The sequence below is a fragment of the Mangrovactinospora gilvigrisea genome, from assembly GCF_001879105.1.
Classification (GTDB): domain Bacteria; phylum Actinomycetota; class Actinomycetes; order Streptomycetales; family Streptomycetaceae; genus Mangrovactinospora; species Mangrovactinospora gilvigrisea.
Genome location: NZ_MLCF01000021.1, coordinates 1 through 56,668 on the forward strand (window position 1 = coordinate 1; position 56,668 = coordinate 56,668).

The 56,668-nt window shown below is 73.7% G+C and carries 48 protein-coding genes, 1 tRNA gene and 1 pseudogene (1 of these 50 cut by a window edge); 26 read left to right on the forward strand and 24 right to left on the reverse strand.

Annotated features, from left to right (window positions below; all coding sequences use genetic code 11):
* The 4 genes and pseudogenes from BIV57_RS24930 to BIV57_RS05595 form a co-directional block, all read left to right on the forward strand.
* Window positions 1–475: pseudogene (locus BIV57_RS24930) on the forward strand (hypothetical protein); the annotation flags it as partial.
* On the forward strand, window positions 472–1,017 hold the full coding sequence (locus BIV57_RS05585; protein ID WP_071655529.1) for a zinc finger domain-containing protein: 546 nt from the start codon (window positions 472–474) through the stop codon (window positions 1,015–1,017). The pseudogene BIV57_RS24930 and the gene BIV57_RS05585, both read left to right, overlap by 4 nt.
* A gap of 6 nt (window positions 1,018–1,023) precedes the next feature.
* Window positions 1,024–1,221: a helix-turn-helix transcriptional regulator gene (locus BIV57_RS05590; RefSeq protein ID WP_336445432.1), complete on the forward strand. Its 198-nt coding sequence runs from the start codon at window positions 1,024–1,026 to the stop codon at window positions 1,219–1,221.
* The gene (locus BIV57_RS05595) at window positions 1,215–2,636 is read left to right on the forward strand and encodes a tyrosine-type recombinase/integrase (RefSeq protein ID WP_071655530.1); all 1,422 of its coding nucleotides are present in this window, start codon (window positions 1,215–1,217) and stop codon (window positions 2,634–2,636) included. Before BIV57_RS05590 ends, BIV57_RS05595 begins: the two co-directional genes overlap by 7 nt.
* A gap of 68 nt (window positions 2,637–2,704) precedes the next feature.
* Here BIV57_RS05595 and BIV57_RS05600 read toward each other — a convergent pair whose 3' ends face one another.
* From BIV57_RS05600 to BIV57_RS05610, 3 genes are all read right to left on the reverse strand, one after another.
* Window positions 2,705–5,092: a DUF7927 domain-containing protein gene (locus BIV57_RS05600; protein WP_071655531.1), complete on the reverse strand. Its 2,388-nt coding sequence runs from the start codon at window positions 5,090–5,092 to the stop codon at window positions 2,705–2,707.
* Between the two features lie 584 nt (window positions 5,093–5,676).
* Window positions 5,677–5,763 (reverse strand) — tRNA-Ser (locus BIV57_RS05605).
* 63 nt (window positions 5,764–5,826) lie between these two features.
* Entirely contained in the window at window positions 5,827–7,479 is a 1,653-nt protein-coding gene (locus BIV57_RS05610; RefSeq protein ID WP_071655532.1) for a trypsin-like peptidase domain-containing protein, read from the reverse strand.
* Window positions 7,480–7,796: 317 nt separating this feature from the next.
* Between BIV57_RS05610 and BIV57_RS05615 the strand changes: the two genes are divergently transcribed.
* Window positions 7,797–8,294 (forward strand): ATP-binding protein, encoded by a 498-nt coding sequence (locus BIV57_RS05615; RefSeq protein ID WP_071655533.1) that lies wholly within the window; start codon window positions 7,797–7,799, stop codon window positions 8,292–8,294.
* A gap of 4 nt (window positions 8,295–8,298) precedes the next feature.
* On the opposite strand, the gene BIV57_RS05620 is transcribed toward BIV57_RS05615, so the two are convergent.
* Window positions 8,299–9,303 carry a DUF5926 family protein gene (locus BIV57_RS05620; RefSeq protein ID WP_071655534.1) on the reverse strand — a complete coding sequence of 335 codons (1,005 nt, stop codon included), beginning with the start codon at window positions 9,301–9,303 and terminating at the stop codon, window positions 8,299–8,301.
* 477 nt (window positions 9,304–9,780) lie between these two features.
* On the opposite strand from BIV57_RS05620, the gene BIV57_RS05625 reads away from it, so the two are divergent.
* A complete protein-coding gene (locus BIV57_RS05625; protein ID WP_079170042.1) occupies window positions 9,781–11,433 on the forward strand; it encodes an LCP family protein in 1,653 nt (550 codons plus the stop codon).
* 39 nt (window positions 11,434–11,472) lie between these two features.
* Here BIV57_RS05625 and BIV57_RS05630 read toward each other — a convergent pair whose 3' ends face one another.
* Window positions 11,473–12,108: a bifunctional DNA primase/polymerase gene (locus BIV57_RS05630; RefSeq protein WP_071655535.1), complete on the reverse strand. Its 636-nt coding sequence runs from the start codon at window positions 12,106–12,108 to the stop codon at window positions 11,473–11,475.
* 492 nt (window positions 12,109–12,600) lie between these two features.
* On the opposite strand from BIV57_RS05630, the gene BIV57_RS05635 reads away from it, so the two are divergent.
* Window positions 12,601–13,788, forward strand: a complete 1,188-nt coding sequence (locus BIV57_RS05635; protein ID WP_071655536.1) for a DNA polymerase III subunit beta — start codon at window positions 12,601–12,603, stop codon at window positions 13,786–13,788.
* A gap of 70 nt (window positions 13,789–13,858) precedes the next feature.
* A complete protein-coding gene (locus BIV57_RS05640; protein WP_419185687.1) occupies window positions 13,859–15,307 on the forward strand; it encodes an aminopeptidase P family protein in 1,449 nt (482 codons plus the stop codon).
* 3 nt (window positions 15,308–15,310) lie between these two features.
* Here BIV57_RS05640 and BIV57_RS05645 read toward each other — a convergent pair whose 3' ends face one another.
* On the reverse strand, window positions 15,311–15,868 hold the full coding sequence (locus tag BIV57_RS05645; protein WP_419185688.1) for an ATP-binding protein: 558 nt from the start codon (window positions 15,866–15,868) through the stop codon (window positions 15,311–15,313).
* Between the two features lie 230 nt (window positions 15,869–16,098).
* On the opposite strand from BIV57_RS05645, the gene BIV57_RS05650 reads away from it, so the two are divergent.
* The 9 genes from BIV57_RS05650 to BIV57_RS05690 all read left to right on the forward strand — a co-directional run bounded on the left by BIV57_RS05650 (window position 16,099) and on the right by BIV57_RS05690 (window position 25,846).
* Window positions 16,099–16,902, forward strand: coding sequence for a hypothetical protein (locus BIV57_RS05650; protein WP_071655539.1), 804 nt, complete (start codon window positions 16,099–16,101; stop codon window positions 16,900–16,902).
* 134 nt (window positions 16,903–17,036) lie between these two features.
* The gene (locus BIV57_RS05655) at window positions 17,037–17,768 is read left to right on the forward strand and encodes a YcnI family copper-binding membrane protein (protein WP_071655540.1); all 732 of its coding nucleotides are present in this window, start codon (window positions 17,037–17,039) and stop codon (window positions 17,766–17,768) included.
* A gap of 87 nt (window positions 17,769–17,855) precedes the next feature.
* The gene (locus BIV57_RS26605) at window positions 17,856–19,004 is read left to right on the forward strand and encodes a copper chaperone PCu(A)C domain-containing protein (RefSeq protein WP_071655541.1); all 1,149 of its coding nucleotides are present in this window, start codon (window positions 17,856–17,858) and stop codon (window positions 19,002–19,004) included.
* 22 nt (window positions 19,005–19,026) lie between these two features.
* Window positions 19,027–20,922: a copper resistance CopC/CopD family protein gene (locus BIV57_RS25860; protein ID WP_245797443.1), complete on the forward strand. Its 1,896-nt coding sequence runs from the start codon at window positions 19,027–19,029 to the stop codon at window positions 20,920–20,922.
* Window positions 20,919–22,163 (forward strand): iron uptake transporter deferrochelatase/peroxidase subunit, encoded by a 1,245-nt coding sequence (efeB, locus tag BIV57_RS25865; protein WP_071655542.1) that lies wholly within the window; start codon window positions 20,919–20,921, stop codon window positions 22,161–22,163. Before BIV57_RS25860 ends, efeB begins: the two co-directional genes overlap by 4 nt.
* A 33-nt stretch (window positions 22,164–22,196) precedes the next feature.
* Window positions 22,197–23,138 carry a prephenate dehydratase gene (gene pheA, locus BIV57_RS05675; RefSeq protein WP_071655543.1) on the forward strand — a complete coding sequence of 314 codons (942 nt, stop codon included), beginning with the start codon at window positions 22,197–22,199 and terminating at the stop codon, window positions 23,136–23,138.
* Window positions 23,139–23,443: 305 nt separating this feature from the next.
* Window positions 23,444–24,748, forward strand: a complete 1,305-nt coding sequence (gene serS / locus BIV57_RS05680) for a serine--tRNA ligase (RefSeq protein ID WP_071655544.1) — start codon at window positions 23,444–23,446, stop codon at window positions 24,746–24,748.
* 51 nt (window positions 24,749–24,799) lie between these two features.
* On the forward strand, window positions 24,800–25,618 hold the full coding sequence (locus tag BIV57_RS05685) for an HAD family hydrolase (protein ID WP_071655545.1): 819 nt from the start codon (window positions 24,800–24,802) through the stop codon (window positions 25,616–25,618).
* Between the two features lie 48 nt (window positions 25,619–25,666).
* Complete coding sequence (locus BIV57_RS05690; protein WP_071655546.1) at window positions 25,667–25,846, forward strand: hypothetical protein; 180 nt, start codon at window positions 25,667–25,669, stop codon at window positions 25,844–25,846.
* A gap of 33 nt (window positions 25,847–25,879) precedes the next feature.
* Here the strand turns inward: BIV57_RS05690 and BIV57_RS05695 are convergent, their stop codons facing one another.
* Together BIV57_RS05695 and BIV57_RS05700 are read right to left on the reverse strand one after the other, a co-directional pair.
* Window positions 25,880–26,329 (reverse strand): hypothetical protein, encoded by a 450-nt coding sequence (locus BIV57_RS05695; protein ID WP_071655547.1) that lies wholly within the window; start codon window positions 26,327–26,329, stop codon window positions 25,880–25,882.
* Between the two features lie 83 nt (window positions 26,330–26,412).
* Window positions 26,413–26,727, reverse strand: coding sequence for a hypothetical protein (locus tag BIV57_RS05700; RefSeq protein WP_071655548.1), 315 nt, complete (start codon window positions 26,725–26,727; stop codon window positions 26,413–26,415).
* Window positions 26,728–26,858: 131 nt separating this feature from the next.
* On the opposite strand from BIV57_RS05700, the gene BIV57_RS05705 reads away from it, so the two are divergent.
* The 3 genes from BIV57_RS05705 to BIV57_RS05715 all read left to right on the forward strand — a co-directional run bounded on the left by BIV57_RS05705 (window position 26,859) and on the right by BIV57_RS05715 (window position 30,197).
* Window positions 26,859–27,557, forward strand: coding sequence for a FadR/GntR family transcriptional regulator (locus BIV57_RS05705; RefSeq protein ID WP_071655549.1), 699 nt, complete (start codon window positions 26,859–26,861; stop codon window positions 27,555–27,557).
* 75 nt (window positions 27,558–27,632) lie between these two features.
* Window positions 27,633–28,928 carry an MFS transporter gene (locus tag BIV57_RS05710; protein WP_071655550.1) on the forward strand — a complete coding sequence of 432 codons (1,296 nt, stop codon included), beginning with the start codon at window positions 27,633–27,635 and terminating at the stop codon, window positions 28,926–28,928.
* 147 nt (window positions 28,929–29,075) lie between these two features.
* Entirely contained in the window at window positions 29,076–30,197 is a 1,122-nt protein-coding gene (locus BIV57_RS05715; protein ID WP_071655551.1) for an alpha/beta hydrolase, read from the forward strand.
* An 11-nt stretch (window positions 30,198–30,208) separates the two neighbouring features.
* Here the strand turns inward: BIV57_RS05715 and BIV57_RS05720 are convergent, their stop codons facing one another.
* Complete coding sequence (locus tag BIV57_RS05720) at window positions 30,209–31,510, reverse strand: MFS transporter (protein WP_071655552.1); 1,302 nt, start codon at window positions 31,508–31,510, stop codon at window positions 30,209–30,211.
* A 110-nt stretch (window positions 31,511–31,620) separates the two neighbouring features.
* On the opposite strand from BIV57_RS05720, the gene BIV57_RS05725 reads away from it, so the two are divergent.
* Window positions 31,621–32,100 carry an RrF2 family transcriptional regulator gene (locus BIV57_RS05725; protein ID WP_071655553.1) on the forward strand — a complete coding sequence of 160 codons (480 nt, stop codon included), beginning with the start codon at window positions 31,621–31,623 and terminating at the stop codon, window positions 32,098–32,100.
* A 22-nt stretch (window positions 32,101–32,122) separates the two neighbouring features.
* Here the strand turns inward: BIV57_RS05725 and BIV57_RS05730 are convergent, their stop codons facing one another.
* The gene (locus BIV57_RS05730; protein ID WP_071655554.1) at window positions 32,123–33,010 is read right to left on the reverse strand and encodes an LLM class flavin-dependent oxidoreductase; all 888 of its coding nucleotides are present in this window, start codon (window positions 33,008–33,010) and stop codon (window positions 32,123–32,125) included.
* A 54-nt stretch (window positions 33,011–33,064) separates the two neighbouring features.
* Between BIV57_RS05730 and BIV57_RS05735 the strand changes: the two genes are divergently transcribed.
* Complete coding sequence (locus BIV57_RS05735; protein ID WP_071655555.1) at window positions 33,065–33,961, forward strand: HAD-IIB family hydrolase; 897 nt, start codon at window positions 33,065–33,067, stop codon at window positions 33,959–33,961.
* A gap of 74 nt (window positions 33,962–34,035) precedes the next feature.
* Here BIV57_RS05735 and BIV57_RS05740 read toward each other — a convergent pair whose 3' ends face one another.
* From BIV57_RS05740 to hisC, 8 genes are all read right to left on the reverse strand, one after another.
* Window positions 34,036–35,769 (reverse strand): sensor histidine kinase, encoded by a 1,734-nt coding sequence (locus BIV57_RS05740; RefSeq protein WP_071655556.1) that lies wholly within the window; start codon window positions 35,767–35,769, stop codon window positions 34,036–34,038.
* A 9-nt stretch (window positions 35,770–35,778) separates the two neighbouring features.
* Complete coding sequence (gene cydD, locus BIV57_RS05745; protein WP_071655557.1) at window positions 35,779–39,390, reverse strand: thiol reductant ABC exporter subunit CydD; 3,612 nt, start codon at window positions 39,388–39,390, stop codon at window positions 35,779–35,781.
* A gap of 94 nt (window positions 39,391–39,484) precedes the next feature.
* Window positions 39,485–40,486, reverse strand: coding sequence for a cytochrome d ubiquinol oxidase subunit II (gene cydB / locus BIV57_RS05750; protein ID WP_071655558.1), 1,002 nt, complete (start codon window positions 40,484–40,486; stop codon window positions 39,485–39,487).
* A gap of 17 nt (window positions 40,487–40,503) precedes the next feature.
* A complete protein-coding gene (locus BIV57_RS05755) occupies window positions 40,504–42,024 on the reverse strand; it encodes a cytochrome ubiquinol oxidase subunit I (protein ID WP_071655559.1) in 1,521 nt (506 codons plus the stop codon).
* 164 nt (window positions 42,025–42,188) lie between these two features.
* On the reverse strand, window positions 42,189–43,184 hold the full coding sequence (cydB, locus tag BIV57_RS05760; RefSeq protein WP_071655560.1) for a cytochrome d ubiquinol oxidase subunit II: 996 nt from the start codon (window positions 43,182–43,184) through the stop codon (window positions 42,189–42,191).
* A 30-nt stretch (window positions 43,185–43,214) separates the two neighbouring features.
* Entirely contained in the window at window positions 43,215–44,792 is a 1,578-nt protein-coding gene (locus BIV57_RS05765) for a cytochrome ubiquinol oxidase subunit I (protein WP_071655575.1), read from the reverse strand.
* Window positions 44,793–45,030: 238 nt separating this feature from the next.
* The gene (locus tag BIV57_RS05770) at window positions 45,031–46,440 is read right to left on the reverse strand and encodes a MinD/ParA family ATP-binding protein (protein ID WP_071655561.1); all 1,410 of its coding nucleotides are present in this window, start codon (window positions 46,438–46,440) and stop codon (window positions 45,031–45,033) included.
* A gap of 431 nt (window positions 46,441–46,871) precedes the next feature.
* Window positions 46,872–47,987 (reverse strand): histidinol-phosphate transaminase, encoded by a 1,116-nt coding sequence (hisC, locus tag BIV57_RS05775; protein WP_071655562.1) that lies wholly within the window; start codon window positions 47,985–47,987, stop codon window positions 46,872–46,874.
* Window positions 47,988–48,331: 344 nt separating this feature from the next.
* On the opposite strand from hisC, the gene BIV57_RS05780 reads away from it, so the two are divergent.
* The 3 genes from BIV57_RS05780 to BIV57_RS05790 all read left to right on the forward strand — a co-directional run bounded on the left by BIV57_RS05780 (window position 48,332) and on the right by BIV57_RS05790 (window position 52,025).
* Window positions 48,332–49,426, forward strand: a complete 1,095-nt coding sequence (locus BIV57_RS05780; RefSeq protein ID WP_071655563.1) for a LacI family DNA-binding transcriptional regulator — start codon at window positions 48,332–48,334, stop codon at window positions 49,424–49,426.
* 136 nt (window positions 49,427–49,562) lie between these two features.
* Window positions 49,563–50,762 carry a metallophosphoesterase gene (locus tag BIV57_RS05785; protein WP_079170044.1) on the forward strand — a complete coding sequence of 400 codons (1,200 nt, stop codon included), beginning with the start codon at window positions 49,563–49,565 and terminating at the stop codon, window positions 50,760–50,762.
* A gap of 294 nt (window positions 50,763–51,056) precedes the next feature.
* Entirely contained in the window at window positions 51,057–52,025 is a 969-nt protein-coding gene (locus tag BIV57_RS05790; protein WP_071655564.1) for a hypothetical protein, read from the forward strand.
* A gap of 99 nt (window positions 52,026–52,124) precedes the next feature.
* On the opposite strand, the gene BIV57_RS05795 is transcribed toward BIV57_RS05790, so the two are convergent.
* The 5 genes from BIV57_RS05795 to BIV57_RS05815 all read right to left on the reverse strand — a co-directional run bounded on the left by BIV57_RS05795 (window position 52,125) and on the right by BIV57_RS05815 (window position 54,874).
* Complete coding sequence (locus BIV57_RS05795) at window positions 52,125–52,325, reverse strand: DUF5326 family protein (protein WP_139275475.1); 201 nt, start codon at window positions 52,323–52,325, stop codon at window positions 52,125–52,127.
* 141 nt (window positions 52,326–52,466) lie between these two features.
* Complete coding sequence (locus BIV57_RS05800) at window positions 52,467–52,784, reverse strand: cupin domain-containing protein (protein ID WP_071655566.1); 318 nt, start codon at window positions 52,782–52,784, stop codon at window positions 52,467–52,469.
* Window positions 52,785–52,826: 42 nt separating this feature from the next.
* Entirely contained in the window at window positions 52,827–53,729 is a 903-nt protein-coding gene (locus tag BIV57_RS05805; protein WP_071655567.1) for a fructosamine kinase family protein, read from the reverse strand.
* Between the two features lie 2 nt (window positions 53,730–53,731).
* On the reverse strand, window positions 53,732–54,277 hold the full coding sequence (locus BIV57_RS05810; RefSeq protein ID WP_071655568.1) for a low molecular weight protein-tyrosine-phosphatase: 546 nt from the start codon (window positions 54,275–54,277) through the stop codon (window positions 53,732–53,734).
* 72 nt (window positions 54,278–54,349) lie between these two features.
* Window positions 54,350–54,874: an NUDIX domain-containing protein gene (locus BIV57_RS05815; protein WP_071655569.1), complete on the reverse strand. Its 525-nt coding sequence runs from the start codon at window positions 54,872–54,874 to the stop codon at window positions 54,350–54,352.
* A 45-nt stretch (window positions 54,875–54,919) separates the two neighbouring features.
* Between BIV57_RS05815 and BIV57_RS05820 the strand changes: the two genes are divergently transcribed.
* Complete coding sequence (locus BIV57_RS05820; protein WP_245797444.1) at window positions 54,920–55,909, forward strand: aldo/keto reductase; 990 nt, start codon at window positions 54,920–54,922, stop codon at window positions 55,907–55,909.
* Window positions 55,910–56,354: 445 nt separating this feature from the next.
* Here BIV57_RS05820 and BIV57_RS05825 read toward each other — a convergent pair whose 3' ends face one another.
* A protein-coding gene (locus BIV57_RS05825; protein ID WP_079170045.1) for a PadR family transcriptional regulator crosses the window boundary here: on the reverse strand, window positions 56,355–56,668 show its 3' portion. The gene runs 409 nt beyond the window's last position; the window shows 314 of its 723 coding nt (coding positions 410–723); its start codon lies beyond the right edge, outside the window; its stop codon occupies window positions 56,355–56,357.

Consider the following 56,668-nt stretch of genomic DNA (forward strand, 5'->3'; position numbering starts at 1 on the left):
GGAACCCCAACCGAACCCCTCGCGAGGGGTTCCCGATGGGTCCTACGCGCGCGCGTATTCCACTACCACTTCCACATCCACAGTTACCGACTCCGTCGGGGCGGCACAGCCGCCCGCGCCCGCCACGCCCAAGCAGCTGATCGCCGAGTGGATCGACCACTGCAGCCGGCGCCCGCCGGAGGACGTCATCGGAAAGACGGGCCGTCAGCTCCGCAAGCTCGTCGACGAGGGCCACGACCCCGACGACATCCGCAGCGCCCTGGCGGCATGGGCTGCCAAGGGCCTGGATCCCTCGGTGCTGCCATCGGTGCTCAACCAGGTGATGAACGCCGTGCCCGCCACAGGCGCCGCCGTCGTCCCCCTCCGCAGCCGGAACGGACCCGGCTCCGCGGCCGCATCGACCGCCGACCAGCGCGCCGCCGATGCCTTCGACCTCGCTGCCCGCCTCCAACGCCAGGAGAGCAATCCCGCATGACCCCGTCCGAAGCCGCCCGCCTGCTCGCCCACGTCGCCGCCTTCGACCGCCGCACCGTCGGCGAGTCCGACGCCCGCGCCTGGGCCGCCGCCCTCGAAGACCTCCCGCTGGACGACGACACGATGAAGGCCGTCGTCCGCTACTTCGCCGCCGAGAGCCGCTGGTTGATGCCCGCCGACGTCCGCACGGGCGTCAGGAAGATCCGGGAGGACCGCGCCCGCGACATCGTCGGCGCCGGCCAGCCCGCCGAGGTCCCCGACGCCGACCCCGACGACGTCCAGGGCTACCTCGCGGCCCTGCGCGATCAGCGCACCCGTGCCGCCGCCGGAGCGGTACTCCGCCCCCGCCCCGTCGCCGAGCTGATCGCATCCGCCGGCCGGCCAGTCGTCCGGCCGGCGACGGGCCCGCTGGCGGTGGCCTGCCCGCACTGCCACTCCGCGCGCGGCGAGCGCTGCCGCCTGCGCTCCGGTGGCCGCCTGATGTCCGACTACCACCCCAGCCGCTACGACGCCGCCCAAGCCGCTGCCACCGAGGGGAAGTGACCGCTCGTGCCCAGGAAGTTCGAGAAGCTCATGAAGTTGAGCGAGGTCCTGGCGTACCTGGACATCGACCGCGCCACCTTCTACCGGTGGCGTGCGAAGGGGCAGGCCCCGCGCTGCATCCGGCAGCCCAGCGGCCAGCTGCGGTTCCGCCCGGCCGATGTGGAGGCCTGGCTCGCCGCCCGGGGGGAGGAGCCTCTGTGCTGACCTACGACGTCGACGTCTGGGGCATCACCGTGCGCAAGGGCCGCAACAAGCCCTACGTGGTCCGGTGGCGGGTAGGCCGCAGCACGTTCAACAAGGGCTACCGCCTGCGGCCCCAGGCCGACGGCCGCCGCACCGAGCTGCTCCAGGCCCTGCGCAAGCGCGAACGCTTCGACGAGGAGACCGGCCTTCCCGAGTCCGAGGTGCGCGAGTTGAACACGGCGAGTTGGTACGAGCACTCGCTCGCCTACATGGCGATGAAGTGGGCCAGCGTCGGTGCCAAGCACCGCGCCGGCCTCGGCGACATGCTGCTGGCCGTCACGCCGGTGCTCGTGACGGGCCGCAAGGGCGGCCGACCCGAGCGGAAGGAACTGCGTCTGGCGCTGCGTCTGTGGGCCTACCAGCTCGTCCCGGGGCCCGAGGGGCGGCGGGTGCCCAGAATCGCGGTGGAGGAGCCGCCAGAGGCTGTAGGGCGGGTCCTCCAGTGGGTCGCGGCGAACTCGCTGCCGCTGCCTGATGCGGCCAGGTCCGATCCGATGCGGGCCGCTCTGGAGGCGATCACGCTGCGGCTGGACGGCGAACGGGCTGCGGAGAACACCATCCGCCGGCGCTGGAACGCTCTGCACAACGCGCTCAACTACGCCGTGGAGCGCGGGCAGCTGCCGTCCAACCCCCTGGACGCGATCGACTGGACGGTGCCGAAGACGGAGGACGAGGTCGACTTGCGGTACGTCCCCGGCCCGCGCCAGTCCCGCTCGCTCATCGAGGCTGTCCGCGGTCAGGGCGCGCGTGGCGAACACCTGAGGGCGTTCTTCGGCTGCATCTACTTCGCGGCGACCCGCCCCAGCGAGGCCGCGATGCTCAAGAAGGCCGACTGCGTGCTGCCGGGGACCGGGTGGGGCGAGCTGATCCTCGCCTCGACCCGGCCCGAGGTCGGCTCGGGGTGGACCGACGACGGCGGCCCCTACGAGGACCGCGGGCTGAAGCACCGGGCCCGCAAGACCACCCGCTCGATCCCCATCCCGCCGGAGTTCGTCCGGATGCTGCGCGAGCACATCGAGGCCCACGGCACCGCCCCCGACGGCAGGCTCTTCAGCGCGGTCCGCGGTGGACGGGTGTCGTCCAACGAGTACACGGCCGTCTGGAAGAAAGCCCGGCAGGTTGCCCTGACCGCCGCGGAGGCGGACTCGCTGTTCGCGGACGTGCCGTACTCGCTGCGGCACGCGGGCATCTCCCTGTGGATCAAGGCCGGCGTGGACCCGGTCGAGGTCGCCGAGCGCGCCGGCCACAGCCTCGCGGTGCTCTACCGGATCTACGCGAAGCTGCTGAAAGGGAACCGCAAGGCGTCCAACGAGCTGATCGAGAAGGCCCTTGAGGACGAGCCGCAGGAGGATCCGGAGGATCCCCCCAGGCGATAGAGGTTCCGTGGGTCGGAGCTCGCGGGGACGGGCGCCGCGGTCTTGTTGCCGCGGCGCCCGCACGCGGTTCAGCCGCGCGTGCCTCGGCGCCGGAGGGCGGCGGTGAGGAAGAGGCCGCCGAGCAGGGCGCAGCCGGCGGCGATGCCCAGGACGGTCGTCAGGTCCTGGACGCCGGTGCGGGGCAGGGCGGCGCCGGCCGGGCCGGGCTTGCCCGGGTGCACCGTCGGTGTCGGGGTCGGGGTCGGCTTCGGGGTGGGGGGTGTCACCTTCGGGCCGGCGGTGCAAAAGGCGTCGGTGCTGCCCTTGGGGCAGGTGGAGCTGTTCGGGCCGACCACGGTGTTGGCGAGGTTGCCGTCGCCGCGGTCCACCTGGTCGACGGTGACGGAGAAGGTGATGACGGCGGTGGCGTTCGGGGCCAGGTCGCCGGTCCAGGTCAGCGTGGGCCTGCTGTAGGTGACGGTGCCGGTGCTGGCCTTCGCGTCGTTGTTGTAGGCCGCGTCGTCCAGCAGCGGCGTCAGGTCGTCGGTCAGCGTCGCCCCGCGCGCTTGCGCGGCGCCCTTGTTGACGGCGGTCAGGGTGTAGGTGACCTTCTGCCCGGGCTTGACGCTGCTGGCCGGGTCGGCCTTCTTGGTGACGTCGATCCAGGTGATCGGGACGGTGGTGCTGCACGGCGGCGCCGCGGCCGCGGTGCCGGTGCAGTTGGAGTCGCTGGGGCCGGTGACGGTGTTGACCAGTTGGGCGGGCGGGGCGATGCCGGCCTTCTTGACGGTCACGCTGTAGGTGAGGGTGGCCTTCTGGCCGTGCTTCAGGTCCCCGGTCCACGTCAGCTTGGGTTCGGCGTAGGCGGGGGTGCCGGTGGTCGCGCTCGCGTCGTTGTCGTAGTCGGCCTTCTCCAGCACCCCGGTCAGGTCGTCGGTGAAGGTCGCGCCGGTGTAGTCCGCGCCGACGTTCTCGGCGGTGACGGTGTAGGTGACCTTGCCCCCGGGCTCGGCGCTGGCCGGGTCGGCGGTCTTGCTCAGCTTCAGGTAGGTGACCGGGACGGTCACCGAGCTCTCGTTGGATTTGACCTCGGTGCCCGTGGGGTTGGTCCCGGCGGCCTGCGCGGTGTTGGTGAAGTCGCCCTTGGAGTCCACATCGGCGGCGGTCAGCGTGTGGGTGCCGGTGCAGGTCATGGTCGAGCCGGGCTGGCCGGCGGGTGCCAGCGTGGTGCTCGGGCAGGAGATGTCGCTGATGGAGGGGTCGGTGACGGCGACGTCGTCCAGCTGCAGCGCGCCGCCGTTGGTGACCACGAACTGGTACGGCACTGTCGCGCCGACCTGGTAGGTGGCCGGTTGCGGGGTGGTGTGGTCGATCTGCTTGACGAGGTTGAGGTCGCTGAGCGGGTTGATCGTCGAGACTTTGACGCTGCGGATCAGGTGGGTGTCGTTGGCCCCGCCGGTGCTGGCGGAGTACCCGAACTTGTAGGTCGGGGGCACCTTGTCGGTCATCGTGTACTGCAGCACCTGCGTGCCGTCGATCATCACCGTCACGGTGGGGTAGTCGCCGGGGCTGACGGTGATGTCCACCAGCCGCTCCGCGTCGGCCAGGGAGGTGCCGCGCAGGTTGACCGGCAGGGTGCTGGCACCGGAGGCGATGGTGCTGGTCAGGTAGCAGTAGCCGTCCAGGCCCTGGCCGGGGCCGCGCAGGGTGACGGTGTTGGGCACCCGCTTGTCGTTGGGGGCGGGGGTGGGGCAGCCCTGGCCCTGGCCGTTGACGTTGGTGGCGTAGTTGCCCCAGGAGTCCAGGCCCACCCCGAGGTATCCGCCGTTGGCGCCGGGCGCGTTCTGGCCGATGCCCTGGGCGTAGCCCAGCGCGCCGCCGGCGGCGCCGGTCTGGGTCAGGGTCTTGGAGCCGTCGCTGAGGAAGAAGCCGATGCCGTCCGCGGTGGATCCGCCGTACTGGTACTGCTTGAACTGCACGTGCAGTCCGGCGTTGGCGGGGATGGCCTGGTTGTAGACGATCCCGCCGACCTCGTTGCCTTGGGTGTCGGTCAGCTGCAGGTAGCCCGGCGTGGTGCCGGCGGTGGGGGCGTTGACGGTGTGGGTGGTGCAGCCGCCCAGGCCGTTGGAGGCGGTGGCGGTCGAGGCGGCGCCGGTCAGGCAGGCGCTGTTGAGGCCCATGAAGTTCGGGTCGGCCACCGTGGCGCCCTCGAAGGTCTCGTCGACCAGCGTGGTGCCGTCGCCCGCGCGGGCGTGGGCCCCGGAGCGGCCGGCGAGGGAGCGGGCGTGCTCCGCGTGGACTGGAGGTGCGGCCGCGGCCGACGAAGCGCTGGCGAGGGTTGCCGGGCCGTGTGCGGCCGCGGGCGCTGAGCTCAGGCCGCCGGCCGCGGAGCCCAGGAGCAGGACGCCGAGCAGCCCGGCAGCCGGCAGCCGGCCGACCCGACGGCGGTGGTGGTGGGGAAGGACGCGCGGAAGCATCGCGTGCCGTCTCGCTTTCCCGGCCGCCGCGGCAGCAGCCGCCGAGACGCACCGATCATTTCTGCAGGAACATGCCAGATCTTGATCGGAAACTTACGCACCATCACAAGTGCACTACGCACTGCCACGGCGGCCATGCTCGGCATTTCACCCGGCTGCTGGACGAGTACACGGCCGCCTGGAAGGAGGCCCGGCAGGTTGCGACGACTCCCGCGGAGGCGGACTCGCCGTTCGCGGACGTGCCGTACTCGCTGCGGCACGCGGGCATCTCCATGCCGATCAAGGCTGGAGTGAACCCGGTCGAGGTCGCCGAGCGTGCTGGCTGCCGAAGGGGAACCGCAAGGCGTCCAACGAGCTGATCGAGAAGGCCCTTGAGGAGGATCCGGAGGAGCCCCCCGAGGACTCCTGAGCACGTCAGCAGCCGTGCCGGAGACGGCAGGAGCGGCCGAAGTCGGCACACAGATGGCACACTGACGGTGCATCAGCCTGCGACAGATACGCACTCCAGTGCGACAGTAATCGAAAAGAGAGGGGTGCCCGATTGTTCCGGACACCCCTTCTCATCTGCGCTTATCTGCGCTGTGCGGTGAGGGTGGGATTCGAACCCACGGTGGCCGCGAAGCCACGATGGTTTTCAAGACCATTCCCTTAGGCCGCTCGGGCACCTCACCCCGTCGGCCCCCACCCTAACGGGTCGGGGGCCGACGGGGGATCAGGTCGCGGTCGCCGCCCGGTCAGGAGCCGGCGTCGCCGACCCGCTTGCCCAGCGTGATCTGCGTGGTGTGGTTCTGGCCGCCGCGGGTGTACTCCACGCCGACCGTCTCGCCCGGCTTGTGCGACCAGATCTCGCTGACCAGCGTCGGCCCGCTGTCGATCGGCACGCCGTCCAGCTTGGTGATGACGTCGCCCGCCTTCAGACCGGCCTTCGCCGCCGGGCCGTTGGGGGTGACCGCCGGGGTGCCCTGGATGGCGTGGGTGGCGATCTGCGCGCCGTTGCCGCTGTAGTCGTCGTTCCGCAGCACGCCGATGACCGGGTAGACCGGCTTGCCGGTCTGGATCAGGTCCTGGGCGACCCGGCTGGCCTGGTTGATCGGGATGGCGAAGCCGAGGCCGATCGAGCCGGACTGCTGGGTGGAGCCGCCGAACGGCGAGTTGCCGCCGCCGCTGTCCGAGGTGCGGATCGCGGAGTTGATGCCTATCACCGCGCCGTTGGCGTCGAGCAGCGGGCCGCCCGAGTTGCCCGGGTTTATCGGGGCGTCGGTCTGCAGGGCGTTCATGTAGGAGGACTGCCCCGAGGAGGACCCGCCCTCGCTGCTGCTGGAGGCCACCGGGCGGTTCTTCGCCGAGATGATGCCGGTGGTCACCGTGCCGCTGAGGCCGTACGGGGCGCCGATGGCGATGGCGTTGTCGCCGACCGCCACCTTGTCGGAGTTGCCGAGCGCCAGCGGCTTGAGGTTGCGGCTGCCGGCGCCGTCCAGCTTCACGACGGCGACGTCGTAGCCGGAGGCGCGTCCCACCACGCTGGCGTTGTAGCTCCGCCCGTCGGAGAAGGTGACGGTCAGCTTGCCGCCGCCGGCCGCGGGCGCGACCACGTGGTTGTTCGTCAGGATGTGGCCCTGCTTGTCGTAGACGAAGCCGGTGCCGGTGCCGGACTCCTGGGAGCCCTCGGCCTTGATGGTGACCACCGACGGCAGCGCCGCGTTGGCGATCCCGGCGACGCTGTGCGGCGAGCGGTTGAGGTTCGCCTGGTCGGCCTGGGAGGAGACGGTGGTGCTGCCGCTGCTGTCGGAGTGGCTGGTCGCGTAGGAGCCGATGCCGCCGCCGATACCGCCCGCGACCAGCGCCGTCACCAGCAGCGCGGCGGCGATCAGGCCGGCGCGGCGGTTCTTGGGCTTCGCCGGGGCCGCGCCGAACGGGGGCGGCTGGGCGCCCCAGACGGTGCCGCCCGGGTACTGCGGCGGGGGCGGCGTCGCGGCGCCCTCCGCGCCGAAGCCGTAACCGCCGGCGCCGCCGCCCGCGCCGGGCTGGGGCTGCCCGAACGGGTCGTGCGCACCGGGGCCGGGCTGGCCGGGGGCGGTGGGCTGGCCGGCGGTGGGCTGGCCGGGCGTGGTGGGCGGGCCGGCCTGGCCGCCGTACGGGTTCTGCGGGCTGGGCTGCTCCTGGTGGTGCGCGGGGCCGGGCTGCGCCTCCTGCCGCGGGGCCCGGTCCGGCTCACGCTGAGGTTCCGACGTCCGCGCCGCGCCGTCGCCCGCGCCGCGCGGCTCGTCCTGGGGCCGCTCCGCGCCGGGCTGGTAGGCGGGGGGCGGCGGCAGGTCGGGACCACCCGAACCGGCGTTCGGCTGCCCGCCGACCGGTCCGTTGATGTCCTCGCCGCGTTCACTGCTCACAGCTGTGCCTCCCCTGAATACCTGTCACGTCGTTTCTCAGCTTGACCGAGACCCGGTGTGTCCACGGTAAGCGTGTTGCTTCGGGCCTCTCCGGGCCGCTTACCCCGACGATATGTTCGATACCCGTGCCGATTGTCCGCGGGGGCCTTCGGGCCTGTACCTGTGTAACCTCCGGGTCACAAGCCCTCAACACCGTCTTCGGCCCCGTTTCCCCATGACATGGCACGGGCATCCAACTCTCGACGCCGGACGGAGGAGGTACGGGGGTGACGACGGTGACTGCTGACCGCAGAGTTTCGCACAGTGCATCGGCAACGATGCTGCTTCCGCACGGCCCGGCCGGGGTGAGCAGGGCGCGCCGCCGCCTCACGGCGGATCTGACCGCGCTCGGCGTCCCCGAGTCCGCGGTCGACGACGCCGCGCTGGTCCTCTCCGAACTGCTCAGCAACGCGTTCCGGCACGGGCGTCCGCTGGACGGCCGGCCCGACGCGGAGCTGAGCCGCGGCGAGCACGGCGGGATCATAAGGGTGTCCTGGCAGGTGGACGGGCCCGCGCCCGGCGACGTGGTGACGCTGGAGGTCACGGACGGCGGGGGGCCGACCCTCCCGCGGACGCCGCGGCCCTCGCTCACCGCGCACGGCGGCCGGGGCCTGGGCATCGTCGAGGCGCTCTCCCTCGACTGGGGCGTCCGCGACCGCGCCGCGGAGACCACGGTCTGGTCGACCGTCGCGCTCCGGCCCGGAGCGGCGCCGGCCCGCCGCCCGGGCGGCCGCTCCAACGGCAGAACGGCCTCCGGGTGGGGGCGGCGGGCCTGACCGGTCAGGAGAGGGTGATCTGCCGGTTCGTCAGCCCCGAGCGGGCCCGGCGCTCCTCGGCGGTGAGCGGGGCGTCCGCGGCCAGCGCCTTCTCGAAGCGCCCGAGCCACTCCGCCGCCGGCCCCTCGACCGCCTCCGCGGCCATGTCGGTCGGCAGGTCCCACACCGGCACCGCCAGGCCGTGGGCCCGGAAGGAGCCGACGAACCGGGTGCCCTCGCCGAGCCCCGCCTCGCCGGCGGCATACAGCCGGGCGACGGCGTCCAGCAGCCGCTCCTCGTCGTGGGGCAGCACCCACCGCAGGTGGTTCCGCTCGCCGGCCGCGCACCAGTAGGCGGCCTCCAGGCCGCCGCCCAGCCGCACCGTCGGGATCACCGTGGCGTTGGCGCGGTCCAGCGACTCGCGCACCTCGGCGGCCGGCTCCGCGCCGTCCGCGAGCGCCTGGTCGAGCCAGAAGTCGAAGCCCTCGTGGACGGCCGGCTCCAGCACCGCCGACGGGTCGAGGACGTCCTGCAGCCGCGGCGCGCCCGGCTCGGCGCGGCCCGCGGCGACCGGCGAGCCCGGCTCGGTGGCCAGCGCGGCGAGCAGCGCCTGCGCCGCGTCCCGGCTGGCGTCGCCGGTCGCCGCGTTGGTCTGCAGCCCGACCAGCACCGTCCCGTCCGCGCGGCGCAGCGCGGGCCACGCCATCGGCAGCACGGTGGCCAGGACCACTCGAACGGGGCCGTCCCCGACCGCATGTTCGAGATATTCCGGACGAACCGTCAGCTCGGCAGTCGCCGCGGGGACCAGCTCGCGAAGCGCGATCCAGTCGGCCTCGCCGGCGAGGCCCTCGAAGGGGCGCCGCACCAGCTCCTGCGCGGCGTGCGAGGCGGCCCGACCGTGGCAGGCCTTGTAGCGGCGGCCGCTGCCGCAGGGGCAGGGCTCCCGGGCGCCGACGACCGGCACCTCGCCGTTCTCGAGCTGCTCCCGGCCCGCGGAACCCCGCGCGGCCTGCGCCTTCCTCTTGCCCATCTTCGCGGCTCTCCTGCTCTGTCCGGTCCCACTGGCGCGCGGTGGCGCGCAGCACTGACGGCCTGCAGCCTACTGAGCCCGCGGGGCGGTGCGCGGCGCACGCAAAAGGCCCGATCGCTGGCGACGGGGGATGCACCAGCGACCGGGCTGGTTCCCACCGTAACAACCCGCGGCCCGGATGCAAAAACCCCCGAGGCCGCGACACGCCGTCGCCACGCGCCGTGTTGACGTCGTATCGGCCAGCGGAGTTGGACATGCCAGAGCGGAATCGGCGTGAAACCACCCACGCCCGGTTCACCCGATCCCGTGGAGTTTGCTCGGGATTCGGTTGAGCGCAGCGGCACCGGCCGATGACCGACCGTCATCCGGTGCTGTGACTTTCCCAGAAATTACAAATCGAGCACAGGTATCCAACGGATCGGGCCTTAGGCTGCCCCACCTGACGTTTTCTTGTCCCCTGCAGGGAAAGGCCGTTCGATGACGACCGACGTCCGTGCCCGTGCCGATGGCCGGCGGAGCCACGCGTCCCCCGCCGCATCGGGCCGCGGAAGCGGTGGGCGCCGACGCCGCCGGAAGCCCCGCAGCCGCGCCGGCCGGTTCTTCAAGTGGACCGGCGGCATCCTCGCCGTCGTCGTCCTGCTCGGCGCCGGCGGCGCCTACGCCTACTACCGGCACCTCAACGGCAACCTGCAGCACAACGCCGGGGACCTCACCCTCGGCGACACCCCGATGCACAAGTCGAAGGCCAACGCCGCCGGGCAGACGCCGCTGAACATCCTGCTCATCGGCAACGACAGCCGGGCGGGCAAGGAGAACGTCAAGCTCGGCGGCTCCGCCGCGGACGCCGCCCGCAAGCCGCTCGCCGACGTCGAGATGCTGCTGCACGTCTCCGCGGACCGCAGCAACGCCTCGGTGCTGAGCATCCCGCGCGACACCCGCGTCGACATACCGGAGTGCAAGGACGGCAAAACCGGCCAGAAGTACCCGGCCGGCAGCGCCCCGATCAACACCAGCCTCCAGCACGGCGGCCCCGGCTGCACCGTCGCCACCTGGTACAAGCTGACGGGCATACCGATCGACCACTACATGATGGTCGACTTCTCCGGCGTGGTGGACATGGCCGACGCGGTCGGCGGGGTGCCGGTCTGCGTCAAGTCCAACGTCCACGACCCCGACTCGCACCTGAGGCTCACCAAGGGGACGCACACCATCCAGGGCGTCACCGCGCTGGAGTGGCTGCGCACCCGGCACGGGTTCGAGGACGGCAGCGACATCGGCCGCACCCACGCCCAGCACATGTACCTCAACGCGCTGCTCCGCAAGATGAAGTCGGACTCCACGATGGGCAGCCCGAGCAAGCTCACCTCCCTCGCCGAGCAGGCGACCAAGAAGGTCTCGGTCGACAAGGGCATCGACAGCATCGGCAGGCTCTACAGCCTGGGCACCACGCTGAAGAAGGTCGACCTCGACCGGATGACCATGCTGACCATGCCGTGGGCGCCCGACCCGCAGGACCCGCAGGCGCACGTGGTGCCGACCTCGGACGCCAAGCAGCTGTTCGCGATGGTCCGCAACGATGTGCCGCTGGACAAGAACGGCAAGCCCAAGAAGGCGGGTTCGACGTCCTCCTCGGGCGCGTCTCCGGCCGGCTCCGGCTCCGCCGCGGGCGGCGGCGCCACGTCCGGCTCCTCGTCCGGCGCCTCGGCCTCCGCCGCCGACACGTCCTCGATCGCGGTGTCGGTGCAGAACGCCTCCCTGACCCCCGGGCGCGCCAAGTCGCTCACCCAGGGCCTCGTCAAGCAGGGCTTCGGCAAGGCCGTCAACGGCGGCAACGCCCCCACCCAGGGGTCGGACACCAGCACCGAGCTCGTCTACCCCACCGGGAACACGCAGGCCAAGGCGGACGCCACGGCCGTGGCCGGCGCGCTGCGCATCCCGACCAGCGCGGTGAAGGCGGCCTCGGACGTGCGGCAGGTGACGCTGCGGGTGGGCGCCGACTGGCCGAGCGGCGACGACTACAGCTCGGCGCTGCCCAAGGCCGGCTCGGTGCCGAAGAGCGCCAGCGCGCAGAGCGCCGACGACTCCACGGCCTGCATGACCGTCAACACCGCCGGCGGCTACACCTTCTGACCGCCGGCCGGCGCCCCGCGGGGGTGCGCACGCCTCGGCTCACACGAGGCGGCGCGCCCCCGCGACCACGTCGCCCATCAGCTCCACCGCGTCGGGCAGCTCCGGCATCCCCTGCGCGTCCAGCTCGGGCAGACGGCCCCAGCGCACCACCCCCGAGCCCCCGCGGCTCGGCGGCAGCGTCACCCAGCCGCCCTCGCCGTGGAAGCGGACGGTGCCGGGCACCCACTCGAAATCGCTGAGCAACTCGCCCAGCTGCTCGAAGGAGTAGGGGCGCATCAGCCAGACCACCCGGGAGGGCGTCACCACCACCGGGCCGCGGCCGAGGGTCATCATCCCGGCCCGCTGGGCGGCCCGCGGCAGGCTCACCGCGGCGACCCTGGAGCCGGTCGCGACCAGCAGCGGGGCGTCCGGGCGGGCCGTCCACCACCAGCGCACCATCCGGGGGTCTGCGGTCGCCGCGAGCAGCGGGGGGTCCAGCGGGTGCTCGCCGGGGAAGGGGCACTCCTCGCCCCGCCGGCAGACGCAGGCTCCCGACCCCTGCGGATCGAGGCCGGCGCCCGGCAGAACGGGCCAGTTCCATTGCTCGGCACAGCGCAGGGCCGCGGCCGAGACCACGGTGCGGCGCGCCCGACGCCGACGACCCGGGTTGCTCCGATTCCAACGCATGGCGCGCATGGACGCTCGTCCCTTCCGTTACTTCGCGGAGCACAGCAGGTGTTGTTCGTGGCGGAGCATGGTGCAGGGCGTGCGTGTTGGTGCCTGTCGGTACCTGTTGCTGCGTGATTCGCCGTTTCGCTCGATCCCCAGCGCATCACGGGACGCCTGGCGCTGTGAAGTGGCGCCGGCCTGGCGCCGGGTGGCGATTCGTCAATCTAGTCCGTACTCGGGTTTCGCATGGGACGGACGGGGGGAGTGTGTCGGTCTGAGCGTCGTCACACGTCGCCAAACTCTGCCCCACCAGCGAGGACGCCGGTCGCCTTGCCACCGGTTGCGGGCAATCTCACATCACTGCGTACTCCATCGTACGGCCCCGGAGGGGCGGACGGGCCCGCGGCCGGGGGCGCATCGGCGCACGCCGCGGCGAGCCGGGGCGCGGACCGCGGCGCTCCGGTTCGACGTCCCGCAACGCCGCGCCGCACTGTCGGACCCGCGTGCGAATGTCGGGGTATGGAACCCCTCGCGTTCGAGCTCGAGTTGGACGGCGCCGCCTGGGCCGAGGCGCTCGGCTGGGCGGCCCGCGCGCTGCCCCCGCGCCCCGCGCTGCCGGTGCTCGCCGGGCTGCTGGTGGAGGTGCCCGGCGAGCCGGGGGACGGCGAGCCGTCCGGCCCGCCCGCGGTCTCCTGCTTCGACCACGAGGTGGCGGCCCGCGCCCAACTCCCCGCCGAGGCGGTGCTCGCGGCGCGCGGCGCCGGCCGGGTGCTGCTGCCCGGCCGTCCGCTCGCCGAGTTCGCCCGGGCGCTGCGCGGCGGCCCCGTCGTGCTGCGCGTCGGCCATCCGGAGGGCGGCGCGGCGGAGGCCGAACTGGTGGGCGGCGGCGCCCGGTTCGCGCTCGCCGCGCTGCCGCTCGACGAGTACCCGACGGCCCCGCCCGGCCCGCCGCCGGCCGGCACCGTCCCCGGCCCGGAGCTCGCCGAGGCGGTCGCCCAGGTGGCCCGCGCCGCCGGGCGGGACGACACCGTCCCCGCCCTCACCGGCATCCTGCTGGAGGCCGACGGCGCGACGCTGACGCTCTCCGCCACCGACCGCTACCGCTTCGCCCGCCGCACCCTGCCCTGGTCGCCGATCGGGGCGGCCGGCCCGCACACCGCGCTCATCCCGGCCCGGCTGCTGGAGGGCCTGGCCCGCACCTTCGGCGGCACCGAGGTCGAGCTCGCCTTCGGCGCCGAGGACGACGGCGGCGGCGAGGGCCTGCTCTCCCTCGCCTACGGCGCCCGCCGGCTGACGACCCGCCTGCTCACCGGCCGCCTCCCGGGCTTCGCCCGGCTGATGCCCGATCCGGCCGAGGCGGCCACCACCGTCGAGGCGGACGCGGCCGAGCTGGCCGCCGCCGTCCGCCGGGTGATGCTCGCCGCCGACCAGCAGACGCCGCTGCGCGTCCGCTTCCACGAGGACTCCGTCGAGCTCGGCGTCTCCGACGCGGGCTCGGGCGTGCGCGGCCACGAGCGGGTCGCCGCCCGCCGCACCGGCCCCGCGCTGGAGACGGCCTTCACGGGGGAGTGGCTGCGGGACGGCATCGAGGGCGTCGCCGCCGAGCGCGTGCTGCTGCACGCCACCACCCCCACCCGCCCCGTCCTGCTCACCGCCCCCGAACCGGCCGACTACCACTACCTGCTCTCCCCCCGGCGCGTCTCCTAGCTGCCTTGCGGGTGCCGGGGGGACGCGGGACCTGTTCACCGGCCGAAATCCGCGTCCTAGCATGGAACGCGTGACCGACGAAGACCCGAAACCCCGCAAGAACGGCCTCTACCCTGCCGTCTCCGACCCGCTGAAGGACTTCATGCGGTCCGGCTGGTCCGACACCGAGCGGCACGGCCTCGCCCCGGACCCGCAGGCACCGCACGCGGCGCGCCGCCGCGCCGCGCTCTCCGCGGCCTTCGCCGGCGAGCGCCTGGTCGTCCCCGCGGGCCACCTCAAGACGCGCTCCAACGACACGGAGTACCCCTTCCGCGCCGCCTGCGAGTACGTCCACCTCACCGGCGACCAGACCCAGGACGCCGTGCTGGTGCTCGAACCGAACACCTCCGGCGGCCACGACGCCACCGCCTACCTGCTGCCCCGCTCCGACCGCGGGAACGGCGAGTTCTGGCTCGACGGCCAGGGCGAGCTGTGGGTCGGCCGGCGCAACAGCCTCGCCGAGGGCGAGCAGCTGCTCGGCCTCCCCTGCCGCGACGTCCGCAAGGTCGCCGAGGAGCTGAAGGCGGCCGACCCGGCGGTGCCCACCCGCATCGTCCGCGGCCACGACGCCGCCCTGGAGGCCGCGCTCGCCGACCGCCTGGACGCCGCGCGCGACGCCGAACTCGCCGTCTTCCTCCACGAGCTGCGGCTGGTGAAGGACGCCTGGGAGGTCGAGCAGCTGCAGAAGGCCGTCGACTCCACCGTCCGCGGCTTCCACGACGTGGTCGGCGTCCTCGACCGGGCCGCCGCCACCTCCGAGCGGTACATCGAGGGCACCTTCAACCTGCGCGCCCGGGTCGAGGGCAACGACGTCGGCTACGGCACCATCGCCGCCTCCGGCCCGCACGCCTGCACCCTGCACTGGGTGCGCAACGACGGCGCGGTCCGCCCCGGCGACCTGCTGCTGCTCGACGCCGGTGTGGAGACGGACACCCTCTACACCGCCGACGTCACCCGCACCCTGCCGGTCTCCGGCCGCTTCACGGAACTCCAGCGGAAGATCTACGACGCGGTGTACGACGCCCAGGAGGCCGGTATCGCCGCCGTCCGCCCCGGCGCCAAGTACCGCGACTTCCACGACGCCGCCCAGCGGGTGCTCGCCGAGCGCCTGGTCTCCTGGGGCATCCTCGAGGGCCCGGTCGAGCGGGTCCTGGAGATCGGCCTGCAGCGCCGCTACACCCTGCACGGCACCGGCCACATGCTCGGCCTGGACGTGCACGACTGCGCGGCGGCCCGCACCGAGGCGTACGTCGGCGGCACGCTGGAGCCCGGCATGGTGCTCACCGTCGAGCCCGGCCTCTACTTCCAGCCGGACGACACCACCGTCCCCGAGGAGTGGCGCGGCATCGGCGTCCGCATCGAGGACGACGTGCTCGTCACCGAGGACGGCCACCGCAACCTCTCGGCGGGCCTGCCCCGCACCTCCGCGGACGTGGAGGCCTGGCTCGCCGAGCACGCCGGCCTGCCGGCGGCCGAGTGACCCTCAGGACGCCCTGAGCAGCGCGCGGGTGGCGGCGCCGGTACCGGGCCGCCACCGCAACGCCTTGTCGAAGGTCACCACGGCGCCGCGGCACGGGTGGTTGGTGAACCGGACGTGGTCCATCAGCGAGCTGATCAGGAACAGCCCCCGGCCGCACTCCGCGGTCGGGTCGGCCGGCAGCACCGCCAGCGGCTCGCTGTACTGGCCGAACGCCTCGTCGAAGGCGTCGTAGTCGGGATAGTCCGCGTAGTCGGAGCAGAAAAGAGCCGCGGCGTCGGAGAGGAACCATTCCTGGTCCTGCTCCTCGTCCGCGGCGAGGTCCTGGCCGTCGACGGGATGGGGGTCCGGTCCGAAGCCGGGCCCGAAGTCCACCACCTCCACGCCGCAGCGCTCGCCGTCGATGGTCACCGTCACCCGGTACTCGTCGGGAGCGCCGTGGCCGGCGTGCTCCACGGCGTTGGCGCACGCCTCGCTCAGCGCCACGCACAGGTCCTGGGAGACCTGCGCGTCCACGCCGACGGAGTCCATGGTGCCGAGCAGAATCCTGCGTGCCAGCGGCACGCTCGCAGCCTCGCGTCTCAGGTGGATGGTCCACCGGATGTTCATCGCTCCAGCCTCCTGGCTGCGGCTCCACATATGGATACGTATTGCCGCCGCTACGGTGAGCTAAGCGTGTTGTCAGGCCGACGGCACCCGATCGGCCCACGATCGGGCGGGGAGATTGCCCCACTGGGCCCCGTCCCAGGGCCCCCTACAAGGCGGCGACAGCCCCGTGGGACGATGTGACCGCTATGACAGGCCTGCCGGATTCCGCGCGCGGTGCGCGGCGCACCGCGTCCGCGGCGGCGCCGGGCTTCCGGCTGCTCCGCGGTGGCCTGTTCGCGCTGGTCTGCGTGGGCCTCGCGGCCGCCGGCCACTCCCTGTCCGCCCCCGGCGCACCCCCGATACCGGTGGCCGCACTGGCCGCCGCCTTCGCGGCGGTGGCCTGTACGGCGGCCGCGCTCGCCGGGCGGGAGCGCTCCACGGTCTCCATCGCCGCCGGCCTGACTGTGGGCCAACTGGCCCTGCACATGCTCTTCATGGCCGCCCAGTGCGGCACCTCCGGTGCCGCCGCCACCCGCTCCGCGGCCGACCGGATCGCGGCCGGCCTGCTGTGCGGGGGGCATGCGCACGGCGCGGACGCCGTCCGGCTGGTGCGGCAGGCGGGGCTCGACGGGATGCTGCGGCAGCAGGCCGCGGCACACGCCTCGGGCGGCATGGCGGGGATGGCGGGAGCCGGGCACGCCGTCGGCACCGCGGTGCTCGGGCTGACGCCCGCGATGATCGCGGGCCACGCCCTGGCCGCGCTCGCCGCCGGCTGGTGGCTGCGGCGCGGCGAGGCCGCGCTCTGGCTGGTGGTGCGGCTGGCGGCGCGCGCCGCGGGGGGCCTGCGGCTCGCCCTGGCGCTCGCGTCGGCGCTGCTGCTCGGCACGCCGGGCCCGCGCCCGCGCCGCGTCCGCCGCCCCCGCAGGCCCCATCTCCCGGCCACCCTCACCCTGCTCCGCCACACCACCACCCGCCGCGGCCCTCCGGTGGCGTACGCGCCCGCAGTCTGACGACGCGCCCCCAAGGGGGCGCGGGGAACTGCGCGAGTGAGGACCGCGGCCGGACGCCCGGGAACCCACCGCGCGAACTGTGGCGCGCCTCCGCATCCTGCCAAATTCACGCGCGTACACCACCGGAGCACCGCATGAACCGCATCCGCAGGCTCTCCCTGGCCGGCGCCGCCGCCGGCGTCGCCGTCCTCGGCCTGGCCGTCCCGGCCAGCGCGCATGTGACGGTCAATCCGTCCAGCGCCCCGCAGGGCAGCTACAGCACCCTGGCGTTCAAGGTCCCCAACGAGAAGGACAACGCCGACACCGTCAAGGTCGAGGTGTACTTCCCGACCGACCACCCGCTCGCCTCGGTGAGCGTCCAGCCGGTCCCCGGCTGGACCGCCACCGTGCAGAAGACCACGCTCAAGACGCCCATCAAGACGGACGACGGCACGGTCACCCAGGCCGTCTCCAAGGTGACCTGGTCCGGCGGGAAGATCGCCCCCAACCAGTTCCAGCAGTTCACCGTCTCCGCCGGTCCGCTGCCGTCCGACGCCAAGAGCCTGACGTTCAAGGCCCTGCAGACGTACAGCGACCAGGGCGGCAAGGATGTCGTGCGGTGGATCGAGCCGGCGCAGGCCGGCCGGCCCGAGCCGCAGAACCCGGCGCCCGTCCTCACCCTCACCCCGGCGTCCTCGGGCGACGCCGCGACCGGCGCTTCCGGCGCCGCCGCGACCAGGGCCGCCGCCCCGGCGTCCGCCGCGTCCTCGGACAGCGACGGCACCGCCCGCGGCCTGGCCGTCGCGGCGCTGGTGGTCGGCGCGGCCGGAGTCGCCGTGGGCGCCTTCGGGTTCCGCGCCGCCCGCCGCGGCCGCGCCGGCTCCTGACACCGCCCCAGGGGCGGCGGCCCGGCCGCCGCCCCTCCCCCTCGGACCGCCAATCCACCCCTCCCGCACGGAAGTCCTGATCCCGCCATGCTCCCCAGCTCCACCACCCCGGACCGCACCCGGACCCGCCGCCCCAGGGCGCTCGCCGTCGCCGCGGCCGCCGCGGCCGCCGCCGGCGCCCTGGTCCTCGCCGGCTGCTCCAGCTCCGGCTCCGACTCGGCCGCGACCGTCTCCTCGCACCCCTCTCCGAAGTCCGTCTACCGGGCGACGGCGCTCGACACCCCGTGGGCGAAGCCCGACGTGACGCTCACCGACACCTCCGGCAAGCCCTTCAACCTGCGCAAGGACACCGCCGGCAGGACGACGCTGCTCTACTTCGGCTACACGCACTGCCCGGACGAGTGCCCGACGACGATGGCCGACATCGCCGTGGCGCTCCAGCAGCTGCCCAAGGCCGAGCAGCAGAAGGTCGACGTCGTCTTCGTCACCACCGACCCGGCGCACGACTCGAAGAGGACCATCCGCACCTGGCTGGACTCCTTCAGCAGCCATTTCATCGGCCTCACCGGCGACTTCAAGACGATCCAGGGCGCGGCCCGGAAGGTCGGCATCGGGGTCTCCCCGGCCACCGTCGCCAAGGACGGCTCCATCACCGCCGTGCACGGCACCCAGGTGGTGCCGTTCGCGCCGGACGGCAAGGCGCACGTCATCTTCATGAACGACCAGTCCACGCCGCAGACCTTCGCCCACGACCTGCCGCTGCTCATCAACGACGTCCCGCCGGGCGGCGGCTCCGGCAAGGGCTCCGCCGGCGGCGCCGAGAGCCAGGCCTCGGCCGCCGCCAAGGGCGCCACGCACACCCCGCCGAAGCTGACGGTGAAGCAGCAGTACGTGCCGAAGCCGGCGGCCGGCGGCATGGCCGCGGCCTACCTCACCGTCGCCAACTCCGGCGGCACCACGGACCGTCTGACGCGGGTGACCAGCCAGGACGCCACCACGGTCACCATGGACACCACCAGCGGCGGCAGCATGCAGGAGGTCACCGGCTTCAATGTGCCGGCCGGCGGCACCCTCGCGCTCGCCCGCGGCGGCAACCACCTGATGCTCCAGGGGCTGAAGAAGCCGCTCAAGGAGGGCGGTTCGATCACGCTGCGGCTGACGTTCGCGCAGTCCGGGCCGCGCACCGTCACGGTGCCGGTCGAGTCGATGACGTACCGGCCCGGCTCGGCCGGCTGACCGGCACAGGGGGCGAATTCCGGTGACGATACGTCGGGTCTCCCGATGGGCGACGACGCTGCTGGCGGCGGCCGCCGCCGCGCTGGTGCTGCTGCTGGCGGGCGCGGCGCCGGCGTCCGCGCACGCCCAGCTGGAGAGCTCCACGCCCGGGCAGGGGCAGACGCTGGGCGCGTCCGCCGCGCCGGGCCAGGTGGTGCTCACCTTCAGCGAGTCGGTGACGCTGCGCGCGGACGACGTCCGGGTCTTCGCGCCCAACGGCTCGCGGGCCGACACCGGCGGGACGGGCCACGCCGGCGGCCGCACCGACACCGCCCGGGTGGCGCTGCGGTCCGGGCTGGCCCAGGGCACCTACACGGTGGCCTGGCAGGCGATCTCGGCGGACACCCACCCGGTGGGCGGCGCCTTCACCTTCAACATCGGCCACGCCTCGGCGACCACCGCGGCGCCCGGCGAGAAGCCGGCCGTCGGCGGGACGGCGGCGGTGGAGTGGGCGTACCAGATCGCCCGCGGGGTGGCGTACGCGGCGTTCGCGCTGCTCGTCGGCGGCTCGGCGTTCGTGCTGCTGCTGTGGACGCGGGGGGTGCGGCGCCCGGACGTGCAGCGGCTGCTGCAGGGCTCCTGGGCGGCGCTGCTGCTCTCCACGGTGGCCGTGCTGCTCCTCTACGGTCCGCACACCGCGGGCGGCGGGCCGGGGAAGGCGCTCTCCTACTCCCTGATCCGCAGCACGCTGGGGACCCGGCTGGGGACGGCGCTCGGGATGCGGCTGCTGCTGCTCGCGGTCTTCGCCGTCTTCCTGTCGGTGCTGGCGGTGCGGCTGGGCAGGGCGAAGGACGTCACCGCCGGTCCGGGCCGCGACCTGCGCTGGGCGCTGGGCCTGGTGGGGGCGCTGCTGGCGTGGGGGCTGGCGGCGACCTGGTCGGCGGCCGACCACGCCGCGGTGGGCATCCAGCCGGGGCTGGCGCTGCCGCTGGACATGGTGCACCTGATGGCGATGGCGCTGTGGCTGGGCGGGTTGACGACGATCCTGCTGACGCTGCGCGGGACGGACGAGCGGGTGCCGGCGGCGGCCGTCCGGAAGTTCTCCAGGATGGCCCTGTGGTGCGTGGCCGCGCTGGCGGCGACCGGGACGTACCAGTCCTGGCGCCAGGTCGGCACCTGGTCGGCGCTGTACGAGACGGACTACGGACGCACCCTGCTCATCAAGCTCCTCCTCGTCGCCACCATCGTCGGAGCCGCCGCGGCCTCCCGCAGACTCGTCGCCCAACTCACGGACAGCACCCCGGCGGTCGGCGCCCCCGGCGGGGTGGAGTGCCGGGGCGAAGGGGCGGCAACAGCGAGCACCACCAAGCGCAAGGCCGAACTGGAGCGCCAGCAGAACGCCCGAACCGCGGCGGCACGCCGCCGCGCCGAGCGCCTCGACCCGACCCCCGCCCTCCTCCGGCGCTCCGTCCTCACCGAGACCGCCCTCGCGGTCGCCGTCCTCGCCGTCACCACCGTCCTCACCAACAGCAACCCGGCCCGCAACGAGGCCGCCGCCGCCAAGTCCCCGTCCCCGGCGGCCACCCGCCGCGCGGCCCCGCAGAACACCGTCACCATCCCCTTCGACACCGGCGGCGCCAACGGCCGCGGCACGGCCGATGTCACCCTGGATCCCGGACGGACCGGCGGCAACACCCTCCATGTGCTGCTCGCCACCCCGTCGAAGAAGCCCATGGACGTCGCCGAACTGGACGTCGGCCTGACCCTGCCCGCCCGCGACATCGGCCCGATCCCCGTGAAGACGAACCACCTCGACACCGGCCACTACGCCGCGAGCAGCGTCTCCGTCCCCATGCCGGGGCGCTGGCGCGTCGCGATCACCGTCCGCACCTCCGCGATCGACGAGATCACCGTCTACGGCCAGGTGACGGTCCGTTGAGCGAGCCCGAATCCCCCGGCCCCGTCACCCGCCGCAGGCTGCTCGGCACCGCCGCCGCAACCGCCGCCGCCGGCCTCGCCGCCGGCGCCGGGGGTGCCGCCGCCGCCCAGGCGCTGACCGCCGCGCCGGCGCCCACCCCGCTCACCGCGGTGGGCACCGACCGCGTGCCCTTCCACGGCGCCCACCAGGCCGGCATCGCCCAACGCGCCCAGGCGGTCGGCCAGCTGGCCGCCTTCGACCTGCGCCCGGCGGGGCGGTCCCGCCGCGCCCTCGCCGCCCTGCTGCGCCGCTGGACGGCGGCGGCCGCCGCGATGGCCGAGGGCAGGCCGCCGTCCGACGACGACCAGGTGGCGCTGGACGCGGGCCCGTCCCGGCTCACCGTCACCTTCGGGCTGGGCCGCTCGCTCTTCGCCCGGGTCGACGGCCTCGGCGACCGGCTCCCGGCGGCGCTCGCGCCGATCCCGGCCTTCGGCCAGGACCAGCTGGACCCGGCGCGCTCGGACGGCGACCTGTTCGTGCAGATCGGCGCGGACGACCCCAACGTCGCCTGGCACGCGCTGCGCACCGTGCAGCGGCTGGCCCGGGGGACCGCCGCCGTCCGCTGGCAGATGTCCGGCTTCAACCGGGCGCCCGGCGCGGCCACCGTCGACCGCACCCCGCGCAATCTGATGGGCCAGGTCGACGGCACCGGCAACCCGGCCTCGCTCGGCAAGGTCTGGGTGCCGCGGTCGTCCGGGGACCAGGCGTGGATGCGCGGCGGCTCGTACGCGGTGGTGCGCCGCATCCGGATGCTGCTGGACGACTGGGACGAGCTGGACGGGGGCCGCCAGGAGGCGGTGATCGGCCGGCGGCGGTCCACCGGCGCGCCGCTCTCCGCGCCGGCGCACGCGCCCGAGAGGACGCCGATGGACCTCGCGGCGACCGGCTCCGACGGGCTGCCGGCGATCGCCGCCAACGCCCACATCCGGCTGGCGGCGCCGCAGTCCAACGGCGGGGCGACGCTGCTGCGGCGGACGTTCTCCTTCCACGACGGCTACGACCCGGACGGCGCCCCGGACGCGGGGCTGCTCTTCGTCGCCTGGCAGGCGGACCCGCGCACAGGCTTCGTCCCCGTCCAGCGCCGCCTGGACCGCGGCGACGCGCTCTCCGTCTTCGTCCGCCACGTCTCCAGCGCCCTGTTCGCCGTCCCCCCGGGCTGCGCCCCGGGCGAGTACGTGGGCCAACCCCTCCTGGAGGCCTGAATGGGACAGCGAGCCGGCGACTAACCTGACTCCATGGCACCAGCCCCGCACGCCGCGCAGTCCTACGTCTACCTCGGCCCCTCCGGCACCTTCACGGAGGCGGCCCTCCACACCCTCCCCGAGGCCGCCACCCGCGAGCTCCTCCCCCTCACCTCCGTCCCGGCCGCGCTCGACGCGGTCCGCCGCGGCGAGGCCGCCGCCGCGTTCGTCGCGCTGGAGAACTCCGTGGAGGGCCCGGTCCCCGGCACCCTCGACGAGCTGGCCGGCGGCGAGCCGCTGACCATCTTCCGCGAGGTGCTGCTGCCCATCGAGTTCGCCCTGCTGGCCCGTCCGGGCACGGAGTTCGGGGACATCAAGACCGTCACCGGCCACCCCGTCGCGCAGAGCCAGGTGCGCCGCTGGCTGGGCACCGAGCTGCCGGACGCGGAGTGGGAGTCCGCCGCGTCCAACGCGGACGGCGCGCGGATGGTCTCCGAGGGGCGCTACGACGCGGCGTTCGCCGGGGAGTTCGCGGCGGCGCAGTACGGGCTCGTCCCGCTGCGCACCGGGATCAACGACGCGGCGTCCGCCACCACCCGCTTCGTGCTGGTCGGGCGGCCCGGCCGGCCGCCGGCGCGCACCGGCTCGGACCGCTCGACGGTGGCCATGTGGCTGGCGGAGGACCACCCGGGCGCGCTGCTGGAGCTGCTCCAGCAGTTCGCGGTGCGCGGCGTCAACATGTCCCGGATCGAGTCCCGTCCGACGGGTGAGGGGCTGGGCCGCTACTACTTCATCGCGGACTTCGACGGGCACATCGACGACCTGCGGGTGGGCGAGGCCCTGATGGGGCTGCACCGGATCTGCCCCAAGGTGCGCTTCCTGGGCTCGTATCCGCGGGCCGACCGCGCCGAACCCCGGCTGGGGCAGGGGACTTCGGACGCGGAGTTCCGGGCCGCCCACGACTGGCTCGCCAACTGCCGCGACGGACGGGCCTGAACGACCCGCCCCACCAGCTTTTTCCACAGCCCCAGGGGGAGTTGTCCACAGGCTGTCCACAGGGCTTGTCCACAGGATTCGGGAAGTTATCCACAGGGTGTGCGCGGGTCTTCGCGCCCCATGCCAAAGTCGACACATCGCTTAGAAGCCTTTGCTCACGCGGTGTTGACACTCCGGTCACGCACCGCACCGAAGGCCCGTCGCGCTCCGCGGGCGCCGAAAGTTATCCACAGGCCCGACGTGGGACGTCCACCGTCTTCCACACCGTGCACAGTGGGCGCCCCGGTTGCCGATACCCTGGGCTCATGATTGACCTGCGACAGCTCCGTGAGGACCCGGATCGGGTACGCGTCTCCCAGCGTGCCCGCGGCGAGGACGTCGGCCTGGTGGACGCCCTGCTCTCCGCCGACGAGCGGCGCAGGTCCGCCGGCTCCCGCTTCGACGAGCTGCGGAACGAGCAGAAGCAGCTGGGCAAGAGGATCCCCAAGGCCCAGGGCGAGGAGAAGCAGGCGCTGCTGAAGCAGGCCGGGGAGCTCTCCGCGGCGGTCAAGGCGGCCGACGCGGAGCAGCACGAGGCCGCCGAGGAGGCGCAGCGCCTCGCGCTCGCCATCGGCAACATCGTGGAGCCGGACGTCCCGGTCGGCGGCGAGGAGGACTTCGCCGTCCTGGAGACCATCGGCACCCCCCGCGACTTCGCCGCCGAGGGCTTCGAGCCGCGCGACCACCTGGAGCTGGGCCAGCTGCTCGGCGCCATCGACACCGAGCGCGGCGCCAAGGTCTCCGGCGCCCGCTTCGCCTACCTCACCGGCCCCGGCGCGATGCTGGAGTTCGCCCTGGTCCAGGCGGCGATGAACCAGGCGCAGCAGGCCGGCTTCGTCCCGGTGCTGCCGCCCGCGCTGGTGAAGCCGCAGGCGATGGCCGGCACCGGCTTCCTCGGCCAGGCCGCCGACGACGTGTACTACCTGGACAAGGACGAGCTCTACCTGGTCGGCACCTCCGAGGTGCCGCTCGCCGCCTACCACATGGACGAGATCCTGGAGGGCGCCTCGCTGCCGCGGCGCTACGCGGGCTTCTCGCCGTGCTTCCGCCGCGAGGCCGGCTCCTACGGCAAGGACACCCGCGGCATCTTCCGCGTCCACCAGTTCGACAAGGTGGAGATGTTCACCTTCATCGCGCCGGAGCAGGCCCAGGCCGAGCACCGGCGGCTGCTGGAGTGGGAGAAGCAGTGGCTGACGTCGCTGGAGCTGCCGTTCCGCGTCATCGACGTGGCCACCGGCGACCTCGGCTCCTCGGCCGCCCGCAAGTACGACTGCGAGGCGTGGCTGCCCACCCAGGGCAAGTACCGCGAGCTCACCTCCACCTCCAACTGCACCGAGTTCCAGTCGCGGCGGCTGTCGATCCGGATGCGCGAGACCGACGAGCGCACCGGCAAGTCGGCGACGCGCCCGCTGGCCACCCTCAACGGCACGCTGTGCGCGGTCTCCCGCACCATCGTGGCGCTGCTGGAGAACCACCAGCAGGCCGACGGCTCGGTCCGGGTCCCCGATGTGCTGCGCCCGTACCTGGGCGGGCGCGAGGTGCTGGAGCCGACGGCCGCGCCGAAGGGCTGACGCGTCCGTTTGCCGCGATCATGACCATCGCGCGGATGTGACACTGGTCGGGTGACTTCACCCGCATTCCCGTACCAGCTGGTCGCCACAGACCTCGACGGCACGCTCCTGCGCTCGGACAAGACCATCTCCGAGCGCAACCGCGCGGCGCTGGCCTCCGCACAGCGGGCCGGCGCCGCGCACATCGTGGTGACCGGCCGCGCCGTGCCCTGGGCCCGGCACATCCTGGACTCCCTCGACTACACCGGCCTGGCGGTCTGCGGGCAGGGCGCCCAGCTCTACGACGCGGGGGCGCACCGGCTGCTCACCTCGGTGACGATGGACCGCCGCACGGCGCGCGCCGCGATCGAGAAGCTGGAGGGCGAACTCGGCCCGCTGCTGGTCGCGGTGAGCCGCGACGGGCTGGACGGCGAGGTCGTCACCTCGCCCGGCTACCGGCTGGAGTCGCCGCTGCCGATCGACGTCACCGACGACCCGGAGCGGCTCTGGGCCGAGCCGATCACCCGCGCCTACATCCAGCACGACCGCCTCGACGACAGCGAGCTCTACTCGGCTGCGGTGGAGCTGGTGGGCGGCATCGGGGGCACGGTGGACGTCACCCATGCCGGGGACGACACCGTGGAGCTGCTGCCGCCGGGCCTCAGCAAGGCGACCGGCCTGAACCTCGCGGCGCGCCGGCTGAAGGTCACCGCCCCCGGGACCATTGCCTTCGGCGACATGCTCAACGATCTGCCGATGTTCGCCTGGGCGGGCCACAGCGTCGCGATGGGCAATGCGCACCCCGAGGTGAAGGAGGCGGCCGACGAGGTGACGGCCGGCAACGACGAGGACGGCGTGGCCCTCGTGCTGGAGCGGCTCACCGAAAAATAGTCATATAGGTGTCTTGCGCCCGGAGTTGGACGGATCGACCCTGGATCCATGGCCAGACTTCGCCTCCCCCGCAAGCTCAGGTTCGGCGGCGGCCGGTGGTCGCGGCCGCCGTGGCTCCCCGGAGGCGGCTCCGGGCGGGACGACGGCGGCGCGGGCGTCCGCGAACCGCGGCGTCCCAAGGGGACGCCCCCGTCCGACGCGGTCTCGCTCGCCGAGCCGCACCCGTAGCCGTAGCCGCACGGGCGACCCGGCCGGCAGCGGTCAGCGGCGCGGCTGCCGGATCAGCCGGACGGCGAACGCGGCCAGCGCGCCCGCGATCGCCGCGCCGGTGAGCACGAAGAGGCGGTGCGGCTCGGAGCCGTCCCAGCCCAGGTTGCCGTCGCTGTGCAGCAGGAAGCCGTCGAAGAACGCCCAGTAGACGAGGCCGATCGGCAGCGCGCCCGCCGGCCGCCGGGCGAAGAGCCCGGAGACCGCCGCGGCGAGGGTGAGCACCAGCAGGTCGGCGTCGGTGTCGTGGCGCGCGCCCGCCGCCCCGAGGGCGAGCGAGACGGCGACGGCGAGCCCGTAGGCGGCGCAGAAGGCCAGCGGGGCGGGCAGTCCTCCGCTGCCCGGCCGCCGCGGCCGGCGAGGGCGCGCGCCCGTGGTCGAACCGTCCCCCGACAGTCCGACCCGACCGTCCCTCGCGGGTGGTGGAACGCGTTCGCTCGCCATGCGGCGAGTGAAGCCCGCGGACGTCCCGAAGTCACCCGGTCCCGGGGCGTCTTGACACCTTCCTGACGGCGCCGCGGCCCTTCTTAGCGCTGCGCTGACTTGCGGCGGCTGAGCACCCCGCCGCCGTGCGTCCCGAGGTCGAGCAGCAGCCCGATGCCGATCATCACCCACCCCGTTCCGGTGAGCGCCCCGTGGACGCCGGAGCCGGCCCCGGCCGTGAACGCGAACTCGTGGGCGAAGACGTAGGCGACCGCGGTGAACGGCAGGAAGATCAGCCCGAGCAGCGGCCACAGCCAGTTGCTGAAGGCCTTGCTCACCAGGCTGGTGGACAGCCACACGGCGACCAGCACCAGGCGGGGGAAGAAGGCGGCGATCGCTCCGACGAGGCAACATCCCATGACGGGCAAATCTATCTTTCAATCATCATTTACGCTGTTATTGGACAGGTGTGTGATCACCGCGTGTCGGTTGTAGGATGACCGGGCCACCGGACACCGGACCGCGCCGACGCACCCGAGGAGGAGCCGCCATGCCGCTGCACGCCGCCGGCCGCCACTCCCTCGTCGACCACGCCATCGAGCAGCTCCGCGCCGAGCTGGCCGCCGGCACCTGGCCCGTCGGCTCCCGCATCCCCACCGAGCACGAGCTCGCCGAGCACCTCCAGGTGGGCCGGAACACCGTCCGCGAGGCCGTCCGGGTGCTCGCCCACACCGGCCTGCTGCGGTCGCGCCAGGGCGAGGGCACCTTCGTCGTCTCCACCGTCGACCCCGAGTCCGCGCTGGCCGCGATGCGCCGCGCCGGCATCCGGGACGTCCTCGAGGTGCGGGTGGCGCTGGAGACGGACGCCGCCCGGCTGGCCGCCGTCCGCCGCACCCCGGACGACCTCGCCGCGATGCGCGCCGCCCTCGCCGACGAACAGGACGTGCTCGACGAGTTCGGCCCCGGCGGCAGCGGCACCATCGACCCCGATCTGGCCTTCCACACCGCCCTGGTGGACGCCGCCCACAACCCGGCGCTCAGCGGCGTCTACGGCTTCTTCCGCGGCACCGTCCGCGAGGCGATGCTCGCCGCCTTCGGCGACGAGGGGATGCCGACCACCTCGGTCGCCACCCACCTGGCCCTCGTCGAGGCGGTCGCCTCCGGCGATCCGGACGAGGCCGAGGCGGCCTGCCGCCGCCTGCTGGACGAGCCCGTGCAGGCCGTCCACACCCTGCTGGACCAGGAGTAGCTCCCGGGGCACGCGCCCCGAAGCCCCGGTCCTCCTCGCCCCCCGCACCGCGAACCACAGAACCACGGAACAGCCATGTCGCTCACCACCGGCGCGCGCACCGGCGCGCCCCACCGCCCCTTCGCACCCCGCTCGCAGCGGCTCTCCGCCGTGCTCGCGATGCTCGGGTTTGTCCTCGTCGCGGCCAACATGCGGGCCGCGGTCTCCGCGGTCTCGCCGCTCGTCGAGGAGATCGAGCACCGCTACCACCTGGGCTCCGGCGGTGGCGGGCTGCTCACCACGCTTCCGGTGCTGATGATGTCGGTCGGCGCCCCGGTGGCCGCCTGGCTGGCGCGCCGTCAGGGCACCGAGCGGGCCGTGCTGCTGGGCCTGGGCCTGCTGGTGGCGGGCATCCTGCTGCGGGTGCTGCCCTCCCAGGCGGCGCTCTTCGGCGGCTCGGTGCTCACCGGGCTCGCCATCACCGTCCTCAATGTGCTGATGCCGGGCATCGTCAAGCGCGACTTCCCGGAGAAGGCCGCGCTGATGACCGGCGTCTACACCACCGTGATGATCGGCGGGGCGACGGCCGCGGCGGCGCTCTCCGTCCCGCTGGAGCGCAGCCTCGGCGGCTGGGCCGGCTCGCTGGGCGTCTGGGCGCTGCTGGCCGCCGCGGCGTTCGTCGTCTGGCTGCCGCAGCTGGTGCGCAACGAGCGTCCGGCCGCGCGCGCGGCGGCGGCGTCCTCGGGGCAGGAGCCCTCCGGATGGCTCCGGCGCTCGCCGCTGGCCTGGCAGATCGCCGTCTTCATGGGCATCTGCTCGCTGCTCAGCTACACCGCCATCGCCTGGCTGCCGACCATCTTCACCGACCACGGGATGTCGCACGCCGACGCCGGCGCGGTCTTCGCCTTCTCCACCTTCGTGCAGCTCTTCAGCGCCTTCCTGGTGCCGCTCGCCGCGGGACGGGGGATGAGACTTCGAAACAAGGGCGGTGGCGGGCGACAGGGGGGCCAACGGGCTCTGGTGGTGGTCATGGTGGGCTGCAACGCCGCGGGGTTCGCCGGGCTGCTCGCCGCGCCGATCGGCGGCGCCTATCTGTGGGCCGTGCTGCTGGGCCTCGCCCAGGGCGGCTCGTTCGGGCTGGCGCTCACCATCCTGGTGCTGCGCGCCGGGGACGCGGCCGTGGCGGCGCGGCTCTCCGGGATGGCCCAGCTGATCGGCTATCTGATCGCCGCGATCGGCCCGGTGGGCGCCGGGCTGCTGCGCCAGGCCACCGGGAGCTGGACGCTTCCGCTGGTGCTGCTGCTGGTCGCGTGCGGGGTGGGGCTGGCCGCCGGGCTCGGGGCCGGACGCAACGTCAGCCTGCGGATACCCGCCACCCGATCGGGTCGTTGATCGCGCAATCGCGAACCACACGGATTTCAGGCGGTTATGTAACAAACCCAACCCGGCCTGTACGGCGGCAGTCTTCCCCACGGATGAACGCAGGGGGACGTGCCGCCGACGCCGGCGGCCCTCCTCAGTGACCGGAAGGCAACACACGTGGGACTGACCGCGAAGAAGTTCGTGCTGCTGCTGATCCTGATCGCGATCGGGCTGATCGTGCTGACGGTCTGGCTGTGGCCGAGGCTGGCGCGGCGCGGTCCCGCGATGGTCGCGGGCCGGGTCGGGATGCTGGTGGCGTGCCAGCTGGCGATCGTCTCGGCCTTCGCCGCGGCCGTCAACGCCGACTTCATGTTCTACACCAGCTGGTCGGACCTGCTGGGGACGCAGCACGACACGGCGAAGATCAGTCAGGTGACGGCCGGCGCCAAGGCGCGGCATCTGGTGGTGACCGGCCATCAGGCCGTCCGCTACCAGGGCAAGAACGCCCCCGCCCAGACGGGCCGGATCGACAACGTGACGATCCGCGGCGCGGTCAGCGGGCTCTCCGAGACGGGCTATGTCTACCTGCCCCCGCAGTACTTCGCGCACGGCGCCGAGAAGAAACGGTTCCCGGTGGTGGTGCAGCTGACCGGCTACCCGGGCGAGGCGGTCGCGCTCATCAAGAAGATGAAGCTGCCCGAGTACCAGCTGCGGGGGCTCGCGGCGCACACCGCCAAGCCGATGATCTACGTGATGATCCGCTCCGCGACGGACAGCCGGGACACCGAGTGCACCGACGTCCCGGGCGGCCCGCACGCGCTGCAGTTCCTCTCCCAGGACGTGCCGCGCGCGGTGCGCGAGGGCTACCGCACCGCACCGGACGCGGCCGGCTGGGCGATGGCCGGCGACTCCACCGGCGGCTACTGCGCCCTGAAGATCGCCATGACCAGCCCGGACCGCTTCGGCTCGGCGGTGGCGCTCTCCGCGTACTTCCACGCGCTGCAGGACCCGACGACGGGCAGCCTCTACGACGGCAGCAGGAAGTACCGCGCCGAGAACGACCTGGTGTGGCGCCTCAAGCACCTGCCGTCGCCGCCCGTCCAGGCGCTGCTGACGACCAGCCGGACCGAGGCCGACTACAAGCAGACGCTGGCCTTCGCCAGGCTCGCCCGGCAGCCGATGGGCGTCACCACCCTCGTCCGCGACCAGGGCGGCCACAACTTCAACACCTGGACGCAGGAGATCCCGCACACCATGCACTGGCTGGCGGGCCGCCTCAAGGTGACGGCCCAGCCGTAGCCGGGGCGTCGTCACAGCAGCAGGAGCACCACGGCGGCGAGCCCCGCGTGGACCGCCGTCACCACCGCGTGCGCCCCCGCGAAGTACACCGCGCCGAGCGCCGCGACCCCGGCGGCGTTCGCGAACTGCTGGGACGTCGTCATCAGCCCGGACGCCGCCCCCGCCTGCTCCGCCCGCACCTCGCGCAGCGCCGCGCCCATCAGCGGCGGCAGCACCAGCCCGTTGCAGAGGCCGATCAGCGACAGCGGCAGCACCAGCCACAGCGCGCTGTCCACCGCCGACGCCAGCACCCCGAGCACCAGCACCCCGGCGAGCAGCCCGCCGCAGGCGACCCGCGTCACCCCCGGCCCGTACCGCGCCACGATCCGCGAACCGGCAAGGGAGGACGCCGAGAAGAGCACCGCCTGCGGGAGGAAGATCAGCGCCGCCTGGAAGGGGCTCCGCCCGAACCCCTGCTGCAGCAGCAGCGTCAGGGTGAACATGAAGCTGCCGAAGTAGAGCTGGAACGCCACCCCCGCCGCCAGCATCCGCGCATAGCGGCGGTTGCCGAAGAGGGCCAGGTCGAGCAGGGGGCTGCCGCCGCGCGCCCGCAGCCGCCGCTGCCAGGCCAGCGCCGCCGCGCCCAGCGGGACGGCCGCGGCGAGGACGAGCCACGTCCACAGCGGCCACCCCGCGTCCGGCCCCAGCGAGATCGGCGCCAGCACGGCCGCCAGCGCCGCCGTCACCCCCACCGCGCCCACCGGGTCCAGGCGCGCCGCGCGCGGCTCGCCGCGCGGCAGCTCGCGCCGCGCGAAGACGATGACCACCGCCCCGACCGGGACGTTCACCAGGAAGACGGTCCGCCAGCCGAGCCCCAGCACATTCGCCTGGAGCAGCAGCGCGCCGAGGATCTGCCCGGCGAGCGCGCCGACGCCCGAGGAGAAGCCGTACCAGCCGATCGCCCGGCCGCGCTCCTCCGGAGGGAAGCCGACGGTGATCAGCGAGAGCACCTGCGGCACCATCGCCGCCGCGGAGAGGCCCTGCAGCAGCCGGGCGGCGACCAGTTGGGCGGGATCGACGGCGAGCCCGCAGAGCAGCGAGGCCACCGAGAAGGCGGCCATCCCGGCGATGAAGACCCGGCGGTAGCCGAACCGGTCGCCCAGTCGGCCACCGGTGATCAGCCCGGCCGCGAAGGCGAAGGCGTAGCCCCCGACGACCAGTTCCAGCGCGCCCGGGCCGGCGCCGAGGTCGCCGCGGAGCGAGGGCACCGCGATGTTGACGACGAACAGGTCGAACTGGGCCATGAACATGGCCGAGACGGCCACCAGCAGCATCCGCACGCGTCTCCCCCTTCGGAACCACGATCAGGCTCTATCGTGGATACTAGATATCCATCATAGATACGGCAACTCCACGATGTGGTCGAACCGATAGGGTGGACGCCATGAAGCTGTCCCAGGGCGTGGAGTGGTCCGTGCACTGCGCGGTGCTGCTCGCGCAGGGCCCCCCGGGCACGGTCGCCTCGCGCCGCACCCTCGCCGGTTTCTACGGGCTCCCCGAGGCCTACCTCGCCAAGCACCTGAAGTCGCTGGTGCGTTCCGGCGTGCTGCACGCCACCAGCGGTCCGCGCGGCGGCTTCCGGCTGGCCCGGCCCGCCGCCGAGATCACCGTCCTGGACGTGGTGGAGGCCGTGGAGGGCGAGGCCTCCGCCTTCGTCTGCACCGAGATCCGGCAGCGCGGCGTCTGCGCGATACCGGCCGAGCAGTGCGTGCGGCGGTGCACGGTCGACCGCATCATGCAGGACGCGGACGACGCCTGGCGGGAGAGCCTCCGCGGCCGCACCATCGGGGAGATCGCCCGCGGCCTCTCCCCGGAGGTCCGCGAGCGCTCCCGCGGCTATCTGGCCGAGAACCGGCCGGCCTGAGCGGCGGCGCGGCTGCGGGCCGTCAGGCCTGCCGCCCCGACGTCCACTCCGTGACGGCCCGCTCGAAGACCCCCTGGTCGCCGTCGAAGCGGGTGCCGGGCACCGGCCAGTGCAGCACCAGCTCGTCGATGCCGATCTCCCGGTAGGCGGCGGCATGCTCGGCGAAGGCGGCCGGCGACGCCAGGAACGGGTCGTCGGTGAAGCCGGCGAGCAGCACCGTGCGCAGCGTCGCGGGGTCGCGCCCCTCCTTGCCGCACGCCTCGGCGAGCCGCTCCAGCTGCCCGGCCACCGCCTTCGGACCGCGCTCGCCGGTGCGCGGATCGCCGCCGGTGGTCACCCAGCCCTGCCCGAGCCGGGCCGCCACCCGCATGCCGCGCGGGCCGTTGCCGGCCACCGTCAGCGGCAGCCGCGGCCGCTGCACGCAGCCGGGGATCATGCGGGCCTCGTGCGCCGAGTAGTGGGCGCCCCCGTGGGTGGTGGCGGGGTGCGTCAGCAGCTCGTCCAGCAGGGCGGTGAACTCCGCGAAGCGGTCCGCGCGTTCGCGCGGCGACCAGGGCTGCTGCCCCAGCGCGGTGGCGTCCGCCCCGTCCGCGGTGCCCGCGCCGATGCCGATGGTGACGCGGCCCCCGGAGACGTCGTCCAGCGACATCAGCTCCTTGGCGAGCGTCACCGGGTGGCGGAAGTTGGGCGAGGTGACCATGGTGCCCAGCCGCAGCCGGCCGGTCGCCTCGGCGGCGGCCGCCAGCGTCGGCACCGCCCCGAACCACGGGCCCTCCCGGAACTCCCCGCGCCACGAGAGGTGGTCGTAGGTGTAGCCGGCGTGCAGCCCGAGCGCCTCGGCGCGCTGCCACACCGCGCGCCCCTCGGTGCGCCAGCGGTAGATGGGGAGGATCACGGTGCTCAGGTCCATGGCGACCAGGCTACGGGCCGGGCCCAGGGGGCGCGGTTCGGGTGTTTCCGCAGTATGGGCGACCATGGAGCGGTGACTACGCCACCGCTGCCCCCCGTACGGCTGATCGCCACCGACCTCGACGGAACCCTGCTGAACGCGCAGCGGACCGTCTCCCCCCGGTCCCGGGCCGCGCTGGCCGCCGCCGAGCGGGCCGGGCTGCGGGTGGTCTTCGTCACGGGTCGGCCGCCGCGGTTCATGGAGGTGGTCGGGGGCTGCCTGGGCACCCACACAGTGGCGATCTGCTCCAACGGCGCGCTCGTCTTCGACCTGGCGGACGGCAGGGTGCTGAGCGCCACGCCGCTGGAGCAGGAGGCCGCGTCCGAGGTGGTCAAGGCGCTGCGCACGGCGGTCCCCGGGGTGCGCTTCGGCATCGAGTTCACCCACGGCTTCCTGCACGACCCGGAGTACGACCTGTGGGCCGAGGACAACGGCACGGTCCCGGGCGTGCTGGGCGCGGGCCCGGCGGAGGAGCTGGTCCGGGAGACGTCGCCGGGCCGGATCGTGAAGATCGTCGCCCAGCAGCGGCCAATGGACGACGGCAGCGGCCGCGAGCCGATGGAGCCCGACGCGTTCCTGCGGCTGGGCCGCGAGGTGATCGGCGACTGGGCGGACGTCACGCGGTCCAGCCCGCTGCTGGAGATCTCCGCGGTCGGTGTCAGCAAGGCCGCGACGCTGGCCGGGTACGCGGCCGAGGCGGGGATAGCGCCGGAGGAGGTCGCCGCCTTCGGCGACATGCCGAACGACCTGGAGATGCTGGCCTGGGCGGGGCGGTCGTACGCGATGGGCAACGCGCATCCCGCGGTGCTGGCGGCGACGACGCGCCGGTGCCCGCCGAACACCGAGGACGGCGTGGCGCAGGTCGTCGAGGAGCTGCTCGCCTCGCAGGGACGCGAGCGCCGCGGGGCGTAGGGCCGGGTTTCGGCTGCCCGGTCCGCTCGACCCACCCGCGCGGTTCCCCGCGCCCCTGACGGGGCGATGCGCCGTCAGTCCCTCAGCGGCGCCCGCCAGGTCACGCGGGTGCCGCGACCGTCGAGGCCGACGCCCCACTCCGCGCCGCCGCCCAGCGACCCGGCGCGCCTGCGGAGGTTCTCCAGCCCGCTGCGGCGCGTCGCCGCCGCCATGCCGACGCCGTCGTCCGCCACCGAGAGCACCGCCTGCGCGGGGCGGCCGTCCTCGACGGCCACCCGCACCTCCACCCTCGACGCCGCCGCGTGCCGCGACGCGTTGGAGAGCATCTCCCGCAGCGCCGCCAGCAGATTGCGCGCCACCGGGTCGGCGATCCGCGCGTCCACCGGTCCGACGAAGGACACCGACGGCTGGAACCCCAGCCCCTGCGCGATCACCGCCACCTCGCGCAGCACCCGAGCCCGCAGCCCCGCCGGCGCGTTCTCCGGCCCCTGCTGGAGCGCGAAGATCGTGGTGCGCACCTCCTGGATGGTGGCGTCCAGCTCGTCCACCGCCTGGTCGATCTTCTCCCGGACGACGGGCACCTGCACCGACCTCTCCGCGGTCTGCAGCATCATCCCGGTGGCGAAGAGCCGCTGGATGACCAGGTCGTGCAGATCGCGGGCGATCCGGTCGCGGTCCATCAGCACATCCAGCCGGCGCCGGGTGTTCTGCGCCTCGGCGAACACCAGCGCCAGCGCCGCCTGCGAGGCGAAGCTCTCCGCGAGATCGCGCTCGGCGTCGGTGAAGACCGGCCGGCCGGGCAGCCGCACCATGGTCAGCATCCCCAGGACGCGGTCCTCCGCGCTCAGCGGCAGCGCCAGCAGCGGGCCGAAGGCGCGCGCCTCGGGAACCGAGACGTCGGCCGCCGTCATCAGGTCGTCGATGAGGACGCTGTCACCCTGGGCGAGGCGCCGCACCACGGTCCCGTCCGCGGGCAGTTCGAGGCCGAGCAGGTCGCGGGCCTCGCGTCCGGCGCCGGCCTCCACCCCCATGCCGCCGCCCTCCAGCGGCAGCAGCACGAACGCGTCGTCGGAGTCGGCGAGCCGGCGGGCCTGCTCGGCGACGACGTTGAGCGGGTCCTCGCCGACGGCCTCCGGGTCGGCCTCGCCGGAGAGCAGGGCGGTGGTGACGGCGGCGGCGCCGGCGATCCAGCGCTCGCGCTGCCGGCTGGCCTCGTAGAGGCGGGCGTTGTCGATGGCCACCCCGGCGGCCGCGGCGAGGGCCTGGAGGAGCTGCAGGTCCTCGGCGGTGAAGTGGCCGCCGTCCAGCTTCTCCGTCAGATAGAGGTTGCCGAAGACGGTGTCGCGGACCCGGATGGGCAGCCCGATGAAGCTGTGCATCGGGGGGTGGTTGGCCGGGAAGCCGACCGAGCGGGGGTCGGTGGAGAGGTCGTCGAGGATCAGCGGGCGCGGATCGTCGATGAGGGCGCCGAGGATGCCGCGGCCGACCGGCGGGTCGCCGATCTCGGCGCGGGTGCCGTCGTCGATGCCGACGGTGATGAAGTCGCTGACGGTCTTGTCCGGGCCGAGCACGCCGAGCGCGCCGTAGCGGGCGCCGACCAGGTCGATGGCGGTCCGCACGATGCGCAGCAGGGTGGCGTGCTGGTCCAGGCCCGAGCCGACCGCGACGATCGCCTCCAGCAGCTCCCGCATCCGGTCGGCGGTGGCCGCGGCGAGCGAGAGGCGCTCGTTGACCTCGCTGACGAGGTCGTCCAGCCCGAACGTGGAGAGCGTAGGAATTCGGGTGGCTTTCGCCCGGTTCGGTGCCATACAGGCAGATTACGGGGAGTCCGCCAGCAGCGCCGCGCCTGCCAGGCGGTCCGCGTCGGTCTCGCGCTCCCACAGAGAGCGCAGCGGGCCCTCCGCCGCGATCAGCTCCGACCAGGGGCCGCGCTGCACGACCGCGCCGCGGTCCAGCACCAGCACCTCGTCGACGTCCGCGTCGGCGAGCGCCGCGAGCCGATGGGTGATCACCACGGTGGCGCGGCCCGCGCCGCCGGTCGCGGCGAGCAGGTCGCGCATCACCGCGTCGGCGGTGGCCAGGTCGAGGTGCTCGGCGGGCTCGTCCAGCAGCAGCACCGGGAAGTCCGCGAGCAGCGCCCGGGCCAGCGCGATGCGCTGCCGCTGGCCGCCCGAGACCAGCGCGCCGTGCTCGCCGACCAGGGTGTCCAGGCCGTCCGGGAGGCCGTCGACCCACTCCAGCAGCCGGGCCTTCGCGAGCGCCGCGCGCAGCTCGTCGTCGCCGCAGCCGGGGCGGGCGAGCCGCAGGTTCTCGCGGATGGAGCTGGCGAACAGGTGGGCGTCCTGGGCGCAGAGCCCGACCAGGCGGCGCACCTCGTCGGACGGGACGGCGGCGGCGTCGACGCCGGCCAGGGTGATCCGCCCCTCCGCGGGGGCGACGAACCGCAGCAGGGCGTGGGCGAGGGTGGTCTTGCCGGAGCCGGACGGGCCCACCACGGCGATCCGCCGGCCGGGCGTCAGCTCCAGGTCGAGGCCGCGCAGGGCGGTGGCGCCCGCGGCGGCCGAGGCGTAACGCACCGTCAGGCCCTCGGCGCGCAGCGGGAACGGCGAGGCGGGCGCGGGCCGCGCCGCGTCGGCGGCCGGCTCGGCGGGGACGTCCGCGGCGCCGGCGCCGTCCGTGGAGAGCTCCTCGACGCGCTGCGCGGCGCGGCGGCTGCGCTGCCGGTGCTGGGCGGCCAGCGGCAGCCCGGAGACCACCTCGAAGGCGGCGAGCGGGGTGAGCATGACGACGGCGAGCAGCAGGCCGCCCATCGCGCCGGAGTGCACCGCGGCGACGCCGAGCGCACCGGTGGCGGCGCAGGTGAGCACCGTCAGCAGGGTGATCAGCCCGGAGCCGAGGCCGGCCGTGGACGAGGAGGCGGCGGCGAGCCGGGTCAGCTCGGCGTCGGCCTCGTCGGCGCGGGCCAGGCGGCGCGGCAGGGCGCCGCTGACGGTCAGTTCGTCGACGGCCGAGAGCACGTCGACGACCTCGGTGGAGAGCCGCCCCTTGGCCGGGGCGACGCCGCGCTCGGCACGGCCCGCGGCGCGGGCGGCGAGCGCGGGGACGGCGACGCCGGCGAGGGCGAGGCCGAGGAGCAGGACGACGCCGGCGGCGGGCAGCATCACGCCGACGGCGGCGGCGGTGGCGACGGCCACCACGGCGGCGACGGCGGCCGGCAGCAGCCAGCGCAGGAAGTGGTCCTGGAGGGCGTCGACGTCGGCGACGAGGCGGGAGAGCAGGTCGCCGCGGCGGAACGCGGGGAGGCCGGCCGGGGCGAGGCGCTCCAGCCTGCGGTACACCGAGACGCGGAGGTCGGCGAGGATGCGGAAGACGGCGTCGTGGGAGGCGAGGCGTTCCGCGTAGCGGAAGCAGCCGCGGCCGAGGCCGAAGGCGCGGACGGCGGTGACGGCGACCATCAGGTAGAGCACGGGGGGATGCTGGCTGGCGCGGCTGATGAGCCATCCGCTGGTCGCCAGCAGGCCGATGGAGCAGATCGCGGTGAGCGCGCCGAGCACGGCGGCGAGGCTCAAACGTCCCCGTACGGGTCGCGCAGCGTTCTTCAGTAGCGCGCCGTCGTGCTCACCGTCTGCCGGCCCAAGCCCCGGCACCCCGCCCGGGGCGGTCGCGGGGCGAGCGCCGTCGGCAGCCGTCTGCGCTCCGGAGCCGGCGGCTGCCGACTGCACAGGCACCGGGCCCGCCCCGGCCGGGGCGCCGGCGCCCTGGGGGATTGCCCCGCGCGGAGCGCCTGGGGCAATCGGGAGGGGGGGCACCGCGCCGGCCGTGAGCCGCAGCACCCGGTCGGCCACCGCCAGCATCGCGGACCTGTGCACGACAAAGAGAACCGTCCGCCCCGCCGACAACCGCCCCACCGCCGCGACGACCGCCGCCTCGCTCTCCGCGTCCAACCCCGCGGTCGGCTCGTCCAGGAGCACCAGCGGACGGTCCGCCAGGAACGCCCGCGCCAGCGCGACCCGCTGCCGCTGCCCCGCGGAGAGCCCGGCGCCGCCCTCGCCGAGCAGCGCGTCCGCGAACCCGGACGCCTCCGCGTCCGCCAGCGCGGCGGCCACCTCCGCGTCCGTCGCCTCCGGCCGCGCCAGGCGGACGTTCTCCGACACCGTCCCCGCGAAGAGCCGGGCCCGCTGCGGCACCCAGGCGATCCGGGCGTGCCACTGCGCCGGGTCCAGCTCCTCCAGCGGCACCCCGCCGACCGTGATCCGTCCCTCGTCCGGGCGGACGAACCCCAGCAGCGCGTTGAGCAGCGTCGTCTTGCCCGCCCCGCTCGGCCCGACCACGGCCACCCGCTCGCCCGGACGGAGCGTCAGCTCCGCCCCGTCCAGCGCCGGCTCGGCGCGCCCGGCGCGGCGGACGGTGACGCCCTCCACCCGGATCTCCGCCGTCCGCAGGTCCGGCACCGGGCGCCGCCCGCGCGCCGGCGCCTCCGTCTCCAGCACCGCGAAGACCTCGGCGGCCGCCGAGACGCCCTCCGCGCTGGCGTGGAACCGCTCGCCGACCAGCCGCAGCGGCAGATACGCCTCCGGCGCCAGGACCAGCACCAGCAGCCCGGTGTGCAGCGAGAGCCCGCCGTGCACCAGGCGCAGGCCGATGGTGACGGCGACCAGCGCCACCGAGAGCGTGGCGAGCAGCTCCAGCGCGAACGAGGAGAGGAACGCCACCCGCAGCGTCTTCATGGTGGCGCGGCGGTAGTCCCCGGTGATCTTCTTGATCGACTCGGTCTGCGCCTTGGCCCGGCCGAAGACCTTGAGCGTCGGCAGCCCCGCGACGACGTCCAGGAAGTGCCCCGACAGCCGCGCCAGGGTGCGCCACTGGCGGTCCATCCGCTTCTGGGTGGCGAGCCCGATGAGGATCATGAAGATCGGGATCAGCGGGATGGTGCAGACGATGATGACCGCGGAGACCCAGTCGGAGACGACGATCCGCGCCAGCACCGCCACCGGCACCACCACGGCGAGCCCGAGCTGCGGCAGATAGCGGGAGAAGTAGTCGTCCAGCGCGTCGACGCCCCGGGTGGCGAGCGTGGTCAGCTCGCCGCTCCGCCTGCCGTTGAGCCAGGACGGGCCGAGGGCGGTGGCGTGCGCCAGCAGCTTGCGCCGCAGATCGGACTTGACCGCCGCCGAGGTGCGGTGGGCGAGCACCTCGGTGAGCCAGGAGGCGGCGGCGCGCCCCACGGCCACCGCGGCGAGCAGACCCAGCTCGGTGCCGAGGGAGGCCGGGGAGCGGCCCTGCTCGAAGGCGCCCACCACGATGTCGGCGATGAGCACGGCCTGGGCGATGACCAGGCCCGCCCCGCAGAGGCCGAGCAGCACGGACGCGGCGAGGAAGCCGCGGGCCGCGCTGGCGTGGCGGAGCAGTCGGGGGTCTACGGGCTTCACGATCCCTCATTGTCCCCTTTATGTGCTGCTCACCGTGCACCGCCCCTGCCGCTTTGCCCGCCTTTGACGGCCGGGCCGGGGCGGGCGGGCGCCCTCAGGCGGACGCCGGGATGTCCCGGGTGCTGATGCGGCGCCGGAAGACCCAGTACGACCAGGCCTGGTAGGCGAGGACGATCGGCACCATCACGCAGGCCGCCCACGTCATGATCACCAACGTGTAGTGCGTCGACGAGGCGTTCGAGACGGTCAGGCTCCACGCCGGATTGAGCGTGGACGGCATGACGTCCGGGTGCAGCGAGACGAAGAGCATCGCCACCGCCGCCGCGATGGCCGTCCCGGAGAGCGTGAACGCCCAGCCCTCGCGTCCGGCGTGGACGCAGCCGAGCGCCGCGATCAGCGCCAGCGCGGCGACGATCAGCAGCGCGAAGCCGGCCGCCGTCCCGTGGTCGAACTGCGTCCAGATCAGGAACGCCAGCGCGGCCATCGCGCCCAGCGAGCCGGAGATCAGGCTCACCCTGCGGGAGCGCACCCGGATCGCGCCGTCCGTCTTCAGCCCGGCGAAGACCGCGCCGTGCATCGTGAAGAGCAGCAGCGTCACCACCCCGCCGAGGATCGAGTAGATGTTCAGCAGGTCGAGGAAGTTGCCGACGTACTCGTGCTGCCGGTCGAGCTTCACCCCGCGGACGATGTTGCCGAACGCCACTCCCCACAGCACGGCGGGCAGCAGCGAGCACCAGAAGATGGCCTCCTCCCAGCCGCGCTGCCAGGACTCGCCGGACCGCTTCGCCCGGTACTCGAAGGCGACGCCGCGGATGATCAGGCACACCAGGATGATCAGCAGCGGCAGGTAGAAGCCGGAGAAGAGCGTGGCGTACCACTCCGGGAAGGCCGCGAACGTCGCGCCGCCGGCGGTGAGCAGCCACACCTCGTTGCCGTCCCAGACCGGGCCGATCGTGTTGATCAGCACCCGCTTCTCGGCGCGGTCGCGGGCCAGCAGCTTGGTGAGGATGCCGATCCCGAAGTCGAAGCCCTCCAGGAAGAAGTAGCCGACCCACAGGACGGCGATGATGACGAACCACCAGTCGTACAGGTGCATGGCCGTTGACGTCCCTCTCAGTACGCGGTGGCGAGCGGCTTGTCGGCGTCGTCGGGGTCGCCGCCGACCTTGGTGGGCGGGTTGAGGTCCTCGTCCGTCGGCTCGGGCGGCCCGGCCTTGACGTACTTGATCAGCAGCCCGACCTCGACCACCGCCAGCACGGCGTAGAGCACGGTGAAGACCGTCATGGAGGTGAGCACCTCGCCGCCCGAGACGGTGGGGGAGACGGCCGCGGAGGTGCGCATCAGCCCGTAGACCACCCAGGGCTGACGGCCCATCTCGGTGAAGATCCAGCCCCAGGAGTTGGCGATCAGCGGGAAGACCATGACGATCATCGCGATCAGCCAGAACCAGTGGGTGAGCCCGGCGCCCAGCGCACGGCCGCGGGTGACGGCAAGGCGCGGGACGCTGTCCGGATCGCCGCGCTGGGCGCGCAGCCGCTCGCTCAGCCAGAACCGGTTGCGGGTGAGCCAGAGCCCGACGACGCCGACCAGCAGGGCGGCCATCCCGAAACCGATCATCCAGCGGAAGCCCCAGTAGGCGACGGGGATGTTGGGGCGGTAGTCGCCGGGCCCGTAGCGCTGCTGCTCGGCGTGGTTCGTCTGGTTGATGCCGGGGACGCAGGAGCTGAAGTCGCTCTTGGCCAGGAACGACAGCAGCGCGGGGATCTGCAGCTCGACGGTGTTCCGCCCCTCGGCGACATTGCCGTAGGCGAAGATCGAGAAGGGTGCCGGGCACTGGGTGTCCCAGAGCGCCTCGGCGGCCGCCATCTTCATCGGCTGCTGCTCGAACATCACCTTGCCGAGGAAGTCGCCGCTGACCGCGGTGAGCAGCCCGGCGCAGATCCCGACCACCGCGCTGAGGCGCAGGCACTTCCGGGCCACCCGGACCGCCCGTCCGCGGGCCAGCTGGTAGGCCGAGATGCCCATCATGAACGCGGCGCCGGTGAGGTAGGCCGCGGTGAGGGTGTGGAAGACGACGGTGAGGGTGGTGTCCTGGAAGAGCACCCGGGGGTAGTCGGTGAGCTCGGCGCGGCCGGCGGTGCGGTTGATCCGGTAGCCGACGGGGTGCTGCATGAAGGAGTTGGCGGCGAGGATGAAGTACGCCGACAGCATGGTGCCGACGGCGACGATCCAGATGCAGGCGAGGTGGAGCTTCGGGGGCAGCCGGTCCCAGCCGAAGATCCACAGCCCGATGAACGTCGACTCGAAGAAGAAGGCGAGCAGCGCCTCCATGGCCAGCGGGGCGCCGAACACGTCGCCGACGAAGCGGCTGTAGGCGGACCAGTTCATCCCGAACTGGAACTCCTGCACGATGCCGGTGACGACACCCATCGCGAGGTTGATCAGGAAGAGCTTGCCCCAGAACTTGGTGGCCCGGAGATAGGTGACGTCCTTGGTGCGGACCCACGCCGTCTGCAGGCCGGCCACCAGTCCGGAGAGGCCGATCGTCAGGGGGACGAAGAGGAAGTGGTAGACGGTCGTGATGCCGAACTGCCACCGGGCCAGGTCCAGGTTGTTCAGCGCCAGCTGGGTCACTTCGCCCCCTTATGGGTGATTAGGTGACTATTCGTCACCAGACGACCACAAGGAAACGCCCATCCCCGACACCGACACGCCGACGCCCCGGCCCTCGCGCGGTCCGCGCGGGGTGCCGGGGCGGCGGGGCGGGGTGCCGGGGCCGCGGGGCGGCGGCAACACCGCTAAGCCGGGATGTGCCTGACACCGATCCGGCGCCGGAACACCCAGTACGTCCACCCCTGATAGGCCACGACGAGCGGCACCATCACCACCCCCACCCACGTCATCACCTTCAGCGTGTACGCGCTCGACGCCGCGTTCCCCACCGTCAGGCTCCACGACGCGTTCAGCGTCGACGGCATCACGTCCGGGAAGAGGGCCAGGAACAGCGTCGCCACCGACGCCACGATCACCACGCCCGAGAAGACGAACGCCCACCCCTCGCGCCCCGCCCGCACGCAGCCCAGCGCGGCGACCAGCGCGACCGCCGCCACCGCCGCCGTGATCAGCGTCCCGGCGTCCCCGCGCTGCGCCTGCGTCCAACCCAGGAACCCCAGCGCCGCCGGCACCGCCACCACGCCCGCGGCGTACGCCGCCCGCCGGGCCCGCAGCCGCACCTCGCCGACCGTCTTCAGGCCCACGAACACGGCCCCGTGCAGCACAAACAGACTCAGCGTCACCACCCCGCCGAGCAGCGCGTACGGGTTGAGCAGGCCGAGCAGTCCGCCCGCGTACTCCCGGTGGGCGTCGATCGGCACCCCGCGGACGATGTTGGCGAAGGCCACCCCCCACAGGAACGCCGGCAGCAGCGAGCACCAGAAGACGGCGTGCTCCCAGCGCGTCTGCCAGCGGGCGTCGTCCCGCTTGCCGCGGTACTCGAAGGCGACCCCGCGGACGATCAGGCAGACCAGGATGACCAGCAGCGGCAGGTAGAACCCGGAGAAGAGGGTGGCGTACCAGTCGGGGAATGCGGCGAACATGGCGCCGCCCGCGGAGAGCAGCCACACCTCGTTGCCGTCCCAGACCGGGCCGATGGTGTTGATCAGGACCCGGCGCTCGCGGCGGTCGCGGGCCAGGGTCTTGGTGAGGACGCCGACGCCGAAGTCGAAGCCCTCCAGGAAGAAGTAGCCCGTCCACAGCACGGCTATGACGACGAACCACCAGTCGTGGAGCTGCATGGTGTCCGTTCCTCCCCTCAGGTAGGCGATTCAGTAGGCGATGGCCAGCGGCCGGTCGGCGTCCTCGTCGTCCCGGTCCTCGTCCCGGTCGGCGTCCCCGCCGCCCGCGCGGGGCCCGGGCAGCGACGGCGGGCCGCCGATCCGCGTCGGCGGGTGCAGGTCGCGTTCGCTGAGCTCGGGCGGACCGGCCTTGGCGTACTTGATCAGCAGCCGCACCTCGATGACCGCGAGGATCCCGTAGAGGGCGGTGAGGACGACCAGCGAGGTGAGCACCTCGCCGAAGGAGACGCCCGGGGAGACCGCGTCCTCGGTGCGGAAGAGCCCGTAGACCACCCAGGGCTGACGGCCCGTCTCGGTGAAGATCCAGCCGAACGAGTTGGCGAAGAGCGGGAGGAGCATGGTCAGCAGCGAGATCCGCCAGAACCAGGGGCTCAGCCGCTCGCCGAGGGCGCGGTCCTTGGTGAGCGCGAGCAGCGGCACCGCGTCCGGGTCGCCCCGCTGGGCGCGCAGCCGCTCGCTGAGCCAGAACCGCTTGCGGGTGAGCCAGAGCCCGACCGCGCCGATCGCCAGCGAGACCATGCCGAAGCCGATCATCAGCCGGAAGCCCCAGAAGGCGACGGGGATGTTCGGCTTGTAGTCGCCGGGCCCGAACTTCTGCTGCTCGGCGTGGTTGGTCTCGTTGATGCCGGGGACGCAGGAGCTGAAGTCGCTGTCGGAGAGGAAGGAGAGCACCCCGGGCACCGACAGCTCGACGCTGTTGTGGCCCTTGGCGACGTTGCCGTAGGCGAAGACCGAGAAGGGCGCCGGGCACTGGGTCTCCCACAGCGCCTCGGCGGAGGCCATCTTCATCGGCTGCTGGCGGAACATCACCTTGCCGAGCGAGTCGCCGCTCACCGCGGTGCCGATGCCGAAGATCACCGCGACCACCAGGGACAGCCGCAGGCTGGTGCGCATCACCGCGACATGGCGCTTGCGGGCCAGGTGGTAGGCGGAGATGCCCATCATGAAGGCGGCGCCGGTGAGGAAGCAGGCGGTGAGGGTGTGGAAGGCCACCGTCACCGCGGTCTCCTGGAACAGCACCTCGGTGATGGAGGTGAGCCGGGCCCGCCCGGTGGCGTGGTCGATGGCGTAGCCGACCGGGTGCTGCATGAAGGAGTTGGCGGCGAGGATGAAGTACGCCGAGAGCATGGTGCCGATGAACACCAGCCAGATGCAGGCGAGGTGGAGGCGCTTGGGCAGCTTGTCCCAGCCGAAGATCCACAGCCCGACGAAGGTCGACTCGAAGAAGAAGGCGAGCAGCGCCTCCATCGCCAGCGGGGCGCCGAACACATCGCCGACGAAGCGGCTGTAGGCGGACCAGTTCATCCCGAACTGGAACTCCTGCACGATGCCGGTGACCACGCCCATCGCGATGTTGATCAGGAAGAGCTTGCCCCAGAACTTCGTCGCCTTGAGGTAGACCGGCTTGTTCGTCCGCACCCAGGCGGTCTGCAGGACCGCGACGAGGCCGGCGAGGCCGATCGTCAGGGGGACGAAGAAGTAGTGGTAGACGGTGGTGATGCCGAACTGCCAGCGGGCGAGGTCCAGTTGCCCGGACGACGCCGCCAGCCGTATGTGGTCGGCCGCTGCTGCTGCTAGCTGCACGTCATCGACTCCCTTGCACGTCGCCGTCCGGCGCTTGTGAATGCATTCACGTTCACAAGCTCCATTATGGGCCTGCCTCGGCAGCGACGATCACCGCCCCCCGCTTTCGGGCAAAGGGCGGATGAGGGCTAGGGTCGACGGGTGCCCCGTGCGGGGCCGTGCCGGGCCGAACGGGGCACCCGCGACGTGCCGTTGCGGGTGCCTACAGCCCGTCGGCGACCGCCGCCGCGGCGAACATCCACGACTCGCGGGTCTCCGGGGCGAGGTCCGCGTAGCCGGTGCGGCCGCCGGCGACCAGCGCGTCGTCGTAGGGCACCCGCACCACCGAGCGGGTGTGCCGGCGGAAGTGGCCCGTCAGCCGGTCGATGAGGCCGCGGTCCTGGTGCGGGCCGGAGTCGGAGAGCACGGTGACGGCGCGCGCCACCTTGTCGCCCTGGCCGTTGACGCGCAGCGCGTCGATCATCCACGCGGCGGAGGCGGCGGTGTCCTCGCGCAGCGTCGAGACCACCACCAGCGCGTCCGCGGCGTCCACCGCGGCGAGCCAGTTGTCGGCCCGCATGTTGTTGCCGGTGTCGACGACGATCACCCGGTAGAAGCGGCGCAGCAGGGTGTGCAGCTGGTCGAAGGAGCGGCCGTTCATCAGCACCTCGGAGTCGACGGACTCGTCCGAGGCGAGGACGTCGAACTGCGAGGAGCCCTGGCCGCGGACGAAGGCGTCCAGGTCGCCGACGCCGGCCTGCGGGGCCGCGGAGATGCGCTCGGCCTCGCCGAGCAGGTCGACGGCGGTGCGGCCGTGGGTGGCGGGGGCGGCGCGCCAACCCAGCGTGCCGCGCGACTCGTTGTTGTCCCAGGCGAGGGTGTAGCCGCCGCGGCAGGTGCCGAAGGTGGCCGCGAGCAGCAGGGCGGCGGTCGTCTTGTGGGCGCCGCCCTTGGGGTTGACCACCACGACGGTCTTGGGGCCGTCGAAGTCCTTCATCACCGTGCGGCGCGCGGCCCGGGCGGAGCGCTCGGCGCGGCCGGGCTGCAGGGCGATCAGCCCGCCGCTGGCGCTGCTGACGCCGCGCCGCCAGCCGGTCTGGGCGGGGATCCGGCCGGCCGGGTCGGCGGCGCCGCCCAGCAGGTCGTGGACGGTGGGCAGGCCGGCAGCGTCAAGGGCGCTGCTGGGCAGCGGGGAGGCGGTGGGGGCGACGGGCATGTCGAGGGTCTCCATGCGGCTGTGGGTGGGGGCGGTGTCGAGCCCGGGGCTGCGGTCCTCCTCGGGCGCGGCGTGCCGGGGCGACGGGGGGACGGGCGCGCCGGCGCCGGCGGTCGGGGTGTCCATCGGGAGGCGGGGGTCGCCCGGCCAGATGCGCTCGCTGCGGCCGTCGGCGTGGACGCGGAGCCGGAGGGGGTAGTGGCCGGGGCGGAGGTCGCTGACCGCGGCGATCACCGAGTGGCCCAGCTGGGCGGCGAGTTCGGCGGCGGTGGCGACGACCGCGTCGACGGCGGCGGTGGGGGACGAGGGCAGCCCGCCGTCCACCGGCACGGGCAGGTCGTCGACGCTGACCTGGCCGTCGGCGTCGATGTGGGCGTGCAGGTCGACGTGGTCGCTCATGAGACTGCTGTCGCTCATGGGGGGGCGGGCTCCTTGCGTGGTCCTCCGGGGGAAGGCGGGACGCACGGCCCAACGACGCGCCTCCGCCCAAGGGGACGGCGCACCTCCGCGGTTCACCCTTGCGGTAAGCGGCCCCACTCCGCAGTTGCCGCCCCTCCGCCCCGGCACCGCGCCCGCCCCGGGGGTGCACGGTCCGCTGCCACCGAACGGCCACCGGGCGCCGCCCCCTCACCGACGGGCGGGTGGGGTGCCGGGGCTCAGGGCGGCAGACACAGCACCGCACCGGCACCGCGCCCGCGCCGGGCCACGGCAACGGGGCAGGCAGACCATCCAGCGCCCCCTCGCCGACAGGCGAGTGCGGGCGGGGAGCCGGGCTCAGGGCAGCAGACACGGCACCCGCACCGGCACCGCGACCGGGCCCGGGTGGGGTGCCGGGGCGGAGGGGCGGCCTACAGGTCCTTGAGGAAGCGCTGCGCCGCCGCCAGGAAGATGTCGTTCGCCTCGGGCTCCGCGATCGTCACCCGCACCCCGTCGCCCTGGAACGCGCGGACGACGACGCCCGCCTCCTCCGCCGCGCCCGCGAACTCCGCCGCCCGCTCCCCCAGCGCCAGCCACACGAAGTTGGCCTGCGTCGCCGGCGCCAGCTCCGCCCCCCAGCCCTGCGCCCGCAGCGCGTCCACCACCCGCGTCCGCTCCACCACCAGCGCGTCCACGCGCTCCAGCAGCGCGTCCTCCGCGGCGAGCGACTCCACCGCCGCGTCCTGCGCGATCTGGCTCACCCCGAACGGCACCGCCGTCTTCCGCAGCGCCTCCGCCACCGGCGTGTGCGCCACCGCGAAGCCGACCCGCAGCCCGGCGAGGCCGTATGCCTTGGAGAACGTCCGCAGCACCACCACGTTGGGGCGGTCCCGGTACAGCTCCACGCCGTCCGGCACCTCCGCGTCGCGGATGAACTCCCGGTAGGCCTCGTCCAGCACCACGACCACGTCGCGCGGCACCGCGTCGAGGAACCGCTCCAGCTCGGCGCGGCGCACCACCGTGCCGGTCGGGTTGTTGGGGTTGCAGACGAAGATCAGCCGGGTGCGGTCGGTCACCGCGTCCCGCATCGCGTCCAGGTCGTGGACGTGGTCCGCGGTCAGCGGCACCTGCACCGAGCGCGCCCCGGAGATCTGGGTGACGATCGGGTAGGCCTCGAAGGACCGCCAGGCGTACATCACTTCGTCGCCGGGCCCGGCCGTCGCCTGCAGCAGCTGCTGGGCGACGCCCACCGAGCCCGTCCCGGTGGCGATGTGCTCGGGCGGGACGCCGAACCGGTCGGCGAGCGCCGCCGTCAGCCCGGCGCAGGACATGTCGGGGTAGCGGTTCATCGCGCCGGCGGTGGCGGCGGCCCGCTCCAGCACGCCGGGCAGCGGCGGGTAGGGGTTCTCGTTGGAGGAGAGCTTGAACGAGGGCGCGCCCGCCCCGCCGGCCCCGCCCGCCGCGGCCGGGCGACCCGGCTTGTAGCTGGGAATGCCCTTCAGCGCCTCGCGCAGCCTCGGCTGCCCTGCCTCCGCACCGCTCGTCATCGTCCGCTTCCTTTCGGCAGAATCGCGCGCCCCTGACCCGATCACCCTACGATTCGCCGCGCCGCGTGACCACGGCCGCCTGGCGCGCCCCCCGGCGCGCCAGGGCGCGCCACCCCGGCGCGAGGGGCGCGCATGTCACCCGTGAAGGTGAGATGTCATGGGTTGGCATACCCGCTGGACGTGCCGCCGTCCGTTGCCAGAACCCGCAATCGAAAGGGTTACGCACCGTCAGATCCCATGAACCGAAGGCAAACTGACTGCTTCGATCAAGGAGAAACGTATTTGCATCGAATTGCGAGGGACGGTCTCCACCGGGCTGAAAAGCGCCCTAGTATCGCCTGGCCATGACTGCTGCTGCGAACCATAATCTCACCCGGCGGCTGGGACGGGCCGGTATCCGGGACGTCGCCGCCGCAGCCGGAGTGTCCATCACCACCGTTTCCGATGCGCTCAACGGCAAAGGACGGCTGCCGGACGCCACCCGCCTGCACGTCAGGGAGGTCGCCGAACGCCTCGGCTACCGCCCTTCCGCCGCCGCCCGCACCCTGCGCACGGGCAGGTCCGGGCTGATCGGCCTCACCGTCACCACCTACGGGGACGAACCGTTCACCTTCACGGAGTTCGCCTACTTCGCGGAAATAGTGCGCGCGGCCACCTCCGCGGCGCTCGACCGCGGCTATGCGCTGGTGATCCTGCCCGGCTCCTCGCAGCACTGCGTCCAGGACGTCTGGTCCAACGTCGCCCTGGACGGCACGGTGGTCATCGATCCCGCCGAGCACGATCCGGTGGTCACCGAGCTGCACCGGCAGGGCGTTCCGGTGGTCAGCGACGGCAATCCGGGGTCCACCCCGGTGCGCGCCTGGGTCGACAACGACCACGAGGCCGCCGTCCTGAAGATCATGGAACATCTGACGGAGGCCGGCGCCCGCCGCATCGGCCTCCTCACCGGGACGAGCACCGACACCTACACCCGGCTCTCCACCAACGCCTACCTGGCCTGGTGCGAGTCGGTCGGCCAGGATCCGGTGTACGAGACGTACCGCGCCCACGACGCCTGCGCCTCCGCGGGCGCCGCCGACCGGCTGCTCTCCCGCCCCGACCGGCCCGACGCGGTCTACGGCCTCTTCGACCCCAACGGCACCGACCTGCTCTCCGCCGCCCGCCGCTACGGTCTCCGCGTCCCGGACGACCTGCTGCTGGTCTGCTGCAGCGAGTCGGACGCCTACACCGCCACCGACCCGCCCGTGACCACCCTCTCCCTGAGGCCCCGCCAGATCGGCACCACCGCCGTCCAACTCCTCATCGACGCGATCGAGGGCGAGGACACCGGGGCGCCCCTCCAGCAGATCGTCCCGACCGAACTGATCGTGCGGGCGTCCTCGCAGCGCCGACCGGCGCGCAGCACGGTGAGTCCGCCGCGCGCGCCCGGACGGGGATGAACCCGCGCCACGGGGCCCGAAGGGGGCCGGAGCGAATCGGTGCCAACCGGCCCAAGACGGTCCCGTGGCGATTTTGAAGCGATTCTGTCCCCTCCAGCTGCGGACGGGACATCATCCGGATTCCTATGATGGCCCAATGACATCGGTGGACCCCAACCCCGCGCAGTGGCGTCCGGGCGCGCCGCATCTCGACGCCGGCCGGCCGGACGCCCTCCAGGCGATGCCTGTTGTCGTCGCCGAGGCGATCGGCGAGCGGGCCACCGTACCCCCGCGCCCCGACGCTCCTCCGGCGCCCCCGGCACCGCCCGTGCCGGCCCCGCCCGCGGCACCGGCGCCCGCCGCGCCCGTGCCGCCGGCCCCCGCCACCCCGGCGCCGGCCATCCCCGCGCCCGCCGGCGGTGACGCCTCCGGCCCCGACGGCCCGCCCACCGTGCCGTTGGAGCCGGTCGCCGAGGACCCCACGCCGACGCTGGTCGACCGGCCCGTCGCCGAGGCGGACGACGAGACGCCCGGGCGCCTCTTCGTCGTCGGCGACGTCCACGGCCACCGCGCCGAACTCGTCGCCGCGCTGCGCGAACAGGGCCTCGTGAACGGCCCGGACGGCGCCGAGCGCTGGTCCGGCGGCCGGTCCCGGGTCTGGTTCCTGGGCGACTTCACCGACCGCGGCCCGGACGGCATCGGCGTCATCGAGCTGGTCTCCTCGCTCGGCCCGCAGGCCGGCGCGGTCGGCGGCCAGGCCCGCGCGCTGCTCGGCAACCACGAGCTGCTGCTGCTCGGCGCGAAGAGGTTCGGCGACACCCCGGTGCACTCCTCGGCCGGCACCGCCTCCTTCCTCGCCGCCTGGCGCCTCAACGGCGGCCAGCAGTCCGACCTGGAGCAGCTCACCGACGAGCACATGGCGTGGATGATGAGCCTGCCCGCGCTCACCGTCGAGGACGACTACCTGCTGGTCCACTCCGACACCACGGCCTACCTGGAGTACGGCTCCACCGCGGACGAGGTCCACGACAGCCTCCGCAAGGTGCTGCACCAGGGCGACGCCGAGGCGTACTGGGAGTGCTTCCGCAGGCTCACCAAGCGGTTCGCCTTCCGCGGCGAATCGGGGCCGCAGGCCGTCCACGAGATGCTGGACGCCTTCGGCGGCTCCCGGATCGTCCACGGCCACAGCCCCATCCCCTACCTCACCGGCGCCGTCGACGCCGAGGAGGGCCACGCCAGCGAGTATGTGACGGGCCCTCATGTGTACGCCGGCGGACTGGTCGTCGCCATGGACGGCGGCGTCACCATGGACGGCCCGATGCTGGTGCGCAGCCTCCCCGTGGAGCCCGCGGAGTAGGCGCCGCAGCTCGACCCGAGGAAGCGCTTCGCGCCCCGCCGTCCCCGGATGGGGCGCATTTCCTTCGCGCCCTGCCCTCCGGTCCGCTTCCCGCTCTACCATCGGTTCGTGGGGGACCCCTGTCCCCGACATCGGCGCCCGGCAACCGCACCGCCCTGATAGAACGTCACCATCCTTAGTACGGCGGCTGCTTCACGCGGTGGTGACGGAACTCCGCGGCGGGAAGGGCGCCGCCCCGGGGACCGCGCCGTGCGGCATCTCGCCGCGTGCCATCTGGGACGATCGGGAGAACACATGGACAGCGCTCCGCATCTGCGGGCGGAAGACCGGCCGGAGTTCGAACGAGTACTGGCCGACGCGCTGCGCTCGGAGCGCGTCGGCCGGGCCCTGGAGTCCACGCCTGTCCTGAACCTGGAGCAGCTGCGCACCGCCGCCCTGGAGGCGGCGCCGGCCATCGCCGCCGCGGCCGCGGAGGAGTACGCCGAGTACCTCGCCGCCCGCGAGCTGCTGCTGGAGCAGTCCGCGGACGAGCGGGGCTCCACGCTCTCGGCCGTGCTGAAGAAGCCGTCCGGCGTCGGCCCCGTGATGCTCGTCCTCACCCCGGTGCTCTCCGGAGCGGCGGCGGTCATCTTCCTGGTGGTCGGCTACCTGATGGCGGCGTTCAAGCCGGAGCCGCCGCTCGCCGAGTCGCTGCGCACCGCCGGCTGGCTCTTCGCGGCGATCGCGCTCGCCGCGTTCGTCGCCGGGATGGCCGCGCTGCTCGTCACCGCGATGCGGCACTCCTCGGCGGCGCGCCGCGAGTCGCCGGCGCAGCGGGCGCACATGGAGCGCGCCCGGGACGACTGGCGGGAGGCCCTCACCCGCAACGGCATCGATCCCTTCGTGGACCGCAGCATCGCGACGGCGCAGGGGCTGGAGTCGCGCGGCCGGGTGCCGCGCGCCACCCCCGGTCCGGTGACGCCGGCCCGGCGCTCGCCGGACTCGCCCTCCTCGGGCGAGGCGCGGCGCCGGCCGGGGTTCAGCAGCCCGGGGTTCTCCACCGCCCCGGAGTCGCTGGGCGGCGAGCCGGCGGTGCGGGCCTCGCGGCTGGGCGCGGCCCGGCCGGGGACGGGCCCGGCGCGCGCCGATGGCATCCCCGAGCAGGGCGAGAGCGCGTCGGACGCGCCGGAGCGGGGGCCGGCGGCGGACGAGCAGCGGCTGGAGTCGCGGACGTCCCGGATGATGCGGCGGCTGGGCCGCCCCAAGCTGCCGCGCCGGCAGTAGGCGGCGGCCGGCGGCACGGCACACGGCCGCGGGCGGGCACGACGGAGGGGCGGGTCCGGGTGGACCCGCCCCTCCGGGCGTTCTTCCTTCCGCCGCGCGCTAGTGGCGCGTGGTGAAGAACTTGAAGAACAGGTAGGCGGCGCCGACGACCACCGCGAGGATCAGGATCTTGAAGAAGAGGCCGAACAGGATGCCGAGGACAGCCATGACGAGCCAGCCGACGAAGACGACGGCCAGGATGGCAATGACCCCGATCGCCCACGCCGGAAGTTTGCTGAACGCTTCCTTCATTTCGTTCACCGGGGTTCCTTCGGTGTCGGTGGGTTGATGGCGGCTTTCGGTGTCCGCCTGTCTTCGATGGTAGGGCGGATCCGGCCGCGGGGAAGGCGTCCCGGGGCAGGATCAGGGGAGTCTCCGGGTACGGTCGGGGACCGTCCCCCGTCAGGCCTCAGGGGGAGAGAAGACCACCAGGACCCGCAGCGACTCGCTGATGTGGTGGAAGCGGTGCGGCGTCCCGGCCGGGACGAAGACCACGCTGCCGCGCGAGACGGGGCGGCTCTCGTCACCCACGGTGAGCACCGCGCGGCCGCTCTCCACCACGTACACCTCGTCCTGGCGGTGCGGCCGCTGGCCGTCGGTCTCGCCGGGCTCCAGCGCATACAGCCCGACGGACATGCTCCGCTCCGTCAGGAATCGCAGGTAGGCGCCCTCGTGTGCGGCGCGCTCCGCGTCCAGCTCGTCCAGGCGGAACGCCTTCATCAGGTCCTCGCTCTCCGGCTCACAGGTCTCGGGGGGGGGTGGTCATGCCGCCGCGTCGAGCGCCCGGCGGGCCGCCCGGCCCGCCTCGGCACCGTAACCGCGGCCGAAGAGCACCGCGTGCACCAGGAGGGGGTGCAGCTGGTGCAGCGGCACCCGCCCCTCGCGCCCCGGGGCCGGGGGCGACGCCTCGTCGTACGCGTCGAGCGCGCGGTGCAGCTGGGGCATCCCGAAGAGGCGCAGCATCGCCAGGTCGGCCTCGGGGTGGCCGCCCTGCGCAGAAGGATCGATCAGCCAGGGCCGTCCGCCGCTGTCCCAGTGGACGTTGCCGCTCCACAGGTCGCCGTGGACGACGGCCGGGCCCTGCGGCGGCCCGGCCAGCTCGGCGATCGCGGCGCAGACCTCCTCCACGTCCCGGGCGTCCTCGGCGGAGATCCCGCCGCAGTCGAAGGCCTCCCGCAGCGCCGGCTGGAGCCGGTAGCGGGCGTGGAACTCGGGCCACTCGGCGGGCTCGGTGCAGGGCTGGTCGGGGACGGGCAGCGGCAGCGGGCCGATGAACGCGGCCTTCGCGGTGCCGAAGAGCTGGGCGGGGGTGGCGTGCAGCCCGGCGAGTGCCCGGCCGAGCTGCTCGGCGCCGCGGGAGGTGGCGACGCCGGGGTCGATCCACTCCAGCACCAGCAGGTCGTCCTCGACGGAGAGCACCCGCGGCACCCCGATGCCGGAGTCGTCCGGCAGGGCGTCGGCGAGCAGGTCGAGCCCGAACGCCTCGGCGGCGAAGAAGCCCTCCGGGGCGTCCGGGTGCGTCTTGACGAAGAGGGTGTCGCCGTCGGCGAGGTCGGCGCGGTAGGCACTGCAGACCGAGCCGCCGCCCAGCGGGCAGAGCCGCCGCACGGGGCTGTGCACCAGGGCGTCGAGGCGCTTGCGGAGCGTCGGGGGCCGCGCCGGCATCGTCAGGCCACCTCCTCGTCGGGCTCGTCGGGCTCCACGGGCTTCGCGGTGCCGCCGAGGTCGGCGCGCAGCCGGTCGACGAGGCCGTCGACGGCGGGTTCGACGAGCGCCAGCACCTCGTCGAAGTCCTCGATGCCGTCGTAGTAGGGGTCGGGGACGTCCGCGCCGGGCGGGGCGGCGGCGTCCCAGTCGCGGAGCAGGGTGACGCGCTCGCGCTCCCCGGGGGTGCGGGCGAGCCGGCGGAGCGCCCGCAGATGGCCGCCGTCCAGGGCGACGACGTGGTCGAAGCGGTCGAACCAGCGGGGCTCGAAGCGGCGGGCGGCGTGCTCGGCCGCGGGGTAGCCGTGCGCGGCGAGGACGCGCACGGTGCGCGGGTCGGCGGGTTCGCCCTCGTGGTAGGCGTGCAGCCCCGCGCTCTCGGCGCGCACCCGCGCGCCGAGGCCGGCCTCCTCGGCACGGGCCGCGAGGACCTGCTCGGCCATCGGCGAGCGGCAGATGTTGCCCGAGCAGACGAAGCACACGGCGAGCGTCGGACGGTCGGCGGGCATGCGCGGTTCTCCAGGTGCGTTACGGTCCGGGACCCGGCGGGTATCGGCAGATTGCCGCCGGGCTTGCGGCAATTATCGTCCGCCACAAGGACGTTCGGGACCAACTGCGTCCAGCAGGCTCAGCACGCCCTCCAGATTCTGCTGGAGGTAGCGGCGGGCGGCGACGGGCACCAGGTCGACGGAGCCGAGCCCGGCGCGGGAGAAGGGGACGCGGACGATCTCGTAGCTGCCGACCGGGGCGTCCACCTCGGGGCCGTGCCGCAGCGCCGGGTCGAGGGTGCGCAGCCGGCAGGCGAAGAAGACCTGCACCTTCACCCCTGCGGTGCCGTCCGCGCCGGTGGTGGGCTCGGTGTCGACGAGCACCGGGACGGCCGGGCCGACGGTGGCGCCGAGCTCCTCGGAGACCTCGCGGCGCATCGCGTCCTCGAGGGTGGGGTCGTCCGGCTCGACGCCGCCGCCGGGCATCACCCAGTACGGCGGCATCCCGCCGGGACGGGTGCGCTTGATCAGGACGACGTCGGGGACGGGGGAGCCGTCCCGCTCGTCGAGCACGATTCCGCGGGCGTTCCGCTGCAGCACGGGGAGCAGTTGGTCCATGGGATGCGCTGTCCTCCCTGGGATTCCGGATCTAGGGTCTGTGGCATGACGGAGACGAAGGGCACCGAGATGGAATATCGCAGGTTGGGGTCGTCGGGTCTGGTGGTTTCGGCCGTCGGCGTCGGCTGCAATCAGTTCGGGGGAAAGGTGGACGCCGCCATCGGCGCGTCGATCGTGGACGCGGCGCTGGAGGAGGGCGTCACGCTCTTCGACACGGCGGACGTCTACGGCGCGGCGCCGGGCGCCTCGGAGGAGGCGCTGGGCCAGGCCCTGAAGGGCCGCCGCGACCAGGTGGTGCTGGCCACCAAGTTCGGCAGCGACATGCGCGGCGGCAACGGCCCGGACTGGGGCGCGCGGGGCGGCCGCCGCTACATCCGGATCGCCGTGGAGGCGTCGCTGCGCCGGCTCGGCACGGACTGGATCGACCTCTACCAGATCCACCGCCCGGACCCGGCGACGCCGATCGAGGAGACGCTGGACGCGCTGGGCGAGCTGGTCCGGGAGGGCAAGATCCGCTATGCGGGCTGCTCCAACTACGCGGCGTGGGAGGTGGCGGACGCGGGCTGGACGGCGCGGACGCGTCACCTGCCGGGCTTCGTCAGCGCGCAGAACAAGTACAGCCTGCTGGACCGCGCGGCGGAGGACGAGCTGGTGCCGGCGTGCGAGGCGTTCGGGCTGGGCCTGCTGCCCTACTTCCCGCTGGAGCACGGGCTGTTGACGGGGAAGTACCGCCGTGGCGAGGCGGCCCCGGCCGGCACACGGCTGGCGGACGAGCGGCGCCGGCGGATTCTCGACGGGGCGCCGTGGGACGTCATCGAGGGCGTCGAGGCCTTCGGCAAGGAGCGCGGACTCTCGCCGCTGGACGTGGCGATCGCCGGTCTCGCGGCGCAGCCGGCGGTGTCCTCGGTGATCGCGGGCGTGACGGGTCCGGACCAGCTGCGGGCGAACGCGCGGGCGCTGCGGTGGCAGCCGGAGGCGGCGGAGATCGTCGAACTGGACGCGCTGACGAGCGGCGGGGATGCGTTCGGGGCGTGAATCTGGCCCACCTGTCACGAGTAAGCCAATATGGCTTGTGTGACTGGACAATGACAATAAGTCAACTAATCTAGAGGTCCACTGCCGGGGTCACGAGGGGGGAGACCCCGGCAGTGCAGCACCCAGGACTCGACCCCAGCCCCAACCGACCTGCGGCTCGCAGGGGGGAAAGGGGGGAGACCCCGGCAGTGCAGCACCCAGGACTCGACCCCAGCCCCAACCGACCTGCGGCTCGCAGGGGGGAAAGGGGGGAGACCCCGGCAGTGCAGCACCCAGGACTCGACCCCGGCCCCAACCGACCTGCGGCTCGCAGGGGGGAAAGGGGGGAGACCCCGGCAGTGTAGGGATACAACTGCGCCCGCCTGCCTGCCGGGCCGCGCAGCGGCTCGGGTGGGGTGCCGGGGCGGAGGGGCGGCGGACAGCGAGCACGACGGCGCGCAAGCCGTCACGCGTCGTCCGGCACCGCGTCCTCGGGGGACGCGTCCTCCTCCGCGAGCATCAGGTACAACTCACGCCGCACCTTGGACAGCAGCGCATTCGCCCGCTCCAGCTGCGGCCCCGTCCCCGCCTCCGCCACCTGCCACGCCGCCGCCGTCACCTGCTGCAACGCGGACTGCAGCTGCATCACCCCGTCGTCCACGGCCTCCACCGCCGCGTCCCACGGCTCCCCCCACTCCTCGCGGTGCGCCGCAACCTCCTCCTCGCCCGCGTCGGTCAGCCGGAACGCCCGCGCCCCCCGCCGACGCGACGCCTCCACCA

What these genes read in the sequence shown, in the direction of transcription:
- BIV57_RS05600 (WP_071655531.1), bottom strand. Translation starts at nt 5,092, where the DNA reads ATGCTTCCGCGCGTCCTTCCCCACCACCACCGCCGTCGGGTCGGCCGG.
- BIV57_RS05710 (WP_071655550.1), top strand. Translation starts at nt 27,633, where the DNA reads ATGTCGCTCACCACCGGCGCGCGCACCGGCGCGCCCCACCGCCCCTTC.
- BIV57_RS05690 (WP_071655546.1), top strand. Translation starts at nt 25,667, where the DNA reads ATGGCCAGACTTCGCCTCCCCCGCAAGCTCAGGTTCGGCGGCGGCCGG.
- BIV57_RS05810 (WP_071655568.1), bottom strand. Translation starts at nt 54,277, where the DNA reads ATGCCCGCCGACCGTCCGACGCTCGCCGTGTGCTTCGTCTGCTCGGGC.
- BIV57_RS05705 (WP_071655549.1), top strand. Translation starts at nt 26,859, where the DNA reads ATGCCGCTGCACGCCGCCGGCCGCCACTCCCTCGTCGACCACGCCATC.
- BIV57_RS05780 (WP_071655563.1), top strand. Translation starts at nt 48,332, where the DNA reads ATGACTGCTGCTGCGAACCATAATCTCACCCGGCGGCTGGGACGGGCC.
- BIV57_RS05630 (WP_071655535.1), bottom strand. Translation starts at nt 12,108, where the DNA reads ATGCGCGCCATGCGTTGGAATCGGAGCAACCCGGGTCGTCGGCGTCGG.
- cydB (WP_071655558.1), bottom strand. Translation starts at nt 40,486, where the DNA reads ATGCACCTGTACGACTGGTGGTTCGTCATCATCGCCGTCCTGTGGGTC.
- BIV57_RS05770 (WP_071655561.1), bottom strand. Translation starts at nt 46,440, where the DNA reads ATGAGCGACAGCAGTCTCATGAGCGACCACGTCGACCTGCACGCCCAC.
- pheA (WP_071655543.1), top strand. Translation starts at nt 22,197, where the DNA reads ATGGCACCAGCCCCGCACGCCGCGCAGTCCTACGTCTACCTCGGCCCC.
- BIV57_RS05735 (WP_071655555.1), top strand. Translation starts at nt 33,065, where the DNA reads ATGGGCGACCATGGAGCGGTGACTACGCCACCGCTGCCCCCCGTACGG.
- BIV57_RS05815 (WP_071655569.1), bottom strand. Translation starts at nt 54,874, where the DNA reads ATGGACCAACTGCTCCCCGTGCTGCAGCGGAACGCCCGCGGAATCGTG.
- BIV57_RS05730 (WP_071655554.1), bottom strand. Translation starts at nt 33,010, where the DNA reads ATGGACCTGAGCACCGTGATCCTCCCCATCTACCGCTGGCGCACCGAG.
- BIV57_RS05800 (WP_071655566.1), bottom strand. Translation starts at nt 52,784, where the DNA reads ATGAAGGCGTTCCGCCTGGACGAGCTGGACGCGGAGCGCGCCGCACAC.
- BIV57_RS05625 (WP_079170042.1), top strand. Translation starts at nt 9,781, where the DNA reads ATGACGACCGACGTCCGTGCCCGTGCCGATGGCCGGCGGAGCCACGCG.
- BIV57_RS05615 (WP_071655533.1), top strand. Translation starts at nt 7,797, where the DNA reads ATGCTGCTTCCGCACGGCCCGGCCGGGGTGAGCAGGGCGCGCCGCCGC.
- BIV57_RS05805 (WP_071655567.1), bottom strand. Translation starts at nt 53,729, where the DNA reads ATGCCGGCGCGGCCCCCGACGCTCCGCAAGCGCCTCGACGCCCTGGTG.
- BIV57_RS05720 (WP_071655552.1), bottom strand. Translation starts at nt 31,510, where the DNA reads ATGCTGCTGGTGGCCGTCTCGGCCATGTTCATGGCCCAGTTCGACCTG.
- BIV57_RS05725 (WP_071655553.1), top strand. Translation starts at nt 31,621, where the DNA reads ATGAAGCTGTCCCAGGGCGTGGAGTGGTCCGTGCACTGCGCGGTGCTG.
- hisC (WP_071655562.1), bottom strand. Translation starts at nt 47,987, where the DNA reads ATGACGAGCGGTGCGGAGGCAGGGCAGCCGAGGCTGCGCGAGGCGCTG.
- BIV57_RS05695 (WP_071655547.1), bottom strand. Translation starts at nt 26,329, where the DNA reads ATGGCGAGCGAACGCGTTCCACCACCCGCGAGGGACGGTCGGGTCGGA.
- BIV57_RS05650 (WP_071655539.1), top strand. Translation starts at nt 16,099, where the DNA reads ATGACAGGCCTGCCGGATTCCGCGCGCGGTGCGCGGCGCACCGCGTCC.
- cydB (WP_071655560.1), bottom strand. Translation starts at nt 43,184, where the DNA reads ATGCAGCTCCACGACTGGTGGTTCGTCGTCATAGCCGTGCTGTGGACG.
- BIV57_RS05820 (WP_245797444.1), top strand. Translation starts at nt 54,920, where the DNA reads ATGACGGAGACGAAGGGCACCGAGATGGAATATCGCAGGTTGGGGTCG.
- BIV57_RS05700 (WP_071655548.1), bottom strand. Translation starts at nt 26,727, where the DNA reads ATGGGATGTTGCCTCGTCGGAGCGATCGCCGCCTTCTTCCCCCGCCTG.
- BIV57_RS26605 (WP_071655541.1), top strand. Translation starts at nt 17,856, where the DNA reads ATGCTCCCCAGCTCCACCACCCCGGACCGCACCCGGACCCGCCGCCCC.
- BIV57_RS05790 (WP_071655564.1), top strand. Translation starts at nt 51,057, where the DNA reads ATGGACAGCGCTCCGCATCTGCGGGCGGAAGACCGGCCGGAGTTCGAA.
- serS (WP_071655544.1), top strand. Translation starts at nt 23,444, where the DNA reads ATGATTGACCTGCGACAGCTCCGTGAGGACCCGGATCGGGTACGCGTC.
- BIV57_RS05785 (WP_079170044.1), top strand. Translation starts at nt 49,563, where the DNA reads ATGACATCGGTGGACCCCAACCCCGCGCAGTGGCGTCCGGGCGCGCCG.
- BIV57_RS05655 (WP_071655540.1), top strand. Translation starts at nt 17,037, where the DNA reads ATGAACCGCATCCGCAGGCTCTCCCTGGCCGGCGCCGCCGCCGGCGTC.
- BIV57_RS05620 (WP_071655534.1), bottom strand. Translation starts at nt 9,303, where the DNA reads ATGGGCAAGAGGAAGGCGCAGGCCGCGCGGGGTTCCGCGGGCCGGGAG.
- BIV57_RS05740 (WP_071655556.1), bottom strand. Translation starts at nt 35,769, where the DNA reads ATGGCACCGAACCGGGCGAAAGCCACCCGAATTCCTACGCTCTCCACG.
- BIV57_RS05635 (WP_071655536.1), top strand. Translation starts at nt 12,601, where the DNA reads ATGGAACCCCTCGCGTTCGAGCTCGAGTTGGACGGCGCCGCCTGGGCC.
- BIV57_RS05585 (WP_071655529.1), top strand. Translation starts at nt 472, where the DNA reads ATGACCCCGTCCGAAGCCGCCCGCCTGCTCGCCCACGTCGCCGCCTTC.